Here is a 57,671-nt window from a genome sequence, read left to right as displayed (position 1 = left end):
TCGTGAAGGCGAATGGCGGTCAGGTGCTGGGCGCCGTGCGCGCGCCGCTGTCGGCTTCGGACTTCTCGTCGTTCCTGTTGCAGGCGCAGGCCTCGAAGGCGCAGATCCTCGGCCTCGCGAATGCCGGCGGCGATACGGTCAACTCGATCAAGGCGGCGAAGGAATTCGGCATCACGAAGACGATGAAGCTGGCCGCGCTGCTGATGTTCATCGACGACGTGCACAGTCTGGGTCTGGAAACCACGCAAGGTCTCGTGCTGACAGACAGCTGGTACTGGAACAAGGACGCCGCCACGCGCAAGTGGGCGCAGCGCTATTTCGACAAGATGAAGAAGATGCCGTCGAGCCTGCAGGCGGCTGACTACTCGGCGACCATGACCTATCTGAACGCGGTGAAAGCCGTCGGCTCGACAGACGGCGATAAGGTGATGGCGCAACTGAAGAAGACCAAGATCGACGACTTCTACGCGAAGGGCTACATCCGTCAGGACGGCAGCATGATCCACGACATGTACCTGATGCAGGTGAAGACGCCGGCCGAATCCAAAGAGCCGTGGGACTACTACAAGATCACGGCGACGATCCCGGGTGAACAGGCCTTCACGACCAAGGCGCAGACGCGCTGCGCGTTGTGGAAGTAAGCGCAGGCTGATAACCAGATGACCGTCATCCTGCCTTGACCGGCGGGCATTGCATACTGCCACGTTGGTACACAGGATGACGGCAGGCGCTTCACATGCCGGCATGCGGTCGGGCGGATGCCTCGCTCATTGCACGCCGGGCGGACCGTACATAACCGATCTCACCCTGGCGACGGCTTAACGGCTTAACGGATTAAGGCTTCAATGGAAATCTTTGGCGTTCCGCTACCGGCGATGCTGAGCCAGTTGTTGCTGGGGCTCGTGAACGGCTCGTTTTACGCGATTCTGAGCCTGGGCCTTGCTGTGATCTTCGGCTTGCTCAACGTGATCAATTTCGCGCACGGCGCGTTGTTCATGCTTGGCGCGATGCTCGCGTGGATGGGCCTGTCGTATTTCGGTCTGCCGTACTGGGTGATGCTGGTGCTCGCACCGCTGATTGTCGGCGTGTTCGGCATCGTGATTGAACGCTCGATGTTGCGCTGGCTGTACAAGCTCGATCATCTGTATGGGCTGCTGCTCACCTTTGGACTCACGCTGGTTGTCGAAGGCGTGTTCCGTTCGATCTACGGTTCTTCCGGCCAGCCCTACGACGTGCCCGCAGCACTCTCCGGCGCGACCGATCTCGGCTTCATGTACCTGCCGAACTATCGCGCGTGGGTGGTGGTGGCGTCACTTGTGATCTGCTTCGCGACGTGGTTCGTGATCGAGAAGACGCGCCTTGGCGCCTATCTGCGCGCAGGCACTGAAAACCCAAAGCTGGTCGAGGCGTTCGGCGTCAACGTGCCGTTGATGATCACGCTCACCTATGGCTTCGGCGTCGCGCTGGCGGCATTCGCCGGCGTGCTGGCCGCGCCGGTGATTCAGGTCTCGCCGCTGATGGGCCAGCCCATGATCATCACCGTGTTCGCGGTGGTCGTGATCGGCGGCATGGGTTCGATCATGGGCTCGATTCTGACCGGCCTGATGCTCGGCGTAATCGAAGGGCTGACGCGTGTGTATTACCCGGAAGCGTCGGCGACCGTCGTCTTCGTGATCATGGCGCTCGTGTTGCTGGTGCGCCCGGCGGGTCTCTTCGGCAAGGAAAAATGATGCAGAGAAAAGTGCTCTACGGTCTGCTGCTGATCGCGCTGCTCGCGGTGCCCGTGCTCGGCATCTATCCGCTGTTCGTCATGAAGGTGATGTGCTTCGCGTTGTTCGCGGCGGCCTTCAATCTGCTGATCGGCTACACCGGTTTACTCTCGTTCGGTCATGCGATGTTTCTCGCCTCGGCCGGTTATGTCACTGGCTATGCAATGCAGACGCTCGGCTTCTCGCCGGAACTGGGCGTGCTGGCCGGAACTGCTGCGGCGACGCTGCTTGGTCTGGTGGTCGGCCTGTTTGCGATACGTAGGCAGGGCATCTACTTTGCCATGGTGACGCTGGCGCTCGCGCAGATGGTCTACTTCGTGTTCCTGCAGGCGCCGTTCACGCACGGCGAGGACGGGCTGCAAGGCGTGCCGCGCGGCAAGCTGTTCGGCTTGCTGGACCTGTCGCCGGACGCGACGCTCTATTTTGTCGTGCTGGCCGTGATGGTGGCGGCGTTCCTGCTGATCGTGCGAATCGTGCACTCGCCGTTCGGACAAGTGCTGGTGGCGATCAAGGAGAACGAGCCACGCGCCGTGTCGCTGGGCTACGACACCAATCGCTTCAAGTTGCTGGCTTTCATTCTGTCCGCGGGGCTGGCCGGTTTGGCGGGCTCGCTCAAGGTGCTGGTGCAGGGCTTTGAAACGCTGAGCGACGCGTACTGGACCATGTCGGGCCTGGTGATCCTGATGACGCTCGTCGGCGGCATGGGCACCTTGTTCGGCCCGCTGCTCGGCGCGACGCTGATCGTGGCGCTCGAAGACCGGCTCGGCGATATCGGCACGGCGCTGGCAGCCACTACCGGAATCGATTGGTTCCGCTCGCTTGGCGAGTCCGTGACCATCGTGACGGGCTTGATTTTCATTGCCTGCGTGCTGGCGTTCCGACGCGGCATTGTCGGTGAGATTGTCGCGCGAGTGCGGCCATTGCGAGCCTGAAACGGCAGCAGAATTTAAATTGATTTGGTCTCCGATATAATTCGGCACCTTTGAATCGGCCAGAGTTGCTCCTGTGTTGTGCGAGAATTGACACCCGCCGTCAAAGGCGCGCGAAACGTGCCCCAAATTTGTGCCGCAGTGCACCACTAGGGTAATTGCTAGTTGTAAGGGATTAGGTGCTCGTTTAATCTTCATGCAGTTCTGATGCACCACGAATTTTGCAGGTGGAGAACGAGGAGACAATGAGGCACTCAGTGCCCAGACGAAAGCGCTGTTGGATTGATATCCAACAGCGCTTTTTATTTGGCTTTTTCATAAAGCGCCATTCAAATCTTCCGCTAATTCGGTGACGCTTTTTTATTCGCCGAACCACGTCCGGATTCATCCGTTTCCAGCCTGCAAAATGCTTGCAGTGCGGGGCTTTCGTCCGCTAAACTCGCCATTCACCGACCGCTTGGTCGGCGATTGAAATTCACGGATTTAAATTCAATTGAATGACGGGGTAGTTCGAGGAGCAGGATGAAGTCGGCATTGCGTTGGATAAGCGCGGCATTGGTCGCAACGGGAGTATCCGCAGCATGGAGCGGCCATGCATTCGCGGACGTGAAAATCGGTGTAACGGTATCGGCAACCGGGCCGGCTGCATCGCTTGGTATTCCGGAAAAGAACACGATCGCACTGCTGCCTAAAGAGGTGGCGGGCCAGAAAATCGATTACATCGTGCTGGACGACGCCACGGATTCGACTCAGGCCGTCAAGAACGCGCGCAAGCTCACCAGCGAAGATCACGTGGATGCATTGATCGGTTCGACCGTCGTGCCGAACTCGCTGGCCATGATCGACGTCGCCGCAGAAAGCACTACGCCGATGATTTCCATGGCCGCGGCGGCGAGCATCGTCGAACCGATGGACGCGAAGCGCGCATGGGTCTTCAAGACGCCGCAGAACGACATTCTGATGGCCACCGCGATCGCGCAGCACATGGCGAATCACGGCGTGAAAACAGTCGGGTTCATCGGCTTCGCGGATGCGTACGGTGAAAGCTGGTTCAAGGAGTTCGGCAAGGCGGCCGATCTCGCGAAGATCAAGGTCGTCGCGAACGAACGCTTCGCGCGCAACGATGCTTCGGTGACCGGCCAGGTGCTGAAGATCATGTCGCAGCATCCCGACGCGGTGCTGATCGCCGGCGCGGGCACCCCGGCTGCGCTGCCGCAAAAGACCCTCAAGGAGCGTGGCTACCCGGGCAAGTATTATCAGACGCACGGCGTCGCCAACAATGACTTCCTGCGTGTGTGCGGCAAGGATTGCGAAGGCACCTATCTGCCGGCCGGTCCGCTGCTGGTGGCGGAGCAACTGCCCGATTCGAACCCGGTGAAGAAGACTTCGCTCGCGTATAAGCATGCGTATGAAGCCGCATACGGCGCCGGTTCGGTGTCGACATTCGGCGGTCACGCATGGGATGCAGGCTTGCTGCTGCAACGCGCGATTCCGCTTGCGCTGAAGAAAGCCCAGCCGGGCACGCCTGCGTTCCGCGAAGCGCTGCGTGCGGCACTCGAAAACACGAAAGACATGCCCGCTTCCCACGGCATCTTCAACATGAGCGCGAACGACCATGCTGGTCTCGATCAGCGGGCGCGTGTGATGGTGGAGATCGTCGGCGGTAAGTGGAAGCTGTCCGGCGACTGAGCGAAGGCGAAGCGATACGAGACCCCATCAAAAAAGACGCGAGCAGTTGACGCGTCTTTTTTATTGTCCGCGTTCGATGGGAGGTGGTGAAAGAGCGGTCAAAGTGGGGTTAACGCAACGTGGCTGGGTAGCGGGTTTCGGGACAAACCCGCATTCGGGCGACAGTCTATTGACCGCAATTGATGCAAAACGCAATACTACTAACATGTTAGTGGTTGGTGCATAAGAAGTCGCAGCAGTGGTTCGCAGCAGGGGAGTAGCACCAGAACGGCGAGGGCGTTGACGCTGAGCAGGGAAAACCATGCTTGGCATGCCTGAACCCTATAACTAGATTCAGACACCCGGCCCGTGCGCCGGCTTACAGATACGCGCTTCAAAGCGTTTGGAGACTTGCATGAAAAAGACAAAGCAATGGGTACGCACCGGTATCGCGATGGCGTTGATGTGCGGCGCGGGCGCTGCCTTCGCGCAGGTGAAAATTGGCGTCACGCTGTCCACCACGGGGCCGGCCGCATCGCTCGGGATTCCTGAAAAGAATACGATCGCGTTGCTGCCGAAAGAGATCGGCGGCAAGACGGTGCAATACATCATCCTCGATGACGCATCGGATACCGGCAAGGCCGTGCAGAACACGCGCAAGCTGATCGACGAAGACCACGTCGACGCCATCATCGGTTCGACCGTTACGCCGAATTCGCTGGCCATGCTCGATCCCGCAGCCGAAGGCAAGACGCCGGTGATCTCGCTGGCAGCATCGGCCGCAATCATCTCGCCGATGGACGCCAAGCGCGCATGGGCCTTCAAACCGCCGCAAAACGACAGCCTGATGGCTGACGCGATCGCCGACTACATGGAGCATCACGGCGTAAAGACGGTCGGCTTTATCGGCTTTGCGGATGCATACGGGGACGGCTGGAACAACGTGTTCACCGCTGCGGCAGCGGCACACAATCTGAAGATCGTCTCCAACGAACGCTTTAACCGCACCGATGCGTCGGTGACCGGCCAGGTGTTGAAGACGATGAGCGCGAACCCGGACGCAGTGCTGATCGCCGGCGCGGGCACGCCGTCGGCACTGCCGGCCAAAACGCTCAAGGAGCGCGGCTATAAGGGCAAGGTCTATCAGACGCACGGTGTCGCGAACAACGACTTCCTGCGCGTATGCGGCAAGGATTGCGAAGGCGAATTCCTGCCGGCCGGCCCGATCCTCGTGGCGGATCAACTGCCGGATTCGAACCCGGTGAAGAAGTCGTCGGAAGCCTACAAGGCGGCGTATGAGAAAGCTTATGGCACGGGTTCGGTGGCGACGTTCGGCGGTCACGCATGGGATGCCGGTCAGATGCTGCAAGCTGCGATTCCGGTCGCACTGAAGACCGCTCAGCCGGGCACCGAGGCGTTCCGCGAGGCGCTGCGTAGCGCGCTGGAAAACATCAAGGAACTGCCGGTCTCGCACGGCATCATGAACACCACGCCGACCAACCACAATGGCCTCGACAAGCGTGCACGCGTGATCGTGCAGATCGTCGACGGCAAGTGGAAGCTGCAGAACGACTAATAACAAAAAGCGGTACGCGCCTCTCGCGCAACTTGCGGCGCATGACTGATGCCGCATTGCCATTCTGTTCGATAACAATGGCAACGACCGCCGCGCCGAGTCCCGGCGCGGCGGTCGCCTTTTCTGGCATTGCAGGCCGGTGGCCGGCCGCGGGTTTTGCCGCCACGACTGTTTCCCGATTTCGATTTCGACGCTTCAGGACGAGGAAGTATGGATCTATCAATTGCGGCGATCCTCGCGCAGGACGGCATCACCACCGGCGCGATTTACGCGCTGCTCGCGCTCGCGCTGGTGCTGGTGTTCTCTGTGACGCGAGTGATCTTTATCCCGCAGGGGGAGTTTGTGTCATACGGTGCGCTGACGCTTGCCGCACTGCAGACGCAAAAATTTCCTGCGACGTGCTGGTTGCTGATGGCGATGGGCGCGGCGTGCTTCGTGGTCGAGATCGCGGGGCTAGTGCGGCACCCCGAAAGGCGTCGGCATGCGGCTCGCACGCTGGTGATGCTGGTCGGCAAATATCTGCTGTTCCCGGTCGCGGTCTACGCGCTCACGCAAGGCGTTTTCCTGCACCCGCTGCCGATGATCGCGCAGATCGCGCTGACGCTGCTGATCGTCATTCCGATGGGACCGTTCGTCTACCGGCTCGCCTATGAGCCGATCGCGGAGGCGACCACGCTGCTGTTGCTGATCGTGGCGGTGGCCGTGCACTTTGCGATGGTCGGCCTCGGGCTCGTGATGTTCGGCGCGGAAGGCTCGCGCACCACGGCGTTCTCCGACGCGACCTTCAATCTCGGCAGCCTGTCGATCTCCGGACAAAGTTTGTGGGTGGTCGGCACGGCTGTGGTGCTGATCGGCGGCCTGTATCTGTACTTCGATCGCTCCATCTCCGGCAAGGCGTTGCGCGCGACTTCGGTGAACCGGCTCGGCGCGCGGCTCGTCGGTATCGGTACGACGCAGGCGGGGCGTCTCGCGTTCACGCTCGCTGCGGGCCTCGGTGCGCTGTGCGGCATCCTCGTCGCACCCTTGACCACCATCTACTACGACTCCGGCTTCCTGATCGGTTTGAAGGGCTTCGTGGGGGCGATTATCGGCGGCCTGGTCAGCTATCCGCTGGCTGCCGCGGGTTCGATCCTCGTCGGTTTGCTGGAGTCGTATTCGTCGTTCTGGGCGAGCGCTTACAAGGAAGTGATCGTGTTCACGCTGATCATCCCGGTGCTGCTGTGGCGAAGTCTGGCCAGCCCGCACTCGGAAGAGGAAGAGGAGTGACACGATGAAACGGATCATGCAAAACAAGTTCTTCTGGTTGTTCCTCGTGGTGCTGTTCGCGCTGCCGGTGCTGCCGCACCCGATTCACGTGCCCGAGTACTGGGTGACGTTGCTCAACTATATCGGCCTCTATTCGATCGTCGCGATCGGTCTCGTGCTGCTGACAGGTATCGGCGGGATGACGAGCTTCGGGCAGGCAGCGTTCGTTGGTATCGGCGCGTATGCGACCGCGTATCTGACCACGAAGTACGGCGTCTCGCCGTGGCTCGCGTTGATCGCGGGCGTGGTGGTGACGGCGTTGATCGCGCTGATGCTGGGTCTCGTGACCATGCGGCTGTCGGGCCACTTTCTGCCGCTCGGCACGATCGCGTGGGGGCTGGCGCTGTTCTACCTGTTCGGCAACCTGGAGATGCTCGGCAAGTACGACGGCATCAATGGAATTCCCGTGCTGAATGTTTTTGGCATCGACCTGGAGTCCGGCCGCCATATCTATTACCTGATCTGGGTGGTGGTGCTCGGTGCGGTGATTTCTGTTCAAAACCTGCTTAATAGCCGGCCGGGGCGAGCGATCCGCGCCTTGCGCGGCGGCGGGATGATGGCCGAGGCGATGGGCGTCAACACGGCCTGGATGCGGGTGGTGATCTTTGTCTATGCCGCAGTGTTGGCGTCGATTTCCGGCTTTCTGTATGCCCATCTGCAACGCGCAGTGAATCCGACGCCATTTGGTCTGAACCACGGCATCGAGTTTCTGTTCATGGCGGTGGTGGGCGGTGTGTCGCATGTCTGGGGCGCGGTGCTCGGCGCGGCGATCCTGACGGTGTTGCAGGACTATCTGCAAACCTTGCTGCCGAAGCTGCTGGGCGAGAACGGCAACTTCGAAGTGATCGTGTTCGGCATTCTGATGGTTTTGCTGCTGCAATACGCTCGCCAAGGCGTTTGGCCGTTTGTCGCGCGGTTTTTCCCGAAGGGGCCGCGCGCGCATCTGTCGGACCATGCCGAGCCGTTGCCGCAACGCAGCAAACCGGCCGCAGGCGAAAACTTGCTGACGGTAAATAAAGCTCGGAAGCAGTTCGGCGGTCTGGTCGCGGTGAACGATGTCAGCTTCGAGGTGAAAGCAGGGCAGATCATCGGTTTGATCGGCCCGAACGGCGCCGGCAAGTCGACCACCTTCAATCTGGTCACGGGCGTGCTGCAAGCGACGAGCGGCGAGATCACCTTCTGCGGCGAACGTATCGATTCGCTGAGTTCACGTGAAATCGTCAAACGTGGCATTGGCCGTACGTTCCAGCACGTCAAGCTACTGCCCGGGATGACCGTGCTCGAGAACGTCGCGATCGGCGCGCATCTGCGCGGCCACGCCGGCGTGTGGCGCAGCGTGGCGCGACTGAACGGCGCTGAGGAGGCACGCCTGATGGCCGAAGCGGCTCGCCAGATTCGTCGCGTCGGGCTTGAGCAACATATGTACGACGAGGCGGGGAGCCTGGCGTTAGGGCAGCAGCGAATTCTCGAAATTGCACGCGCGTTGTGCTGTGACCCGACCTTGCTGTTGCTGGATGAACCCGCCGCCGGTCTGCGGTATCAGGAAAAACTGCAGCTGGCGGACTTGCTGCGTCGTCTGAAGGCTGAAGGCATGAGCGTGCTGCTGGTCGAGCACGATATGGATTTCGTGATGAATCTCACCGATCGGCTGGTAGTGATGGAGTTCGGCACGCGGATCGCAGAAGGCTTGCCGCAGGATGTCCAGCAAGACCCGGCTGTGCTTGAAGCTTATCTGGGTGGGGTGGAGTGATGGAGAATACGATGAATGCAACCGCACCGATTCTCGACGTGGATGGTTTGTCGGTCCGCTATGGCAAGGTTGAAGCGCTGCACGGCGCCGCGATTAAAGTGCGGCCCGGGCAAATTGTCTCGGTGATTGGGCCGAACGGCGCGGGTAAATCCACGTTGCTGAACGCGATCATGGGCGCACTGCCCACTACGGGGCATGCGAAAGGCGCGGTCCTTTACCAGGGTGAAGACGTCAGCGCCGTGCCAGTCGAAAAGCGGGTTGCGCGCGGCATGTGTTTGGTGCCGGAAAAGCGCGAACTGTTTGCGTCGATGACTGTTGAAGACAATCTGGTGCTGGGCGCGTATCGGCGCAAGCGGGCAGGGGAGCGTAACTTTCTCGATCAACTCGAACCGGTCTTTACGCTTTTTCCTCGCTTGAAAGAGCGTCGGAAGCAGGCAGCCGGTACGTTGTCGGGTGGCGAAAGGCAGATGCTCGCGGTCGGACGTGCGTTGATGGGCAAACCCGATCTACTGATGCTTGACGAGCCGAGTCTGGGTCTGGCGCCGCTGATCGTGAAGGAAATTTTCCACATCATTAGTGCGCTGCGGCAGACCGGTGTTGCCACGCTGCTGATCGAGCAAAACGCCCGTGCTGCGCTGCAGATCTCCGATTATGGTTACGTGCTTGAAACCGGTGAGCTGGCGCTGGAGGGGCCCGCAGCCGATCTGGCGCAAAATCCGCGCGTGATTGAGACGTATCTGGGGCTGGCCAAGAAAGTGGCTTAGGTCTCTATTTTCGGTTGAATCGGCGTGGTTCAGAGCGGTGTGTTTCACGTGAAACACACCGCTTTTTTGTTGCCTGGCCATTCGGACGAAATTCGGGCCTAAACCGAACCCGTTATAATTCGCCCATACATTTTCCTTTGAAAGGCTCACGCGACGATCTGGCGTGAGATCCGCGATGCTTTTTCCCACAGAATTTGACGTAATCGTCGTCGGCGGCGGTCACGCCGGCACCGAAGCCGCTTTGGCTTCGGCTCGCATGGGCAATACCACGCTCCTGCTGACGCATAACATCGAGACCCTCGGTCAGATGAGCTGCAACCCGTCCATTGGCGGGATTGGCAAGGGCCATCTGGTGAAGGAAGTCGATGCGCTCGGCGGAGCCATGGCGGCCGCGACGGACGAGGGCGGTATTCAATTCCGCATCCTCAATTCGTCGAAGGGGCCTGCTGTTCGCGCGACACGCGCGCAAGCCGACCGTCTGCTGTACAAGCAGGCGATCCGGCATCGGCTGGAGAATCAGCCGAATCTATGGCTGTTCCAGCAAGCGGTCGACGATCTGATGGTGGAGGGCGACCGGGTGGTCGGCGCGGTCACGCAGGTGGGGATTCGTTTCCGCTCGCGCGCCGTGGTGCTGACGGCCGGGACATTCCTCGACGGCAAGATTCACGTGGGTTTGAACAATTACACGGGTGGCCGCGCTGGTGATCCGGCCGCGGTCTCGTTGTCCGCCCGCCTTAAGGAATTGAAACTGCCGCAAGGGCGTCTCAAGACCGGCACGCCGCCGCGAATCGACGGGCGAACGATCGATTTTTCGATGCTGGAAGAGCAGCCGGGCGATCTGGACCCGGTGCCAGTTTTCTCGTTTTTGGGATGTGCGGAGCAGCATCCGCGTCAAGTACCGTGCTGGGTCACGCATACGAACGAACGTACGCACGACATTATCCGCGGAGGTCTCGATCGATCGCCGATGTATACGGGCGTGATCGAAGGGGTCGGGCCGCGGTACTGTCCGTCGATCGAGGACAAAATTCACCGTTTCGCGTCGAAGGAATCGCATCAAATCTTCCTCGAACCGGAAGGGCTGACGACGAACGAGTTCTATCCCAACGGGATTTCCACCAGTCTGCCGTTCGACGTACAACTGGAGCTCGTACGTTCGATGCGGGGCTTGGAGCACGCGCATATTCTGCGGCCGGGCTATGCGATCGAGTACGACTACTTCGATCCGCGTGGACTAAAAGCGTCGCTGGAAACCAAGGTAATCAACGGACTATTCTTCGCGGGTCAGATCAACGGCACGACCGGCTACGAAGAAGCTGCTGCACAGGGTTTGCTGGCAGGGATCAACGCCGGCTTGCAGGTGCAAGGCAAGGACGCATGGTGCCCGCGCCGCGATCAGGCGTATCTGGGTGTTCTCGTCGACGATCTGGTCACGCGTGGCGTGTCGGAACCGTACCGCATGTTCACGAGCCGCGCCGAATACCGGCTGAGTCTGCGTGAAGATAACGCCGATATGCGTCTAACCGAGATTGGGCGCGAACTCGGTGTGGTCGACGACGTTCGTTGGGACGCATTCAGCCGCAAGCGCGATGCTGTTTCACGTGAAACAGAGCGTCTTCGCACGACGTGGGTCAATCCTAAGACATTACCGGCGGAAGAGGCGACTGCCTTGCTCGGTAAACCGATCGACCACGAATATAGTCTCGCTGACTTGCTGCGTCGTCCGGGCGTGACGTACGACGGCGTCTGCGGTTTGCGCGCAGGCGCGTGCGCTGCGCCTGAAATATTGGCCGAAGACGACGTTCTGCTCGCCCAGATCAAGGAGCAGATTGAGATCGGCATCAAGTATCAGGGCTACATCGACCGTCAAGCCGATGAGATCGAGCGCAATGAGTCGCACGAAAGCACGCGTTTGCCTGAGGGATTGGATTACGCCGAGGTAAGAGGGCTGTCGTTCGAAGCGCGTCAGAAACTGACGCAATTCCGCCCCGAAACCATCGGTCAGGCGTCGCGTATCTCCGGCATTACGCCGGCGGCGATCTCCTTGCTGATGGTTCACCTGAAGCGTGGTTTGGGGCGTCGTGCCGCGAAACCCGCCGAACCCGGCACCGATAGCACGCCGGTGGTGCAATGACGCTGGTGCAGAAGGGAGGCGGTAACGAGGCGTTGGCGCCGCTGCTGGCAAGCGGCGTAGGCGAACTCGGCCTCGATCTGAGCGACGCGCAACTTGGCAAACTGCTCGACTACGTTGCGCTGCTGTCCAAGTGGAACGCCGTCTATAACCTGACGGCGATTCGCGACCCGCGGCAAATGCTGATTCAGCACATCCTGGATTCGCTATCGATCGTGCCGCATCTTGCTACGCGCGGCGCATCTTCCGTGCTGGACGTGGGTTCCGGTGGTGGCCTCCCTGGTATCGTGCTGGCTATTGTGCTGCCCGATTGGACCGTCACCGTGAACGATATCGTTCACAAGAAGACGGCTTTTCAGGCGCAGGCCAAAGCCGAACTCGGCCTTGCGAATCTGTCGGTCGTCACGGGCCGCGTCGAGACTTTGCAGCCGGGCGCCGAAGTACCGGCGAAGTTCGACGTAATCGTGTCGCGCGCATTCGCAGAGCTCGCGGATTTCGTTACACTGGCCCGTCATCTGGTTGCGGAGCAGGGCGCGATCTGGGCGATGAAGGGCGTGCGCCCGGATGGCGAGATCGAGCGCCTGCCGGCGGGTGCCCACGTGGAGCAGATCATCCGGCTGAACGTGCCGTCGCTCGACGCGGAGCGGCATCTGATCAAGGTTTTGGTGGACGCCGATAACTGACGGCCACCGGCACGCTCGCGGCGCACCCCAGCTACAAAACGCTTTCTACTTTATTCAAGCAGTTTCAAGCAGCAAAAGGGACACACCAACGATGGCAAAAATCTTCTGCGTTGCAAACCAGAAGGGTGGCGTCGGCAAGACGACGACGGCAGTCAATCTGGCCGCGAGCCTGGCAGCGCAGGGACAGCGAGTCCTTCTCATCGATCTGGACCCGCAGGGCAACGCCACTATGGGCAGTGGCATCGACAAGGCCGCGTGCGCGAATACCGTCTACGAGGTACTCGTTGATGGGCTGTCGGTGGCGGATGCGCGAGTCCGTCCGGAGGCTGTCGGCTACGACGTGCTGCCTGCGAACCGTGAGCTGGCGGGTGCCGAAGTCGAACTGGTCAGCGTGCAGAACCGCGAGCGTCAAATGAAGATCGCCTTGACGGCGGTCGAAAGCGAATACGACTTCGTGCTGATCGACTGCCCGCCGGCGTTGTCGCTGCTGACACTCAACGGCTTGTGCGCCGCGCATGGCGTGGTGATCCCGATGCAGTGCGAGTACTTCGCGCTCGAGGGTCTGTCTGACCTGGTCAACACGATCAAGCAGGTGCACGCGAACCTGAATCGCGATCTGAAGGTGATCGGCCTGCTGCGCGTCATGTTCGACCCGCGCATCACCTTGCAGCAGCAAGTCTCAGATCAGTTAAAGGAGCACTTCGGCGACAAGGTGTTCGACGCGGTGATTCCGCGCAACGTACGTCTTGCCGAGGCGCCGAGCTATGGCCTGCCGGGTGTCGTATTCGATAAGGCCTCGCGCGGCGCGCAGGCGTATGTGCAGTTCGGTGCAGAGATGATTGAGCGGGTGCGCACATTGAATGACGCGCCCCAGGCGTCCTAAGCGGATCGAGGAAGCACAATGAATGCAGTAGCAAGAAAGAAGGGGTTGGGCCGCGGTCTTGAAGCATTGCTGGGTGGCAGTGCCGATATCACCGAGGTGGTGACGATCGAGGGTGCGCCGAACGTGCTGCCGCTCAGCAAGCTGCAGGCGGGCAAGTACCAGCCACGCACGCGCATGGACGAAGGCGCGTTGCAGGAGCTGGCAGCCAGCATCCGTGCTCAAGGGCTGATGCAGCCGATTCTCGTGCGGCCCGTGTCGGCGGATAAGTACGAGATCATTGCCGGCGAGCGGCGTTTCCGCGCGGCACGCATAGCCGGTCTCGATGAGGTGCCGGTGCTGGTGAAGGACGTGCCGGACCAAGCCGCCGCGGCAATGGCGCTGATCGAGAATATCCAGCGCGAAGATCTGAACCCGCTGGAAGAAGCGCAGGGCATTCAGCGCTTGCTCGACGAGTTCAATTTCACGCACGAGCAGGCGGCTGAATCGGTGGGCCGCTCACGCAGCGCCGTATCTAACCTGCTGCGTTTGCTCAACCTGGCGACGCCCGTGCAAACCATGTTGCTGGCGGGTGACCTCGACATGGGACACGCACGTGCGTTACTGGCCGTCGACGCCGCGACGCAAATCACGCTGGCCAATCAGGTCGTCAACAAGCGCATGTCGGTCCGCGAGACCGAAAAACTGGTGACGGCGACCACCAAGGCTGCGCCGACAGTGAAGGCGCGGGCGAATCAGGACGGCGGCCGCGACACGCGACGGCTCGAAGAGGAGTTGTCCGATCTGCTTGCCGCAACGGTTAAGATCAAGCTCGGCCGGCGCGGCCGCGGCCAGGTGCTGGTGGACTTCGGCGATCTGGACGCACTGGAAGGCATTCTTGTCCGGCTGCGCGGCAACGCTACGGCGTGAGGGTGGCAGGTTCGATCTGCCGCGGACGTTGGGTGGGCGTGCGGCCTCGTTGGGCCGCACGTCTGCTGGCCGCTCGCAAACGCCGTCAGGCGGGGTTCTCTTCGGTAGCAGCGACGTTGCGGTTGTACTTACTGCAGGCGTCGCCCGGTTGATGAATTCTCAGATCGATCGGTAGCCTACGCGGATTCGCATTGGATTCCTGATTATTGGGTGTGTTTAATAATCAGGAATCCAATATATTGAGTCGCCCCACCGTTTTCCCGATGGCGCCTGCATGGTGGGAGGGTGTGCCGTGATGAGGCGGCCGTTTGCGGCGGTAGGGTAGGTGGTGACATGCCGTAGGAGGCGCCTGACTGCTGGCCGTGTCGATCGGCCGGTGCCGAGGGGAGCGTCCAACGGTGTTCGATTTCAATGAAGAAGGGCTGCGGCCAACTCATAGCCGCCCGCGTCTACCCGGCGCGGTCCTTCATGTCCACCAAAGCTGGCGAAAATGATCGTCTGTTGCATTTTTGAGACGTCCGCAGCAGCGTCGAAACGACACATCGGCGAACTTCAATCGACTCGATTCATCGCACATGTTTTGCCATCCCCCGACCGCCTTACATTTGCCGTGTATAGGCCGCCCGAGCGGACGTTTCCGCATCGTGAAGGTCGTTTTCACACAGGTTATTGAACGGCCTAAAGTCTTGAATTGCCTGCAACTATCGCTTACAATCGCCCGGATTTAATTGCACGGCAACCCCGTAAGCGCAGCGTAAGCTCGCGGGCAGGAACAAGACTTTCGGAACACTGCGATGGCGGTTAAAACGTCGAATCAAACGCCGAAGAATGGGCGTGACGACCACCGCGCTGAACGCACCGTTTCCGATGCGTCCACCGCTCAGCACGTTACAACTGACGATGCGTGGGATGTCGAGCAACAAGATAACAATATCGTTCCGCTCACCCGGGTCGAGGCTGAAAAGCTGTTTGGCCCGAATGTGAGTCGTCCATCGCGCGTTACGCCTTTCAAGGTCGTGGCGGCGCAAATGGTTTTGTCCCTGGGTGCGACGCTGGTGTGGTGGCTGTTCTACAAGCCGCCGGGCGCTGCTGCGCTGTCCGCGTTCCTTGGAGGAGCGATCTGCTGGGTGCCGAGCGCGCTGTTCGCGGCACGTCTTAGAACGCTGAGCGGCGCCAAAACAGCAATGAGCTGGATGATCGGCGAAGCGCTCAAGATGGGGACAACGATCGCGATGTTTGTAGTCATCGCCTTCTGGTATCACGACGTATGCTGGGTGCCGCTGCTCGTGACTTACCTCATCGCGCTCAAGACGTACTGGATCGCCCTCGCGTGGCGTTAAGGTCGTAGCAGAGAGTAGCAGCACAAAAGCAACACAAAATTCAGGCCGGCGCGTAGCGCTGGCGTAAGGAGTGCGGATATGACACGATCCGCACCCGGTGTGTTCCCGCAATAGAGCATTGCGGCGGGAACGGCCTAAGACGATTTTCGACAATTTGGGTGGCATTAACGATATGGCAGCTAGCGAAGGCACGCGCGCTCTGGATCCGTCCGAGTACATCGCGCACCACTTGCAGAACTTTTCCACCGCGCACCAGACGTCGATTTTCGACATTCATGTGTGGAATCTGGACACCCTTTTCTGGTCGATCGTTTGCGGTCTGGCCACCATCGCCATCCTGCATCTCGCTGCTCGCAAGGCGACGTCCGGCGTGCCGGGCCGTTTCCAGTGCGCAATCGAAATGCTGGTCGAAATGGTCGAGGATCAATCGAAGTCGATGATCCACGGCTCGCGCGCTTTCATCGCTCCGCTGGCATTGACCGTGTTCGTCTGGGTTGCCCTGATGAACTCGCTCGACTTCATCCCCGTCGATCTGCCGGGCCGCGTGATCGGCTGGCTGGGTCTGTCGGAAATCATCCCCCATCATCGCATCGTGCCGACCGCCGACCTGAACGGCACGCTCGGCATCGCGCTCGGCGTGTTCGTGCTGATGATTTACTACAACTTCAAGATCAAGGGCGCAGGCGGCTTCGTGCATGAACTGCTGTCGGCTCCGTTCGGTGCGCATCCGTTGCTGTGGATCCCGAACCTTGCATTGAACATCATCGAGTTCGTCGCAAAGACGGTTTCGCTCGGCATGCGGCTGTTCGGCAACATGTACGCGGGTGAACTGTTGTTCCTGCTGATTGCTCTGCTCGGCAGCATGTGGGGTTTTGGCGCGGACGCGTCAGTGCTCGGCTTTATCGGCCACGTCATCGCAGGCACGGTTTGGGCGATCTTTCACATCCTGATCGTTTTCCTGCAGGCATTCATTTTCATGATGCTGACGCTGGTGTACATCGGACAAGCACACGACAGCCACTAATCACGGCGTGTCGCGCGACGAATTGTTTTTAGTTTTGTTTTATTAAATCCCAGTTCCAACCAGTTCTAAAAGACTTTTCACAAAGGAGTGATCATGCAAGCTTTCATCGCCAACATCCAGGGTCTGACCGCCATCGGTATCGGCATCATCATCGGCCTGGGTGCAATCGGCGCCTGTATCGGTATCGGCCTGATGGGTGGCAAGTACATCGAAGCATGTGCTCGTCAGCCGGAACTGATGAACCCGCTGCAAACCAAGATGTTCCTGCTGGCTGGTCTGATCGATGCGGCGTTCCTGATTGGCGTTGGTGTGGCAATGCTGTTCGCGTTCGCGAACCCGCTGCTGTCGAAGCTGGCAGGCTGAGGTTCCTCGGAAGTTTGCGCCTGAGCTATAACTGGTAAAGGCGCAGGGCGGAACGGGCACTTGGGCGCTGATCGAATACAGAATCGATGAGCGCCTTGCCGTTTCACTTTCCGAACTAGCAACGTTTAAGGAAACACCGTGAATCTCAACGCAACCCTGTTTGCGCAAATGGTCGTGTTCCTGATCCTCGCGTGGTTCACGATGAAGTTCGTGTGGCCGCCGTTGATCAACGCCCTCGACGAGCGCTCGAAGAAGATTGCTGACGGTTTGTCGGCTGCTGAAAAGGGCAAGGCGGAACTCGAAGCCGCCCACAAGCGCGTCGACCAGGAACTCGCTCAGGCACGCAACGACGGTCAGCAACGTATTGCTGACGCAGAAAAGCGCGCAGTGGCAGTCGCTGACGAAATCAAGGCTCAAGCACAAGCTGAAGCCGCTCGCATCATCGCGCAAGCGAAGGCCGACGCGGAACAGCAAGTCGTGAAGGCGCGCGAAACGCTGCGTGGCGAAGTCGCCGCACTGGCAGTGAAGGGCGCTGAACAGATCCTGAAGCGCGAAGTCGACCAGGCAGCTCACGCTGACCTGCTGAATCAACTGAAAGCCGAGCTCTGATCATGGCCGAACTTGCAACCATCGCCCGTCCGTACGCAGAAGCGCTGTTTGGCGTGGCCGAAGCTGGTGACATCGCCGCCTGGTCCACGCTCGTGCAGGAGCTGGCACAGGTTGCGCGTCTGCCCGAAGTGCTGTCGATCGCCTCGAGCCCGAAAGTAAGCCGCGCCCAGGTCAGCGAACTGCTGCTGGCCGCGGTCAAGTCGCCGCTCAAGGACAATGCGCAAGCGAAGAATCTGGTGCAAATGCTGGTGGATAACCATCGCCTGCAATTGCTGCCGGAAATCGCCACGCAGTTCGAAGAGTTGAAGAATGCCCGCGAAGGAGCGGCAGATGTGCTGATCGTCAGCGCATTCCCGCTCGAAGGCGCGCAGTTGAACGAACTCGTCGCAAGTCTCGAACGCAAATTCAAGCGCAAGCTGAAGCCGACGGTCGAAGTCGACTCGTCGCTTATCGGCGGCGTGCGCGTGACAGTTGGCGACGAAGTGCTCGATACCTCGGTCCGCGCGCGGCTTGCCAGCATGCAGACGGCTCTGACGGCCTGAAGCGCCCGAGGCGCTTCAGCAGCTGGCACGCAACAGAATTGACTATCAGGAGCGAATAATGCAACTCAATCCCTCTGAGATCAGCGAGCTGATCAAGAGCCGGATCCAGGGCCTTGAAGCGAGCGCAGACGTTCGCAATCAAGGCACCGTGATCTCCGTGACCGACGGTATCGTGCGCATCCACGGCCTGTCGGAAGTGATGCAGGGCGAAATGCTCGAATTTCCGGGCAACACCTTCGGTCTCGCACTGAACCTCGAGCGCGACTCGGTCGGCGCCGTGATTCTGGGTGAGTACGAGCACATTTCGGAAGGCGACATCGTCAAGACGACGGGCCGCATTCTCGAAGTGCCGGTGGGTCCGGAACTGCTCGGCCGCGTGGTCGACGCACTTGGCAACCCGATCGACGGCAAGGGCCCGATCAACGCGAAGAAAACCGACGCAATCGAAAAGATTGCTCCGGGCGTGATCTGGCGTAAGTCGGTTTCGGAACCGGTTCAAACCGGTCTGAAGTCGATCGACGCGATGGTGCCGGTTGGCCGTGGCCAGCGCGAGCTGATCATTGGCGACCGCCAGTGCGGCAAGACCGCAGTCGCAGTCGACGCGATCATCAACCAGAAGGGCAAGAACCTCTTCTGTATCTACGTCGCGATCGGCCAGAAGGCTTCGTCGATCATGAACGTGGTGCGCAAGCTGGAAGAAACCGGCGCGCTGGAATACACGATCGTCGTGGCCGCTTCGGCTTCGGAATCGGCTGCGATGCAATACCTCGCACCGTACGCCGGCTGCACGATGGGCGAATACTTCCGCGACCGCGGTCAAGACGCGCTGATCGTTTATGACGATTTGACCAAGCAAGCCTGGGCATACCGCCAGATCTCGCTGTTGCTGCGCCGCCCGCCGGGCCGCGAAGCTTATCCGGGTGACGTGTTCTATCTGCACTCGCGTCTGCTGGAACGTGCTGCTCGCGTCTCGGAAGAGTACGTCGAGAAGTTCACGAACGGCGAAGTGAAGGGCAAGAGCGGTTCGCTGACGGCACTGCCGGTCATCGAAACGCAAGCCGGCGACGTGACCGCATTCGTTCCGACGAACGTGATCTCGATCACCGACGGCCAGATCTTCCTGGAAACCGACCTCTTCAACGCAGGTATCCGCCCGGCAATTAACGCCGGCGTGTCGGTGTCGCGCGTTGGTGGTGCGGCACAAACCAAGGTCGTGAAGAAGCTGTCGGGCGGTATCCGTACCGACCTCGCACAGTATCGTGAACTGGCTGCATTCGCGCAGTTCGCGTCGGACCTCGACGAAGCAACCCGCAAGCAACTGGAGCGCGGCCGCCGCGTCACGGAACTGCTGAAGCAGCCGCAATATCAGCCGTTGCAAGTGTGGGAACTGGCTGTCTCTCTGTTCGCAGCGAACAACGGCTACCTCGACGATCTGGAAGTTGCGCAAGTGCTGCCGTTCGAAAAGGGCCTGCGCGACTATCTGAAGTCGAGCCACGCTGACCTGGTCAAGCGCATCGAAGATACCAAGGAACTCTCGAAGGACGACGAAGCCCTGCTGCATACGGCTCTCAAAGACTTCAAGAAGTCCGGCGCTTATTGATTTGCGAGTGATCCGCAAGGCATAAAAGACCTTGGAGCGGCGCGGGCCGCAGGCAACTGAACCCGCGCTGCTTAGATCGCTTTGCATGGGACCCGGGTAAGCGCTAAAGCGCTAACTTGGGCCGACAAGGAGCAAGCAATGGCTGGAATGAAGGAAATTCGCGGCAAGATCAAGAGCGTGCAAAACACGCGCAAGATCACGAAAGCGATGGAGATGGTGGCCGCATCGAAGATGCGCCGCGCTCAGGAGCGCATGCGCGCTGCTCGCCCGTATGCCGACAAGGTCCGCGATATCGCTGCGCACATGAGCCGTGCGAACCCGGAGTATCGTCACCCGTTCATGGTGTCGAACGAAGGTGCGAAAACGGCCGGCATCATCCTCGTCACGACCGATAAAGGGTTGTGCGGCGGGATGAACACCAACGTGCTGCGTGCGTCGCTGCAGAAGTTCAAGGAACTGGAAGGCCAGGGCAAGACGATCGAAGCAACTGCGATCGGCACCAAGGGTCTGGGCTTCCTGAATCGTCTGCGCGCGAAGGTGGTGTCGAATGTCGTGCATCTGGGCGACACGCCGCACCTGGAAAAGCTGATCGGCGCGGTGAAGGTGCAGCTCGACCTGTACTCGGAAGGCAAGGTTTCGGCGGTGTACCTCGCGTACACGCGCTTCGTCAATACGATGAAGCAGGAGCCGGTGATCGAGCAACTGCTACCGCTGTCGGCAGAGCAGTTCGAGCGCAAGGAAGAGGACGGCACGACGCCGAGCACGCAGTGGGACTACATCTACGAGCCGGATGCACAGGCAGTGGTGGACGAACTGCTGGTGCGTTATGTCGAAGCGCTGGTCTATCAGGCCGTCGCGGAAAACATGGCATCGGAGCAGTCGGCACGAATGGTCGCAATGAAGGCCGCTTCGGATAACGCGAAGACGGTCATCAACGAACTGCAGCTCGTGTACAACAAGAGCCGTCAGGCCGCGATCACGAAAGAACTGTCGGAAATCGTCGGTGGCGCGGCGGCGGTCTGACCCTAACGGTCAGGCATGCCGCTTCGTGTGCGCCTTCGTGGCGCACCCCACCTTGGCGGTCCCATCGAAATTGCGCCTTTGCGCGAGTGAAGAATTGAGTATCTAAAGGAAAAGCGATGAGTACTACTGCTTTGGTAGAAGGCAAGATCGTACAGTGCATCGGCGCGGTGATCGACGTGGAATTTCCGCGTGACCACATGCCGAAGATTTACGACGCGCTCATTCTCGAAGGTTCGGAACTGACCCTCGAAGTCCAGCAGCAGCTGGGCGACGGCGTTGTCCGTACCATCTGTCTGGGTGCATCGGACGGCCTGCGCCGCGGTACGACGGTAAAGAACACCGGCAACCCGATCAGCGTGCCGGTCGGCAAGCCGACCCTCGGCCGGATCATGGACGTGCTGGGTCGCCCGATCGACGAAGCCGGCCCGATCAACTCGGACGTGGTTCGCGGTATTCACCAGAAGGCTCCGGCGTTCGACGAACTGTCGCCGTCGACGGAACTGCTCGAAACCGGCATCAAGGTTATCGACCTGATCTGCCCGTTCGCGAAGGGCGGTAAGGTTGGCCTGTTCGGTGGCGCAGGCGTGGGCAAGACCGTGAACATGATGGAACTGATCAACAACATCGCTAAAGAACACGGTGGTTACTCCGTGTTCGCCGGTGTTGGCGAGCGTACCCGTGAAGGGAACGACTTCTATCACGAAATGAAGGACTCGAACGTTCTCGACAAGGTCGCGCTGGTGTACGGCCAGATGAACGAGCCGCCGGGCAACCGTCTGCGTGTCGCGCTGACCGGTCTGACGATGGCTGAGCACTTCCGTGACGAAGGTCTGGACGTGCTGTTCTTCGTCGACAACATCTACCGTTTCACGCTGGCAGGCACGGAAGTGTCGGCACTGCTCGGCCGTATGCCGTCGGCAGTGGGCTATCAGCCGACGCTGGCTGAAGAAATGGGCAAGCTGCAGGAGCGTATTACGTCGACCAAGACTGGCTCGATTACATCGGTTCAGGCCGTGTACGTCCCTGCGGATGACTTGACCGACCCGTCGCCGGCTACGACCTTCGGCCACCTGGACGCAACCGTCGTGTTGTCGCGTGACATCGCTTCGCTGGGTATCTACCCGGCGGTCGACCCGCTCGATTCGACCTCGCGTCAGATCGACCCGAACGTGATCGGTGAAGAGCACTACTCGATCACGCGCGGCGTGCAGCAAACGCTGCAGCGCTACAAGGAACTGCGCGACATTATCGCGATTCTGGGCATGGACGAACTGGCGCCGGAAGACAAGCTCGCCGTCGCGCGCGCTCGTAAGATCCAGCGTTTCCTGTCGCAGCCGTTCCACGTCGCTGAAGTGTTCACGGGCTCGCCGGGCAAGTACGTGCCGCTGAAAGAAACGATCCGTGGCTTCAAGATGATCGTTGAAGGCGAATGCGACCACCTGCCGGAGCAAGCGTTTTACATGGTCGGCACGATCGACGAAGCCTTCGAAAAGGCCAAGAAGATCCAGTAAAGGTCGGGTGTATAGAAGCGGGCGCCGGCCAATGTCGGTGCCCTCGAATTACGCTCACCAGGAGTCGATATGGCAACCATTAAAGTAGACGTCGTCAGCGCGGAAGAGCAGATCTTCTCGGGCCAGGCGAAGTTCGTCGCGCTGCCGGGCGAAGCAGGTGAACTCGGCATTCTGCCGGGCCACACGCCGCTCATCACGCGGATTCGTCCGGGTGCGGTGCGCATTGAAGCTGAAAACGGCGAAGAAGAGTTTGTGTTCGTCGCCGGCGGCATCCTCGAAATCCAGCCGGGCGCTGTGACGGTTCTTGCCGACACCGCGATTCGGGGCAAGGATCTCGACGAAGCCAAAGCCGAAGATGCACGCAAGCGCGCAGAAGAAGCGCTGCAAAACACGGGTTCGAACCTCGAATACGCGACCGCGCAAGCGGAACTGGCGTACGCGACGGCTCAGCTCGCTGCGATTCAGCGTCTGCGCAAGCTGCGCGGTCAGAGCTAAGCAATACGTATCAGAGAGAAAGCAGCCTTCGCGGCTGCTTTTTTTTGACCATTACTTGACGTTTACGGAAAGGTCAGAAAAATCGCAGATTCAACCCGCAGGCATTGGGTAATTGTCACGGCGACCGTTGGCGCAGAGGGCGGGTAACACTTGATGCCGTACGGACATACGCCGGTGGCACAATCGGTTTCAAATTCATTTCAATAGACTGGGCGAGCTTCCGCTCTCGGAGACAACACCATGGCAACGTACGCGTCAGGCGAAGGTGCACTCATCGAACCTCGAGACAATTTGTCGTATGTTCGCGGGTCGACTGAAATCCCGTTGAGCGAAGCGACAGTCGGCCAGTTTCTGGCCGACACTGCGGCGCGCTTTCGCGACCGGCCGGCCGTTGTATTTCGCGAGCAAGGTATTCGCTGGACGTGGAAGGAGTTCTCGGAAGAGATCGACGTGCTGGCGTCCGGGCTGCTTGCGCTGGGTATCGAGAAAGGCGACCGCGTGGGCATCTGGTCGCCGAACCGTGTGGAATGGCTGCTCACGCAGTTCGCCACCGCGCGCATCGGCGCGGTGCTGGTCAACATCAATCCGGCTTACCGACTCGCGGAACTCGAGTACGCGTTGAACAAGGTGGGCTGCAAGGCGATCATCGCGGCCGAGCGTTTCAAGACGTCGATGTACCTCGAAATGCTGCAGGAGCTCGCACCGGAACTGGCGACGCAAAAGCCGGGCGAACTGCACGCCGCTCGCTTGCCGGAACTGCGCTACGTGATTCGCATGTGCGACACGGAAACGCCCGGCATGCTGACCTTCTCCGACGTAATTGAGCAGGGCCGCGCAACGCTTGACGTCGCGAAGCTCGATGCTATCGGTGCGACGCTGTCCTGCCACGAACCGATCAACATTCAGTTCACCAGCGGCACGACGGGCAATCCGAAGGGCGCGACGCTGACGCACAGCAACGTCGTCAACAACGCCCGCTATATCGCGATGGCGATGCGGCTAACGGAGCAGGACGGTCTGTGTATTCCTGTTCCGCTTTATCACTGCTTCGGCATGGTGCTGGCGGTGCTCGCGTGCGTATCGGTGGGCGCGAATATGGTGTTTCCAGGCGAGGGTTTCGATCCGGCGGCAACGCTCGCGGCCGTGGCCGAAGAGCAGTGCACCGCGCTGCACGGTGTGCCGACCATGTTCATCGCCGAACTCGATCATCCGGACTTCGCCACTTACGACTTCTCGCGTCTGCGCACGGGCATCATGGCCGGTTCGCCGTGCCCTATCGAGACGATGAAGAAGGTCGTCGCGCGCATGCATCTGAGTGAGATCACCATCGCCTATGGCATGACGGAAACGAGCCCGGTGTCCTTCCAGAGTTCGACCACCGATCCGCTCGACAAACGCACCACGACGGTCGGCCGCATTCAGCCGCATCTGGAAGTGAAAATCGTCGATCCGCTTGGCAATATCGTGCCGGTGGGGGAAACGGGCGAGCTGTGCACCAAGGGCTATTCGGTGATGCAAGGTTACTGGGGGGACGAAGCGAAGACGCGGGAAAGCATCGTCGACGGCTGGATGCATACCGGCGATCTGGCGACGCTTGACGCCGACGGCTACTGCAACATAGTTGGCCGCCTGAAGGACATGCTGATACGTGGTGGCGAAAACATCTACCCACGCGAGATCGAAGAGTTTCTGTTCCGCCATCCGAAGATCCAGAGCGTGCAGGTATTTGGCGTGCCCGACAAGAAATACGGTGAGGAGGTGTGCGCGTGGATCGTCTTGCGCTCAGGCGAGCAGGCCACGGCGGAGGAAATCCAGCAGTTCTGCCAAGGCCAGATTGCTCACTACAAGGTGCCGAAGTACATCCGCTTCGTTGACGAATTGCCCATGACAGTGACGGGCAAAGTGCAGAAGTTCGTCATGCGCGATCGGATGATCAGCGAATTGAAGGTTCAGGAAGACAAGACGGCTTGATTGGCATGCTGGTTCGGCGCCACGCGTAAATCCGCGTGGCGCCGGCCGACATTTTTGAGGAAAACCGTTTGCTGGAAGAGGAATCGTGCGCGGGAAACGGTGCGGATGGAAACCGCCACAAATCGACCCGCCGTGAAGCTCGCAAACGTTTGACCAGACGAAAAAAAAGCGGGCCTGGAGCCCGCTAAAAACCACACGCTACGGGGTTAGCGCGAGGAGACCAAAGATGGAACCAACTGAGACGACGACCCTGCGTCGACTACGGCCCCAGCAGGGATGCCCCTTCACAGGGCTTCGGCATACGCCGACCGGCAAGTGCATCGTATCCGCTCACACCACGCACCCAGCCACATCCGTGTTGAAACCGTTGAGGGCATTGTGGGCGAATTACCCTGGCAGCGCGGTAACAAAGTGTTTCAGGTTGTAACGCCCGCCAGATAAGGCGTTGCAGGACATATTTCCAATCCGAAACGTTTTAAACGTATTTTTTACCGATGACAGTTGTGCAATTTCATACGCCTGATTGATGCTACTCGTGACGCATATCGCGGCGTAATCCGTTCAGTCGATTCCGCATGAAATGGTTGCATGCTCAACTTTTCCAGGACGGATTGGCTGTATTACAGGCGGTTTTCCAGCGTGACGAAACCCACTTAATTGCGGACAGCTCCGCACGCTGCGCCGCAGCATTTCATGCACGCGGGAAAGACGTGGCAGAGGGCCGGTTCGTCGGCCCTCTGTTCAACTGGATTGCTCAGGTTTTGCTTAACACCTCAAACGCTGGTTACACGATTGTCTCAGCCGTGCAGGCTTGTTAGTCAATCGACCCGCCAGGCTTTTCCAACTGGGCAGGACGCAAACGGCGTCCCACCCCAGCTATTTCAGCCATTTGTCCGAGATTGCCTGATACTCGCCGGTCGCGCGCGCGAGGTGCAGCCACTGATCGACGTATTGCTGGAACGTCACATCGCCGCGCGGCAGCAGCCATGCCTTCTCGCCGTACTGGAACGGCTTGTCCGGATGCACCGAGCAAAGACCCGGATTCAGCTTCTGCTGCAGTAGGGTCTCTGACGCATCCGTCACCATGACATCGGCCTTGCCGGCGAGGATCTGCTTGAAGATCGTCACATTGTCCGGATAGACGGTCAGATTCGCGTGCGGGAAATACTGCTTGGCGAAACGCTCGTTGGTGCCACCCGGATTGACGATAACGCGGGTCGCCGGCTGATCGATCTGCGCTACCGTCTGATACTTGTTGACGTCGTCGCACCGGACGATCGGCGTTTTGCCGTCGATAATGTACGCCTGCGTGAAAAACGCGCGCTTCTGACGCTCGAGCGTTGGCGAAACCCCGCCCACGCCGATGTCGCATTTCGCGACGAAGTCGTTCATCAGGTTCGACCACGACGTTTTGACGAACTCAGCCTTCACACCGAGCGATTTGGCGAGCGACTCGGTCATGTCGATATCGATACCTTCGAACTGGCCGTCTGCCTTGTAAAACGAGTACGGCTTGTAGTCACCGGTCGTACACGCGCGCAGTGTGCCGCGCGCGAGGATTTCGTCGAGCCGGGAGGGCGCCGCGGCTGTGGGACCGGTCTGTGCCTGGGCCGCGCCTGCGTGCATCAAAACACCGGTCAAAACGCCGAGCAGTGCGAGTGCTGCCTTGTTCATCGAGTCTCCTTGGTTGCGCGTAATTGTTTGGTAAGGCCGTCGGATGATAGCCCGGCAATTCGCGCTTGAACATTGGCCGTTCAGCTGAGTCACGGCAGCGCACGGCGCAGCGAGAAAAGCGGCCGCGAGCGACGTGTGTGAGCGTTATTGCCCGGATCAAGCACGATGCGGCGAGCCGGCTCCGGTAAAATGCCCCTTTGCCTTCAGTCGTACGCAACGTGGCCCATAAACTCCTGAACGATACTTTCCTGCGCGCGCTGCTGCGCCAGCCGACCGACTACACGCCGATCTGGCTGATGCGGCAGGCTGGCCGCTATCTGCCGGAATACAACGCCACGCGGGCTCGTGCGGGCAGTTTCCTCGGTCTGGCGAAAAACCCGGCGTACGCAACGGAGGTGACGCTGCAGCCGCTGGAGCGTTATCCGCTCGACGCCGCGATCCTGTTTTCCGACATCCTGACCGTGCCGGACGCCATGGGCCTGGGTCTCGAATTCGTCGCCGGCGAGGGGCCGAAATTCGCCCGGCCGGTGCGCACTGAAGACGACGTCGCACGCCTGGCTGTGCCGGATATCGACGCCACGCTGCGCTACGTAACCGACGCAGTGCGCGAAATCCGCACCGCGCTCATCGACGCGCAAGGCCGTCAGCGCGTGCCGCTGATCGGGTTTTCAGGCAGCCCGTGGACCTTGGCGTGCTACATGGTCGAAGGCAGCGGGTCGGCGGATTTCCGCACCGTCAAATCCATGTTGTATGCCCGCCCGGACCTGATGCATCGGATTCTCGACGTCAACGCAAAGTCGGTTGCGGCATATCTGAATGCGCAAATCGAAGCCGGTGCGCAAGCCGTGATGATTTTCGACACGTGGGGCGGGGCGCTCGCAGACGGCGTGTACCAACGCTTCTCGCTGCAGTACATCCAGCAGGTCGTGAGCCAGTTGAAGCGCGATCACGACGGCGAAAAAGTGCCGGTGATCACCTTCACGAAGGGCGGCGGCTTGTGGCTCGACGAGATCGCCAATACGGGTGTGGACGCGGTCGGTCTCGACTGGACCGTGAACCTGGGCCGAGCCCGCGAGCGAGTGGGTAGCAAGGTGGCGCTGCAGGGCAATATCGATCCTTCGGTGCTGTTTGCGCCGCCGGCCTCGATCCGCATGGAGGCGCGCGCCGTGCTCGACAGCTTCGGGAATCATCCGGGCCACGTTTTCAATCTCGGCCACGGTATTTCGCAGTTCACGCCGCCGGAGAGCGTTGCCGAACTCGTAGACGAAGTCCATCGTCATAGCCGGGCGATTCGCAGCGGCGCGCATGCACCAACCTGACGCCGAAATCGTTGCCACTTTTGCTGCAATGCGGCGAACTGGGCTCTCGGTCTAAGGGAATATTTGTACGCAGGGGGCCGTCAGATGGCGCTCCCACGAAAGTCAAGACTTGACTTATGCACATTGTTCACGCTGCGGCGCGGTAGAAGCTTTCGTCGTGCCCCAGCCCTTGCACATTGCCGGCGCTTTTGATCTCAGCCTTGTCTGGCAAGGGTTTCGGGGGCTCGCGACAAAATGTGCGAAACCCCACAGAACGCCGCTGCGGCGCGGTTCCCGGCCCATTCGAGCGAAGTTCTCAACAAAGTTATCCACAGGCACGCGGACCGATTGCAATTGTTCAGCCGAATCCAAAACTTAGCGCGGAAATTGAAGTTTTACTTTAACTTCGACGGGTTTGCCGTGTGTGTAATGAACGCTGTGGCGCGGCGTCGTGCCGCAGCCATGTACCTGGTCCGCAGCGCCGCGTGAGTGACGTTTTCGTTCGCGTCGCGCTGGATCATCCGCTGCCGACCTTGTTCGACTACCGTTGCGACACGCCCGAACCTGTCGCGCCGGGCATGTTGGTCAGCGTGCCGTTCGGCAAGCGTCACGTGGTCGGCCTCGTATGCGAAGTGACCACTCACAGTGATGTGCCGGCGGAGCGCCTGCGGGCCGTTAGCGCGGTCTGTGCTGCCTGTCCGCCGGTGTCGGCCGAATGGTTGGGTCTCAGCGCCTTCGCTGCTGACTACTATCAACGCGGCCTCGGAGAAGTCGCGCTGCCCGCGTTGCCGCAAGCCCTGCGGGATGCGTCACGCTGGTCGCGCCTCTTCGTGCCGGAAGAGCGTTACAGCCTGACGCCGGCGGGCCGCACCGCGCTGCCCCACGCTTTGCCTGCGCGCGCCAGCGCGTTGCGCAAGCTCGCCTCGGCTCTCGCCGAAGCCGAATTTCTGGTCGCCGCCGACGCTCGCGCGCTCCACCCCAAAGCCATTGCAACCCTCGACGCATGGCAGGCCGAAGGCTGGGTTGCGCTGGAGGTGATCGAAGCCGCCGAGGCACTCGCCGCTCCCGCGTCGCCGGATACGCCGGCGCCCGTCCTGCCCACCCTCACCGACGAGCAGGCGAGCGCAGTCGAAGCGATCCGCGACGCGAACGGTTTTGCGCCATTCCTGCTGCACGGCGTGACGGGAAGCGGCAAAACGGAGGTGTATCTGCGAGCGCTCGCGGAGATTCTGGCCGCGAAGCCCGACGCGCAGGCACTCGTCCTCGTCCCCGAAATCAATCTGACGCCGCAGTTCGAGTCGGCCTTCCGTGCGCGCTTTGCCGCGCTGGAAGGCGCCTCGATCGTCACGCTGCACAGCGGTCTTGCGGAAGGCGAGCGGGCCCGCAACTGGTTTGCCGCGCACACCGGGCGCGCCCGCATCGTGCTCGGCACGCGGCTCGCGGTACTTGCCTCGCTGCCGAAACTCGCGATCATCGTCGTCGATGAGGAACACGATCCGGCCTACAAGCAGCAGGAAGGCCTACGCTACTCGGCGCGCGATCTGGCGATCTATCGCGCCAAACAACTGGCTTTGCCGGTGGTGCTCGGCTCGGCCACGCCGTCGCTGGAAAGCTGGTGGCAGGCGGATCAGGGGCGCTATAAGCGGCTTACCCTGTCGCGCCGGGCGGTCGCCGAGGCGGTTTTGCCGACCGTCAGGCTGATCGATCTGGAAGAAGAGCGCCGGCGCGGACGAGCCTCGGTGGAAGGTTTATCCGGGCCGTTGATCGCGGCGCTGAAGCTGCGGCTCGAGCGCGGTGAGCAGAGCCTGGTATTTCTCAACCGGCGCGGTTACGCGCCGCAGCTCGCCTGCGATGCCTGCGGCTGGGTGGCAGGCTGCCCGCGTTGCAGCGCCTACGTCGTGTTGCACAAACCCGAGCGCGCGCTGCGCTGCCACCACTGTGGTTGGGAAGCGCGCATTCCGCGTTCGTGCCCGGAGTGCGGCAATGTCGACATCGCGCCGATGGGACGCGGCACCCAGCGCGTTGAAGAAACCCTGGCGAGCGCCGTGCCCGGCGCCCGCGTGCTGCGCATCGACGCCGACAGCACGCGCCGCAAAGGCAGCGCGCAGGCGCTGTTTTCCGACGTCCACGCGGGCGAGGTCGATATCCTGGTCGGCACGCAGATGATTGCGAAGGGCCACGACTTCCAGCGCGTGTCGCTGGTCGGCGTGCTGAACGCGGACACCGCGTTGTTCTCACACGACTTCCGCGCGAGCGAACGGCTCTTCGCGCAATTGATGCAGGTGAGCGGTCGCGCCGGCCGCGCCGGTTTGCCGGGCGAAGTGCTGGTGCAGACACGCTATCCGCGCCATGCGCTGTACCACGCATTGGGCCGGCACGACTACGTCGGCTTTGCCAGTTCGACGCTGGCCGAACGGCGTGACGCTCACTTGCCGCCATTCGTCTATCAGGCGCTGCTCCGCGCCGAAGGCCGCACACTCGAAGCCGCGCTTGCCTTCCTGCAACAGGCGGCCGCCGTGCTGACGCAGATCCCGGCCGCCGAGCGCGTGACGGTCTATGACGCGGTGCCGCTCACCATCGTCAAGGTGATGCACGTGCATCGCGCGCAATTGCTGATTGAGAGCGCATCGCGGGGGGCGCTGCAGGCTACGTTGCGCGCGTGGCAACCGATGTTGCGCACACTGAAAGGCGTGCTGCGCTGGAACCTTGAAGTCGACCCGCTCGACATCTGACGCCTGCCGCCCGACACCCGTCGCCGCGCCGCCCGTGGCGTTGCTCGTTACTCCTTTCAGTCATATTCATAGAGCGAATGGTCGTTTCGTTTTACGCCGCCGCTCGCCTATATTTCGCCGAATCGGCGCATCGTTAAGCACAACTCCAACATTCCCGCGCCGATGTACCTCTACTCACTCGGGGCATGACGATGAGCGATACCAATCAAACGCTGCCGACCGGCGCGGCGCCCGGCAAAGATCGCAGTGGCCAAAGCGCGCACGGCGGCGGTCTGTTTTCCACCGAAGACTGGTGGGCCGTCTGGATCGGCCTGCTGGTGATCGTGATTGCCTGGGGGCTATTCGCCTCGGGCAGCAGCATCAAGTGGTTGGCGGTAGCGCCGGCCAAATGGTCGAACGTGGCGCAAGCCGCGCAGGACATCGGTAAGCGTCTGCCGGCTTATGTCGCGCTGTTCGTTGTGTTCGCCGTGCTGTTCGGCGCGAGTCTTGCCGCGTTGAAGCAGCGGATCGGCGCGTTCCTCGCGTCGTTCCTGATCCTGTTCATTGCATCGGCTTTGATCTTCACGCTGGGCGCGTGGGTCAATGCGTCGAAGTACAACCTAGAGCCGCCGCTGGTGGCGCTGGCGCTCGGCCTGCTGATCTCGAATGTCTTCACCTTGCCCGAGTGGTTCTCCGCCGGTCTGCGTGTGGAGTTTTACATCAAGGTCGGCATCGTGCTGCTCGGTGCGACGCTGCCGTTCACGTTGCTGGTTTGGGCGGGGCCGGTCGCGGTCGGCCAGGCGACCATCGTCTCGCTCGTGACATTCTTTGTGATCTTTTTTGCCGGCAAGGCGCTGGGCCTCGACCGGCGGTTCGCGGCCGTGCTCGGTGTGGGCGGCGCGGTGTGCGGTGTCTCGGCGGCGATTGCGATTGCCGGCGCCGTGCGGGCCAGGCGCGAACAGGCGTCGGTGGCGATCACGCTGGTCGTGTTGTGGGCGATCGTGATGATCTTCGTGCTGCCGTTCGCGTCGCGCTCGCTGGGACTATCGACAGCGGTCGCCGGCGCATGGATCGGCACCTCCGAATTCGCCGACGCCGCGGGCATTGCCGCCGCGCAAGCGTATGGCGACTTTGCGAAGCACGCGGGCGGTGCTATTGCGGGCGCACCCGAGGCGTCGCTGCAGGCGTTCACGCTGATGAAGGTGGTGGGCCGCGACATCTGGATCGGTATCTGGGCCTTCGTGCTGGCGATTGTCGCGACCACGCGCTGGGAATCGCAGGACAGCGGCGTCAAATCCAGGGCCAAAGTAGGCGATATCTGGGCGCGTTTCCCGAAATTCGTGATCGGCTTCGTGATCGCATCCGCTCTGGTGACGTGGATTGCCAGCCACTACTCGCTGGCCGATTACCGCAAGGTGGTCACGCCCGAATTCGTCGCGCCGATTACCGCGCTGCGCACGTGGGCGTTCACGTTCTGTTTTCTGAGCATTGGCTTGACCACGCGTTTGCGAGCGTTGTCGGCCACCGGCCTGAAACCGTTTCTGGCCTTCACGGCGGGCGTGGTCGTCAATATCGCCATCGGCTACGCGCTGTCCGCGCACGTTTTCGCACCGTACTGGAATAGCTTGGGACAGGGCTCGTAATGAGCGAGGCGGTCCGCATTGCCGGCACGGCCCACGCACGCGGCGACGCGTGCGCGCCGCGCTGTGCAAGCTGCCGGTATCGCGCCGAGGATCGGCATTCACTGGAGCAGAGCATTCCGGGCCTCACCGTGTTCAGTTCCGGGTTCGGCGCGAGCGTGGCGGACAGCCGGCTTTGCCGTTTGCACGACCAGTTCGTTTCGCCTGATGACGCCTGCGCGCAGTTCGAGCCGATCGCGCACTTCTGACGCGCGCGTCGACGTCGCCACCGGTTGAGCCCGGGGGCGCCCATTCACTGTTTGCTGCGTTAATCGAGATCCTGGTCGAGACCTCAATCGGGATCGGGACCGGCATCGCTATGGCCATGGCGAGCCGCCAGATTCAACCGCTCAATCGTTCGCCGCTGCCCGCACGTCGCCTGCCGAGGCGCGTGAGGCCGGACGCGCGCGTCCATCCGCGGCCGTGCGTTTGCCCGAACCACCCGTCGCGCCACGGATGAACAGCACCGCGCACATCGCGCACATCGCCCAGATGCCCAGTATGACCAACCACTTTTCCATTTCACCCGTCCTCTAAAACCCCGTACCGCTTTTTATGTGCGTGCCGTGAGGCCGCCGCCACCCATGATCTGTATAACGGCGCGCAGAGCAATCTGATAAGGGTAAAAGCGAAAAGAATCACGCCAGGGAAAGTACCGATCGCAACCGCGCGTGCCGCGTACGGCGCTATCCGGCGCAAACCCCCGTCATATAAGGCTTCCATGAAGGTGCAACCATGCGTGGTGCATGGTTGCACCTTTTTATTGGGAGGCGTACGATTCGCACAACTTTTAGTCTCTTGCCAGCTATTCGTCTGGTATCCGAAGAAGGAAACATGGCTAGCACCACCCTCGGCGTCAAGGTCGACGACCTCCTGCGTTCCCGGCTGAAAGATGCCGCTACTCGCCTCGAACGTACTCCGCACTGGCTGATCAAGCAGGCGATCTTCGCATACCTCGAAAAGATCGAACACGGTCAGTTACCCCCAGAACTGTCGGGCCACACGGGCTCGGCCGATCTGGCCGACGGCGCGGCGGTGGAGCACGACGAAGACAGCGCGTCGCATCCGTTCCTCGAATTCGCGCAGAACGTGCAACCGCAATCGGTGCTGCGCGCGGCGATCACCGCGGCGTACCGCCGTCCCGAGCCGGAATGCGTGCCGTTCCTGCTCGGTCAGGCGCGTCTGCCGGCCAATCTCGCGGGCGATGTGCAGGCCATGGCCGGCAAGCTGGTCGAAACGCTGCGCACGAAGAGCAAAGGCGGTGGCGTCGAAGGGCTGATCCACGAATTCTCGCTGTCGAGCCAGGAAGGCGTGGCGCTGATGTGCCTCGCCGAAGCACTGCTGCGCATCCCCGATCGCGCCACGCGCGACGCGCTGATCCGCGACAAGATCAGCAAGGGCGACTGGAAGTCGCACGTCGGTCAGGCGCCGTCGCTGTTCGTCAATGCCGCGACGTGGGGCTTGATGATCACCGGCAAGCTGGTGGGGACCAACAGCGAGGCAAGCCTCTCGTCGGCGCTCACGCGCCTGATCGGCAAGGGCGGCGAGCCGCTGATCAGGAAGGGCGTCGACATGGCGATGCGCCTGATGGGCGAACAGTTCGTCACCGGCGAGAACATCTCCGAAGCGCTGGCCAACAGCCGCAAATACGAAGCGCGCGGCTTCCGCTACTCGTATGACATGCTCGGCGAAGCGGCGACCACCGAAGCCGACGCGCAGCGCTACTACGCGTCGTACGAACAGGCGATCCACGCGATCGGCAAGGCCGCCGGCGGCCGCGGCATTTACGAAGGCCCGGGCATCTCGATCAAGCTGTCGGCGCTGCATGCACGCTATTCACGTTCGCAGCAGGAACGCACGATGAGCGAACTGCTGCCGCGCGTGCGCTCGCTGGCGATCCTCGCGCGCCGCTACGACATCGGCCTGAATATCGACGCGGAAGAAGCCGACCGCCTCGAAATCTCGCTCGACCTGCTCGAAGCCTTGTGCTTCGACCCGGAACTGGCCGGCTGGAACGGTATCGGTTTCGTGGTGCAGGCGTATCAGAAGCGCTGCCCGTTCGTGATCGAATACCTGATCGATCTGGCGCGCCGCAGCCGTCACCGCATCATGGTCCGCCTTGTGAAGGGTGCGTACTGGGATACCGAAATCAAGCGCGCGCAAGTGGATGGCCTGGAAGGCTATCCGGTGTACACGCGCAAGATCTACACGGACGTGTCGTACCTCGCCTGCGCGAAAAAGCTGCTCGGCGCACCGGACGCAGTCTATCCGCAGTTCGCCACGCACAACGCGCACACGCTGTCGGCGATCTACCACCTCGCGGGCAACAACTACTACCCTGGCCAGTACGAGTTCCAGTGCCTGCACGGCATGGGTGAACCGCTGTACGAGGAAGTCACCGGCCGCGACAAGCTGAACCGTCCGTGCCGCGTGTACGCCCCGGTCGGCACGCATGAAACGCTGCTCGCATACCTCGTGCGGCGTCTGCTGGAAAACGGCGCGAACACGTCGTTCGTGAACCGTATCGCCGACGAAAGCGTCGCGATCAAGGACCTGATCGCCGATCCGGTCGACGAAGCGTCGAAGATCGTGCCGCTCGGCGCGCCGCATGCGAAGATTCCGCTGCCGCGCAATCTGTTCGGTGCCGAGCGTCTCAATTCGATGGGTCTCGATCTGTCGAACGAACACCGCCTGGCCTCGCTATCCTCCGCGTTGCTGGCGAGCGCGCATCACCCGTGGCGCGCCGCGCCGATGCTCGAAGACAATGAGATCGCCGTCGGTGTCGCACGTGACGTGCGCAACCCGGCCGATCATCGCGACCTCGTCGGCACGGTTGTCGAAGCGACGCCGGAACACGTGAGCGCGGCATTGGCGCACGCCGTTGCCGCCGCGCCGATCTGGCAAGCCACACCGGTCGAGGCTCGCGCCGATTGCCTCGCGCGTGCCGCCGATCTGCTCGAAGCGCAGATGCACACGCTGATGGGTCTCGTCGTGCGGGAAGCCGGCAAGTCGCTGGCGAACGCCGTCGCGGAAATCCGCGAAGCGATCGACTTCCTGCGCTATTACTCGACGCAGATCCGCAACGAATTCTCCAATGACACGCACCGCCCGCTCGGCCCGGTGGTGTGTATCAGCCCGTGGAACTTCCCGCTCGCGATTTTCATGGGCCAGGTGGCGGCGGCCTTGGCGGCCGGCAACACCGTGCTCGCCAAGCCGGCGGAACAAACCCCGCTGATCGCCGCGCAAGCTGTGCGCATTCTGCGCGAAGCCGGTGTGCCGGCGGGCGCCGTGCAACTGCTGCCGGGCGACGGCGAAACGGTCGGCGCCGCATTGGTGGCCGATCCGCGCACCCGCGCGGTGATGTTCACCGGTTCGACCGAAGTCGCGCGTCTGATCAACAAGACGCTCTCGAACCGCCTCGATCCGGAAGGCAAACCGATTCCGTTGATCGCCGAAACCGGCGGTCAGAACGCGATGATCGTCGACTCGTCGGCGCTCGCCGAGCAGGTGGTCGCGGACGTGCTGCAGTCGTCGTTCGATTCCGCCGGTCAACGGTGTTCCGCGTTGCGCGTTCTTTGTCTGCAGGAAGATGTGGCGGACCGCACGCTGGAAATGCTGACCGGCGCAATGCGCGAACTGTCGGTGGGCAATCCGGATCGTCTGTCGATCGACGTCGGCCCGGTGATCGATCTCGACGCCAAACGCGGGATTGACGCGCACGTCGCGGCGATGCGCGAGAAAGGCCGCAAGGTCGAGCAACTGCCGATGCCCGAAGGCGGCGCACAAGGCACGTTTGTTCCGCCTACGCTGATCGAGCTCGACAGCATCGACGAATTGAAGCGTGAAGTGTTCGGCCCGGTGCTGCACGTGGTGCGCTACCGCCGCAGCCAGCTGGACAAGCTGCTCGAGCAGATCCGTGCAACCGGCTACGGCCTCACGCTCGGTATCCACACGCGGATCGACGAAACCATTGCTCACGTGATCAGCCGCGCGCATGTCGGCAACATCTACGTGAACCGCAACGTGATCGGCGCGGTGGTGGGGGTGCAACCGTTCGGCGGCGAAGGTTTGTCGGGCACGGGGCCGAAAGCGGGTGGCGCGCTGTATCTGCAACGTCTGCTGGCGACGCGTCCTGCGGGCTTGCCGAAGTCGCTCGCGCAGTCGTTGATCGCCGATGTACCGCAAGCGGGCCCGAACGGGGATAATCGCGGCGACAATCCGTCCGCGGCGTTGACGGCACTGCGCGACTGGCTGATCAGCGAACAGCAGCCGGTGCTGGCCGCGCGCTGCGACGGTTATCTGTCGCATATGCCGGCGGGCGCGACGGCGGTGTTGTCGGGCCCCACGGGCGAGCGCAACACGTACACGCTCGGTGCGCGCGGCACGGTGCTGTGCATCGCCGCGACGGCCAGCGGCGCGCGCGTGCAGTTCGCCGCAGCGCTGGCTACGGGAAATCGCGCGTTGTTCGAAGGCGCCGCGGGTGAACAATTGGTATCGCAATTGCCCGCCGCGTTGAAGTCCTACGCAAGCGTGAAGAAGAGTGCCGATACGCCGTTCGACGCGGTGCTGTTCGAAGGCGATAGCGACGAACTGCTCGCGCTGGTGAAGGAAGTCGCGAAACGTCCGGGGCCGATCGTTTCGGTGCAGGGCGTCGCGGCGCGCGCGCTGGAAAGCGGCGATGAAGACTACGCGCTCGAGCGTCTGTTGACGGAACGCTCGGTCAGTGTGAATACCGCGGCAGCAGGCGGCAATGCAAATTTGATGACGATCGGTTGAGCGAACCTCATTGATCCTTCAATAGAACGGAAGCGGTACGGCGACCCCGAGAAACCGCTCCATCCATACCTGGTACCAAGGAGAAGCTATGCAATACAAGATGAAACAGCTGGCAGGCGCAGCACTGGTTGCGGCAATGTCGCTGGCGGGGACGGCCAACGCTCAATCGACTGAAGACGTGAAGATCGGCTTTGCCGGTCCGATGACGGGCGCACAGGCGCACTACGGCAAAGACTTCCAGAACGGCATCACGCTGGCTGTGGAAGACATGAACGCCACCAAGCCGGTGATCGGCGGCAAGCAGGTTCGTTTCGTGCTGGATTCGGCCGACGACCAGGCTGACCCGCGCACCGGCACGACCGTTGCACAGAAGCTGGTGGACGACGGCATCAAGGGCATGCTCGGCCACTTCAACTCGGGCACCACGATTCCGGCTTCGCGCATTTACGCGAATGCGGGCATCCCCGAAATCGCCATGGCGACGGCGCCTGAGTACACGCAGCAAGGTTTCAAGACCACGTTCCGCATGATGACGTCCGACACGCAGCAAGGTTCGGTCGCCGGCGCGTTCGCGGTGAAGAGCCTGGGCGTGAAGAAGATCGCGATCGTCGACGACCGCACGGCTTACGGCCAAGGTCTGGCGGATCAGTTCGAGAAGGCTGCGAAGGCAGCGGGCGGCACGATCGTCGATCGTGAGTACACGAACGACAAGGCTGTCGACTTCAAGTCGATCCTGACCAAGCTGAAGTCGGTCAACCCGGACCTGATCTATTACGGCGGCGCGGATTCGCAAGCGGCACCGATGGTCAAGCAGATGAAGGCATTGGGCATCAAGGCGCCGCTGATGGGCGGCGAAATGGTCCACACGCCGACCTTCATCCAGATCGCGGGTGACGCGGCGAACGGCACGGTGGCGTCGCTCGCCGGCCTGCCGCTGGAAGAAATGCCGGGTGGCAAGGACTACGTCGCAAAGTACAAGAAGCGCTTCAACGAAGACGTGCAAACGTACTCGCCGTATGCCTACGACGGCGCAATGGCGATGTTCGACGCAATGAAGAAGGCTAACTCGACCGATCCGGCGAAGTATCTGCCGGTGCTCGCGAAGACGTCGATGCCGGCCGTGACGGCCGCGAACCTCGCGTACGACAGCAAGGGCGACCTGAAGAACGGCGGCATCACGCTGTACAAGGTTGTCGACGGCAAGTGGACGACGCTGCAAAGCGTGGGCGGCAAGTAAGCGGTCCCACGCGTCCCGATCCAGCGGGTGTTGCCTGGAATGTGAAGTGAAATTCCGGGCGCGCCGCGCCAGTTAAAAAAAGCCCCGCGGGTTCTGCCCGCGGGGCTTTTTTATTGGGCTTCGCGCGGCATCTTTTTACGTTCCTATTTCTCACTTGCTGATTCCGGAATATTCCTGATTAAACCGTGCGTCCTAATAGGCTGATTGCCAATTATCAATTGACCCGCATCCATTCAGAGCCAATCCAGACGGGCCTGCTATGGTGATTGAGTTCGATGTCGATTGAACTCTGTGTTGGCCAGCCACTGAATAAAAATGTTTTTCCTGCGGCGGCAACGCGGATTAATTATTCTAATGAGGAAACTATGTTTGCTATTGAAGAAGCGGTTTTTTCGACGGACGTAATCGGCGACACGCAGGAAGAATTGAAGGCGAGAATTTCGGTGCATCCTTTCCTTGCCGCGTGCCGTGCCGGAACAATCGGTCGGCCGCGACTCAACCGGCTGCTCACTCAACATGCGAAGTACGGCGAGCACTTCACCCGCTTCCTCTCGGCGCTGATGGCGAACCTGCGCTCGGGCGACGACTGCTTGCGGCTCGCCGGCAACCTGCTGGAGGAAATCGGCCTCGCGGAAGACAGTCCCACGCCGCACTCGAAGCTGTACCGTGAAATGCTCGCCGATCTCGGCGTGAATCCGGCGGACGAACCCGTTTACCCGGAGACGCAAAATCTGATCGACACCATGTACATGCTGTGCCGCCAGACCGATCCGGCGAACGGGCTGGGCGCGCTGTGCCTGGGGGCGGAAGCGATCGTTCCGGTGTTCTACGCCGATATCGTCGAGGGGTTCGTGCAGGCCGGCGTGCCGCGTGAGCGACTCGGGTTTTTTACGCTTCATATCGAGTGTGATGACGGCCATGCCGACACCATGCGCGACATCATGGCGCGGATGGTCGCCGACGATCCGGCGTCGGTGGTCACGATGGTCAGCGCGGGCGAGGCCGCGCTCAATGCGCGTCTACGCCTGTTCGACCGTCTGATGGCCGGAGGCGCGCAATGAGCGAGCGGGACCGCTTCAGTTCAGTCGATTTTCCACGCGTGCCGGCGGTGCTCGAAGCGCAGGTGCCGGACAAGGTCGTGCATCGCAACGTGCTGGGCGGCAACGACGCGGCGTTTTCAGCGGAACGTCAGCATCCCGTTGCGCTGGTGGACTTGCCGTCGCGCGTGTTGAGCATGACCATTGGCGGACTCAAGCCGGGACAGACGTCGCGCTTGCATCGGCACAATTACGAAACGCTGATTTACGTCACTGCGGGCCGTGGCTGGTCGCGCATCGGCTCGCACCGCGTCGAGTGGCAGGCCGGCGACGCGCTGTATGTGCCCGTGTGGGCGTGGCATCAGCATGGCAATACGGGCGACCAGGACGCGACCTATGTGGCGTGTGAAAACGCGCCGGTGCTGCAGAGTTTCGGGGTCGCGTTGCGCGAGGAAGCCGACGCTGAGGAGACGCGTTAGAGAGGAGACGTCGCCTGTGTGAAGAATGACGAGGCGACCTGTGCGGCAGTGGCCGTGCCGCACAAAACGATGGAAAACGCGCTGTTGCCGCAATGGCATCGGCGCGCACTCCTTTGGGCGATCGGCATGCGAGCCTACGAATCCGATGCGCGCAGTTTCCTGCCCTGCTCGCGAATCTGTTCCAACGTCGCACCTGGTGTACTCGCCTCTTGCGGCATGCGAATCTCGATCACCGCCGCGCGGTTTGCTTCCATCGAGCGCTGGAGTGCCGGCAGAAAATCTTCGGTCCGTTCCACTGTCTCGCCATGCGCGCCGAACGATTTTGCAAATGCCGCAAAGTCAGGATTCGTGAGACCGGTGCCGTGTACGCGGTTCGGATAATGCCGTTCCTGATGCATCCGGATCGTGCCGAAGTGGTTGTTGTTCACCACGATAAAAATCACGTGCAGATCGTATTGCATCGCCGTCGCAAGTTCTTGCGCCGCCATCATGAAACAACCGTCACCGGCTAATGCGACTACCGCGCGTTGTGGATAAAGCGATTTCGCCGCGATCGCCGCCGGCACGCCGTAACCCATCGCGCCGCTGGTTGGTGCAAGCTGCGAGCGGAAATGCCGATATGAAAAATGCCGATGCAACCAAGTTGCGTAGTTTCCTGCGCCGTTGGTGAGGATCGCGTCTTCCGGCAGATGCGCGCGCAACTGCTGGATCACTTCACCCATTTGCACGTCGCCGGGAATTGGGCGTGGTTTGCGCCAGTCGAGATACGCGCGATGCGCCTCATCCGCGGCGCCGCTCCATGCGAGTTTCCCGGTGGAGGGTTCGAGCGCGGCAAGCAATGCCGCCAGTTCCGGCATGCCGGAGACGATCGGCAAGTCGGCGGCATAGACCCGGCCCAATTCCTCGGCGCCTTGATGCACATGCACCAGCGTCTGCTTCGTTTTCGGGATGTCGAGTAGCGTGTAGCCGTTCGTGGTTGCTTCGCCCAAACGCGGGCCGAGCGTGAGCAGCAGGTCCGCGTCGCGGATACGTTGAGCAAGCGCCGGATTGATACCGAGGCCGACATCGCCCGCATAGTTCGGATGCTCGTTGTCGAGCGTGTCCTGGAAGCGGAACGCGAGGCCAATCGGCAATTGCCAATTCTCGACGAAGCGCCGCAGGTCGGCACATGCGTCAGGCGTCCAACCGCTGCCGCCGGCAACGACCATCGGGCGTTGCGCGCCTTCCAGCAAGCGACGCAACTCGTCCATCTGAGCCGCGGACGGCGAGGCTGCCACACGCTTGTAACTGGGCGCGCCAGCCACTGCTTCGCATGCGTCGCTCAACACGTCTTCCGGCAACGACAACACGACTGGCCCCGGGCGCCCCGACGTCGCGGTGTGAAACGCGTGGCTCAGATATTCGGGAATCCGCTTCGGATCGTCGATTTGCGCGACCCATTTGGCTATCTGCCCAAACATGCGCCGATAGTCGATTTCCTGAAAAGCCTCGCGGTCGAGATGTTCGCGCGCGCATTGGCCGATCAGCAGGATCATCGGCGTGGAGTCCTGAAACGCGGTGTGCACGCCGATCGAGGCATGCGTTGCGCCCGGTCCGCGCGTGACGATCGCGACGCCGGGGCGTCCGGTCAATTTGCCGACTGCTTCGGCCATGTTCGCGGCCGCCGCTTCATGCCGGCAGACGATGGTCTGGATGCGATCTGTTTCGTCGTGCAGCGAATCGAGCACCGCGAGAAAGCTCTCGCCGGGAACACAAAAAACACGCTCGACGCCATGCGTCAGCAAGGCGTCGACGACGAGACGCGCGCCGGTGGTTTGGATAGTGGAAGAAGATTCAGAAGCAAGCGGCATTGCGATGAAGCCTCCAGGCGTGACGATGGGTGAGATCGGTGCAGGCGAGTGCTTACCGCATCGGGTTGTCTATCAACGCCGATGGGCGCACCGACAGCTTACGCCGAGCGCGTGTCCGATGTCACGGCGCAGCGCAACCGCATGCCCCGCTGCGTCAGCACTCGACAATATTCACCGCCAACCCACCGCGCGACGTTTCCTTGTACTTCGTCTTCATATCGGCGCCCGTCTGCATCATCGTCTTGATTACGGAGTCGAGCGACACATAATGCGTGCCGTCACCGCGCAGTGCCATGCGTGCGGCATTCACGGCTTTCACCGAGCCCATCGCATTGCGCTCGATACACGGAATCTGCACCATGCCGCCGACCGGATCGCACGTCAGCCCGAGGTTATGCTCCATGCCGATTTCGGCCGCATTCTCGACTTGCTCCGGCGTCCCGCCCATCACTGCTGCGAGCCCACCGGCGGCCATCGAGCAGGCCACGCCCACCTCGCCCTGGCAGCCTACTTCCGCGCCGGAAATCGACGCGTTCAGCTTGTACAGAATGCCGATTGCGGCCGCCGTCATCAGGAAGTCGATCACGCCCTGCTCGTTCGAACCCGGCATGAAGCGCGTGTAGTAATGCAGCACCGCCGGAATGATGCCGGCCGCGCCGTTGGTCGGCGCCGTCACCACGCGGCCGCCCGCGGCGTTTTCTTCATTCACGGCGATGGCGTAGAGATTGATCCAGTCGACCATCGACAGCGGATCGCGCAGCGCCAGCTCAGGATGACCCGCCAACGCGCGATACAACTGCGGCGCCCGGCGCTTGACCTGGAACGGACCGGGCAAATTGCCGTCCGCATCGGGATTGTTGATGCCGCAACCACGCGACACGCACGACTGCATCACACCCCAGATCTTCAGCAGGCCCGCGCGCGTCTCTTCTTCCGTATGCCAGACACGCTCGTTGTCCCACATCAATTGCGCGATGCTCTTGCCGGTCGATTTGCATAACGCGAGCAGTTCGCTGCCGCTGCGAAACGAATGCGGCAACTGCTCGACGGCGCTCAGCACCTTCGTGTTCGGCGCGCCTGCCGTCACCACAAAACCACCGCCCACCGACAAATATGTCGATTCGCGCAGCGTCTCGCCCTGCGCGTCGAGCGCGCGCAGTTTCAGGCCGTTCGGATGCTCGGCCAGCGCCTGGCGATAAAACGAAATGTGATCTTTTTGCACGAACGGCACGTCGTGCGTGCCGAGCAAGGCGAGCTTGCGCGATGTCTTCACCGCTTCGAGCCGTTGCGCGATGGTGTCGGGATCGACTGTGTCGGGAGCGTCGCCCATCAGGCCGAGCATCACGCCGCGATCGGTGCCGTGCCCCTTGCCCGTCGCGCCGAGCGATCCGTACAGGTCCACCTTCACCGAGGCAGTCGCCGCCAGCAGCCCGTCGCGTTCGAGCCCTTGCGCGAACATCAGCGCCGCGCGCATCGGCCCGACCGTATGCGAACTGGACGGACCAATGCCGATTTTGAAGAGATCAAACACGCTGACTGCCATTTACTGCTCCTGCTGATAAAAGTAAGGTTAGCGCGCCGGCAGCGGTAAGCACACGGCGAGCCACGCGGGCGGCGTCGGTGCGAGCTGCAGCGCGATCGGCGTATAGCGTCCGTCCAGACGCGCCGCCAGGTGATACAACTCCGTCGCGTTTTTCGGATCCCATTGGCCCGAATAGCCGGGCAATCCGGCTTCGCGACGTTTGGCATCGAACGGAACGCTCGAATGCACGAATTCTTCATGCGTCTTGCTGCCGTCCGCATACGGCGTGAGCCAGTTCAGCGCGGCAGCCAGCGACGCGCCATTTGCGCCCTTCTCCGGCAACCAGTTGCGGTTGTGGCGGCGCGCGGCAAGTGCCGCGGTCACGAGCGGCTGCAGGTCGTACGTGACGTAGTGCAGTGCGTCGCGCTCGGTGAAGTCCACGGTCGAGCCGTCCGGTGCGATGTTGTCGCCGATGTGCTCGTCGAACAGGCGCTGCGCCGCGTTGATCATCTTGCGGTTGTCCAGCGTGAACGCGGCCATCGCGATCAGTTTGACCCGGTGGCTTTGCCAGTTGTTGCGGAACGTGCCCTTGAGCGGCCGCGGCTGAGCGTCGATTTGCGCGATGTAGCCGTTCGCAAGCTTCGTCAGGAACGCCATTGATGCATTGCGCGTTTTCACCGGCAACGCGCTCGCGGTCATGTCGTAGGCGAGGATCAGGCCTTCAAAATGGGTTTCGTCGATCGGATTGAAACTGGGTTGATAAGTCGTGACCCACGCATACAGCAAGCGGTCGACCAGTTTCAGATAACGGTCGTCACTGGTCGCGCGCCAGGCGAGCGCGGCGTCGCGCAGCAGATCCAGATCCTTCTCCGCCTCGACGCTTTGATCGTAGATGCCTTCGTGTGGCAGCGTGCCTTCGGTATGCAGTTTCGCCACCGCATGCGGCGGGTCGTTCAGATGTGCCTGCACATTGCTCACCAGCGCCTTGACGCCCGGATCGGCGTTCGTGCGCTCACTGGTTTGCAACGCGGGGGCTGCACAAAAATTCATCGCGGCCTGCGCCTGCCGCAGCGGCAGCAGCACCGCCGCGCTCGCCAGCAGCAAGGTGCAAGCCTGTTGCCATGTCTGGGCTCGCGTTGCTTCGGTCCGGCTTTGCATCAATCGCACCTTTCGCGCCATGCGAAACTCCTCGTTAGGCTGATTCGGTGTGAGATGTTAGCCGTTTGCGGACCCAAGCGACAGAACCGCGCAACGCCTGCTTACAACCTTCAGGGCGATGCGCGGTTGGCGGACACGCTTACTCGTAGTCGGCGATCGGCACGCAGGAGCAGAACAGATTGCGGTCGCCATACACGTTGTCCGCCCGGCCGACCGGCGGCCAGTACTTCTTCGCGATCAGTGTAGGCAGCGGGTACGCGGCGGTTTCGCGCGCATACGCATGCTTCCATTCGTTGGCAATCACCACCGCTGCCGTGTGCGGCGCGTGCTTGAGCGGATTGTCTTCACGGTCCGAGCGGCCTTCCTCGACGGCGCGAATTTCATCGCGGATCGCGATCATCGCTTCGATGAAGCGGTCGAGTTCCTCTTTCGATTCCGATTCGGTCGGCTCGACCATCAGCGTGCCCGGCACCGGGAAGCTCATGGTCGGTGCGTGGAAGCCGTAGTCGGCGAGACGCTTGGCGACGTCGTCGACGGTGATGCCGCTGGTTTCCTTGATCGGACGCAGATCGAGAATGCACTCGTGCGCGACCAGTCCGCCCGGGCCCGAATACAGCACCGGATAATGCGGCGCGAGTTTTTTCGCGACGTAGTTCGCGTTCAGGATTGCGGTTTCGGTGGCTGCGGTGAGGTTCTTCGCGCCCATCATCGCGATGTACATCCACGAAATCGGCAGGATCGATGCGGAACCGTACGGTGCGCCCGACACCGCGCCGATACCGTTCGGCGCGCGCTCGTAGCCCGTTGCAATCTGATTGGGCAGGAATTGCGCGAGATGCGCGCCGACCGCGACCGGGCCGACGCCCGGGCCGCCGCCGCCGTGCGGAATACAGAAGGTCTTGTGCAGATTCAGGTGCGAGACGTCGCCGCCGAACTGGCCCGGCGCGCACAGGCCGACCATCGCGTTCATATTCGCGCCATCCACGTAGACCTGGCCGCCGTGCGCATGCACGATCTCGCAGATTTCGCGAACGTTCGCCTCGAACACGCCGTGCGTGGACGGATACGTGATCATGATCGCCGCGAGCTTGTCGGCGTGTTGGTCGGCTTTCTTCTTCAGGTCTTCGATATCGACGTTGCCTTGCGCGTCGCAAGCCACCACGACCACCTGCATGCCCGCCATTTGCGCCGACGCCGGATTCGTGCCGTGCGCCGAAGCAGGAATCAGACAGACGTTGCGATGCGCTTCGCCGCGCGATGCGTGGTAAGCGTGGATGATCAGCAGGCCCGCGTACTCGCCTTGCGAGCCGGCGTTCGGTTGCAGCGACACTGCCGCGTAACCTGTTGCCGCAACCAGCATTTCTTCGAGCTGGTCGATCATTTCGCGGTAGCCGACGGTTTGTTCAGCCGGTGCGAACGGATGGATCTGGCCGAATTCGGGCCACGTGACTGGCAGCATTTCCGAGGTGGCGTTCAGCTTCATCGTGCATGAGCCGAGTGGAATCATCGAGCGGTCGAGCGCGAGATCCTTGTCCGACAGGCTGCGCAGATAGCGCAGCATTTCCGTTTCAGAATGATGACGGTTGAACACGTGGTGCGTGAGGTACGCGCTGGTGCGCTCCAGCGCGGCCGGCACCGACGCGGTGTTCGACGCGGCGATGGCGGCGTCGAGCGCATCGACTTGCGGCACGTCTTGCGCGCCCGCGGCTTCCGCGAACGCGGCAAGCAGGTCGGCCAGATCGTGGCGCGTCGTGGTTTCGTCGACCGACAGGCCGACTTGCGTGTCGCTCACGCGGCGCAGGTTGATGCGCCGGGCTTTGGCGGCGTCGTGCAGCGCCTGGGTGCGCGCGCCGCTTTCGAACGTCAGCGTGTCGAAGAAGGTTTCGTTGACCAGCGTGTAGCCGAGCTGCTTCGCGCCTTCGGCGAGCAATGCGGCGATGCGGTTCACCCGCAGTGCGATCGTTTTCAGACCGTGCGGGCCGTGATAAACCGCGTACATGCTGGCCATGATCGCGAGCAACGCTTGCGCGGTGCACACGTTCGAGGTCGCTTTTTCGCGGCGGATATGTTGTTCACGCGTTTGCAGCGCGAGACGCAATGCCGGATTGCCTTGCGCGTCGACCGTCACGCCGACGAGACGGCCCGGCATCTGGCGCTTGAATTCGTCGCGTACGGCGAGGTAAGCCGCGTGCGGGCCGCCGAAACCGACCGGCACGCCGAAACGCTGTGTGTTGCCGACGGCTACGTCCGCGCCCCACTCACCCGGCGGCGTCAGAACGGTCAGCGCGAGCAGATCGGCGGCGACCACCACGTGGCCGCCCGCTGCGTGGATCGCGTCAGCGAGTGCGCGGTAGTCGCACACGTCGCCGTTGACGCCTGGATATTGCAGCAGCACGCCGAACGCATTCGCGTTCGCGGCGTCCGCGGCCGGGCCCACTTTCACTTCGATGCCGACCGGCGTGGCGCGTGTTTTCACCACTTCGATGGTTTGCGGCAGCACATCGTCGGCGACATAAAACACGTTCGACTTCGGCTTGCCGACGCGTTGCAGCAGCGTCATCGCTTCGGCCGCGGCGGTCGCTTCATCGAGCAGCGACGCGTTCGAAATCGCCAGACCCGTCAGGTCGACGATCATCTGCTGGAAGTTCAGCAGCGCTTCCAGACGACCCTGCGAGATTTCCGGCTGGTACGGCGTATACGCGGTGTACCACGCCGGGTTTTCGAGCACGTTACGCAGGATCACCGCCGGCGTGTGCGCGTTGTAATAGCCTTGCCCGATGTATGAGCGGAACACCTGGTTCTTGTCTGCCAGCTCGCGCAGCGCGGCGAGCGCTTCCGCTTCGCTCTTCGGTTGCACGAAGGGGCCGAGCGGTAGCGTTTCGGCCCGGCGGATCGTCTTCGGAATCACGGCGTCGATCAGCGCGGCGCGCGACGCGAAGCCGAGGGCTTCGAGCATGGCCTGCTGGTCGGCCGAATCCGGGCCGATGTGCCGTTCTGCGAAGGCGTCATGCACTTCGAGCGCGGCGAGCGAGAGAGGAGTGCGGTTCATCAGACGATCCGGGTGTTCGAGCTTCATGAGGTGTTCCTGCCGGTGCGGGCGTCCGTTCGACGGTTGAATCGGACGCGCCGCGCCTGTCGGGTTTAAACGTAAAGGTGCAACGTACGGTGAATCAGGCGCCGATCGACTTCGAGTAAGCATCCGCGTCGATCAGGCGGTCCAGCGATGCGCCCGCAGCCGGCTTGATCTTGAAGAGCCAGTTTTCGTACGGCGCGCTGTTGACGCCATCCGGCGTATCGGCAACCGCCGGGTTCGCTTCGATGATTTCGCCCGCGACCGGTGCGTAAATATCGGAGGCGGCTTTCACTGACTCGATCACGGCGACGGTGTCGCCGGCGTCAACGGTCTTGCCCAGTTCCTGGACTTCGAAGAAGACGATGTCGCCGAGCGCTTCCTGCGCGTGGTCGGTAATGCCGACCGTCAGCGTGCCGTCCGCTTCGGTGCGGACCCACTCGTGCGATTCGGTGTATTTCAGATCGGCCGGGATGCTCATCGGATGCTCCTATGCGGTGTGATTTGGTGGTGTTTCAAAGTGGTGACGCACGCGCCGGCTGCTTAAACCGCGAGCACCTTGCCGTTGCGCACGAACGGCAGTTTTACCACGCTTGCAGGGACGTTTTTGTCACGAATCTGAACGTGAACGGTGTCGCCCGGCTGCACGCCCTTCGGCACGCGCGCAAAGGCGATCGATTCCTGCATCGTGGGGGAAAACGTACCGCTGGTGATTTCGCCCTCGCCATGCGGCGTGACGACGTTCTGATGAGCACGCAGCACGCCTGCCGCCTTGCCGTTTTCCTTCAGCAGGATCAGTCCGACGAACGCGGCTTGCGAGCCGTCGGCTTCCAGCTTGCTCCGGCCGACGAAGTCGCGCGGCGAGCTCAGATCGACGGTCCAGGCGAGGCCGGCGTCGAGCGGCGAGACGTTGTCGTCCATATCCTGGCCGTACAGATTCATACCGGCTTCGAGGCGCAGCGTGTCGCGCGCGCCGAGGCCGGCGGGGCGCACGCCCTGACGCGCCAAGGCGTCCCAAAACTCGCAGACGGACGTGGCGGGCAGGACGATTTCAAAGCCGTCTTCGCCGGTGTAGCCGGTGCGGGCGATCATCAATTCGCCAAACGGCGTGTTGTCGACGATCGCAGCGTTAAACGGCTTGAGGAGTTCGGTCGCGGTGCGGCTGGACGGCGCGACTTGCCAGACCTTGTGGCGCGCATTCGGGCCCTGCACGGCGACGATCGCCAGATCGCGGCGCGGTGTAATGGTCAGACCGTAGCCGCCTTCGGCGTTGAGCTTGTTGAACCAGGCGACGTCTTTTTCGGCGGTGCCGGCGTTGACGACCAGCCGGAAGTGCGTCTCGCTGAAGTAATAGACGATCAGATCGTCGATCACGCCACCATTCGGGTTGAGCAGACAGGAGTAGAGCGCGCGGCCCGGCGTTTGCAGCTTGGCGACGTTATTGGCCAGCGCGTATTCGAAGAAGGCGCGTACGCGCTCACCGGTGAAATCGACGACGCACATGTGCGAGACGTCGAACATGCCGGCGTCGGTACGCACGGCGCGGTGTTCGTCGATCTGCGAGCCGTAATTGACGGGCATGTCCCAGCCGCCGAAATCGACCATGCGGGCGTTGAGCGCACGATGGGTGGCGTTGAGCGGGGTGTGTTTAAGTTCGGTCATGGGGCCTCGGGCGTCTCGCGAAACAAAAAGGCCATGCGGCGCTACGCCTCGCGGCCTGCCGGCTGCGAGCGGTTTGCGTTGCATGACCCCTCTGTCCTCGATACCTGAGAGATTGCGCTGCCGTGCGATGTGAAGCCGTGATCGCTACGGTGAAACGCGCGCCCCTTCGGTGGGCAGCTTGCCGGAATCCGCACCGCTATAAACGATGCAGACGGCTACTGCCGCTCTCCAGAGTGCGAAAAACCGATGTCTCGATGCTGCATTGACGCGGGTTTTTCGACGCGGCCGGTCCTTTTGCCTGAGAGTTTGTGGGTGTGCCCCTTCGGCGGCGCGGCCTGCGAATTTCTGCGGCCAGCACGCTCTCCCGACGCGTGCGGCGAATGTACGCGAGGGCCGGGGGCTTGTCAAATAAAGGCCCGCAACGGGCACGGGGGACGGCCCTGCGGGTTCGTCGAGGTCAAAAAAAAGCGCGGGACGCAATGCCCGCGCTTCTTTGCTTCAGTGCCTGAACCGGCGCGATTATTCGCCGATGGCGTGTGCCGCGTTGTCCAGTTCCTGGTTCAGCACGCGCTGCTCGTCGCTGGACAGACCACCGCCGTGTTGCGCCGCCATATCGTGCGCTTCCTGGCGGATCACGTCGAGACGGTGGTGCAATGCGCCGCCTTGCGGGGGCGGGTAATAGCCTTGGTTGACGTGAGCGTCAATGCGACGGCTCAGGTTGTCGATGCGGCCATTGACTTGATGGAGGCGCTCATCCGCGATCTGCTGCGGGTTGGGGCGCGGCGCCGGCGCGGGTTGCTGGGGCGCCACCACGCAGGCGGCGAGAGAGCTGAGCAATGCGCATGCTGCTACTGCGCGGGCGATACGGGGCATGGACTCTCCAGAAGTCGTTGTCGTTTTGTGTTGGTGCTACTGGGGTAGCAACGGATTGCCGGCGATTTACGCTGACCGCGAAGAAAGGGTTATTTGTAACGTTATGTTCCTTTCGGGATTGACAGGTGTGTTGCGCCGGACGGCGGCGGTGTTCGCGTGCCACCGCCGGACAATCCGAAAGGCAGGCAAGTGCCTTGTAAGTGCCCTGTAACGTACGCAAAAAACTCAGCGAATACGCTCGAACGGCAGCCGGACTCCCTCTTCCGAACTCCGGGCAGCAAGCTCGATGATCGTCATCACGTCGACTGCGTCCTGAGCGCTGACTGGAAATTTCACGCCATTCTGGATGGCATCCGCCAAAGCAATATAGAAACCGACGTAATCCCCATTGCGCGTAGGCACCTCCCGCTCCACTTCCTGACCGCCTTCGAGCACGCGCAGTACGCCCGCCGCATTGCCGGCACCGAATCCCTCGTCGCCAGGCCGCAGGCCTGCTTTCAACTGATCTTCCTGCGTGTCGAGACCGTACTTCACGTAGCTTCCCTGCGTGCCGTGAATCGTGAACCTCGGCGCAGCCAGAGCGGTCAACGCGCTGGCATGCAGTACCACCTCGAACTCACCGTATCCAAGTTGAATATGCACATAGTCGGGCGCGCTGGCCTGGTCGCGGTGCGTGCGAACCGTCGCGAACACGGTCTGCGGCGCGCCGAACAATGCCAATGCCTGATCGATCAGGTGCGGGCCGAGATCGAACAGCAAGCCGCCGCCGCGCGACGCTTCCTCGCGCCAACGCTGCTTGACTTCCGGGCGGAAGCGGTCGAAATGCGATTCGTATTGCGTGATGCGCCCTAATTCCCTGCTGGCCAGCAGATCACGGACGGTCAGAAAATCACCGTCCCAGCGGCGGTTATGAAAGGGCACGAAGCGCTTGCTGCGGGCGAGTGCGATGTTGGCGAGCGTATGGGCATCCGCCGCGCTTAGCGTGACCGGCTTGTCGACCACCACGTGCTTGCCCGCTTCCAGCGTGCGGCGCGCCAGGTCGAAATGCGTGTCATTGGGCGTCGCGATGACGATACAGTCGATTTCGTCGAGCGCCAGCAGGGCGTCGAGATCGGCCACCACCTTTGCGTGCGGGTAATCGGCCTGTGCTCGCTCGGGGTGGCTCGTCGCGATGGCCGCGACGCTCGCCCGCCCGCAGTGCTCGATTACCGGCGCATGAAAGGTCGCGCCAGCAAAACCGTAACCCATCAATCCAATCTTCAGCGATGCGGACATGCGTGTCTTCCTGCAGAAACGGCGCGCCGTTTTGCCACCGCGGCGACGGCGCGCAACACTGTAATTGTGGCATGTCTCGAAGACGGACTGTCAGCGTTGCCGCAGGCCCCTGTCAGGGATATCTGTCATCAGGCTGTTCAAGCCAGGCCTCGGCATGGCGTTGGGGTCGCCATCCCGCCGCCACCCGGCCGTCGGACGCAGCGCGCTGGTTTTGCTCGTCCATTTCCAGTCTGTCACGTTCATCCGCGTCATTTATCCGTGTTAACATCGCTGCTCTCGCGCGCAGGCGCGGCGAGCCGGAACCCCGCGGCACAAGCGGCGCCGTTCCAGCCGCCGGCCCCGCGCAGCATGCCCCCGGGCCTTCGGTCTCGCGATTCCGCACCTAAGCGCCCTCAACCGCATTACCCATCCACAGACGATGTCCGCAGGCCTGAACCCCGCTCAAAATGAAGCGGTCCGTTATCTTGACGGTCCGTGTCTCGTGCTCGCCGGCGCCGGCAGCGGCAAGACGCGCGTGATCACGCAGAAAATCGCGCACCTGATCGAGGCCAAGGGCTTCGAGCCGCGCCATATCGCCGCCGTCACGTTCACGAACAAGGCCGCGTTGGAAATGCGCGAGCGCGTGGGCAAGCTGCTCGAGGGCAAGACGCTCACCACGCCCGGCAAGGAAGGCCGCAAAGTGCCCGTCAACCAGTTGACGGTCTGTACCTTCCACTCGCTCGGCGTGCAGATTCTGCGGCAGGAAGCGGAACACGTCGGTTTGAAGCCGCAGTTCTCGATCATGGATTCGGACGATTGCTTCGGCATGATTCAGGAGCAGGTCGGCTCGACGGACAAGGGCTTCATCCGCAAGATCCAGTCGATCATTTCGCTGTGGAAGAACGGCATGATCATGCCGGAGCAGGCGATCGCGATTGCCGCGAATGAAGATGAACACCAGGCCGCGATCGTCTACCGCAATTACGTGGCGACGCTGCATGCGTATCAGGCGGTCGACTTCGACGACCTGATCCGTCTGCCCGCCGAACTCTTCGAAAAGAACGAGCAGGTGCGCGACCGCTGGCAGAACAAGCTGCGCTATCTATTGATCGACGAGTATCAGGACACCAATGCGTGTCAGTACGAACTGGTGAAACTGCTGGCCGGCAGGCGCGCGGCGTTCACGGCGGTCGGCGACGACGATCAGGCGATTTACGGCTGGCGCGGCGCGACGCTCGAAAATCTCGGTCAGCTCAGCAAGGATTTTCCGAAGCTGCATCTGATCAAGCTCGAGCAGAACTACCGCTCGACGGTACGTATTCTCACCGCCGCGAACAACGTGATCGCGAACAATCCGAAGCTGTTCGAAAAGAAGCTGTGGTCCGAACACGGCATGGGCGACACGATCACCGTCACGGCTTGCAACGACGAAGAGCACGAGGCCGAATCTGTGGTGTTTCGCCTGTCCGCGCACAAGTTCGAGCGGCGTGCGAATTTTCGCGACTACGCGATCCTGTATCGCGGCAACTTTCAGGCGCGTATCTTCGAACAGGTGCTGCGTCGTGAACGGATTCCGTATGTGCTGTCGGGCGGGCAGTCGTTTTTCGACAAAGCCGAGATCAAGGACATCTGCGCGTATTTGCGCCTGATCGCCAACGCAAACGACGACCCCGCGTTCATCCGCGCGATCACCACGCCGCGCCGCGGTGTCGGCAATACGACGCTCGAAGCGCTCGGCTCGTTTGCGGGTCAGGCAAAAGTGTCGCTATTCGAAGCGGTTTATATGGGCGGCATTGAAGCCCGCTTGTCGCCGCGTCAGATCGAACCGATGCGCGTGTTCTGCGACTTCATGCAGCGGCTCACCGACCGCGCCGAGAAGGATGCGGCCGGCCCGCTGCTCGACGAGCTGATGGACGCGATCCACTACGAAGCCTATCTGTACGACGCGTTCGACGAACGTCAGGCGCAGTCCAAGTGGCAGAACGTGCTCGAGTTCATGGAGTGGTTGAAGCGCAAAGGCACCAAGGCCGAGCCGGAGGGTTCGGAAAACAGTGAGGCTACCGGCTACGACACGGCCGACGGCCTCGGCGACACCGGCAAGAATCTGCTCGGCCTGATCCAGACCGTCGCGCTGATGTCGATGCTCGAAGGCCGCGAAGAAGATCCGGACGCGGTGCGGCTTTCGACCGTGCACGCGTCGAAGGGGCTGGAGTATCCGCACGTGTTTCTGGTGGGTGTCGAAGAAGGCATCATGCCGCACCGTGGTGGCCCGGACGACGAGCCGATCGACGACGCGCGCATCGAGGAAGAGCGGCGTTTGATGTACGTCGCGATCACACGGGCGCAGCGCAGTCTGCATCTGAACTGGTGCAAGAAGCGTAAGCGGGCGCGCGAAACCGTGGTGTGCGAGCCGTCGCGCTTTATCCCCGAGATGCTGCTCGACGATGCACCGCCACCGACGCCGGAAGAGGCGCCGATGTCGCCGAAAGACCGGCTCGCGAGTTTGAAGGCGCTGTTGCAGAAGCCGTGAAGTAAGACCTTGCGGGCGGCGGGTGCATCCGCGGTTTTCCGCGCAGGCACGCTACAGTGGTGCGGCCCGCTGACTCGATGTCGGCCGGATGTCGAGCGGGTGCCAATTGGAGATCGCTCGCATGCCCACGCCGCCGCCCGCGCACTATCGCCGCGCTCTCGAAACCTACGTCGACGCGAAAGACAACACGCGGGTCGAGCGCATCGCCGAAGCCTTTGCTCCCGATGCCGTGCTTACCATTTCGCTCGCGACGTCGAACATCGCGTTTCCGGCGCGCACTGTCGGCACCGATGCAATTGCGAAAACGCTTGTCACTGATTTCGGCGCTCAATATACGCAGTGCCGCACTTATTACGTGTGCGATTCGCTCGCGGTCCGAGGCGACACGATCGACGCGCTGCCCTGGCTAGTGATAATGCGCGAACGGGCAAGCGGCGCATTGCGGGTGGGCCACGGCGTGTACCGTTGGAATTTCGACGCGACGCCGGCTGTGACGGGGTTCCATATCCACATTGCACGCATGGATGTCGTGCCCGACGACGGCACCTTGCTCGATGCATTGCAGGACGGCCTGAGCTATCCATGGCTTGCGCCTGCCGAATTGCACGCGCATTTCACGTCGCTCGCTCGCAGCACGCCGGCGTTGGCATTTGTCGAAGCGTTCAAGCATCCCGCGGTGGCATCGGCTGGCATCTGATCTGCGCCGGCCGAGTATCGTCGTGAGAGAAACGCGTTAAAAAAATCCCTGCTCGTGTCGTCACGATGCAGGGATTTTTTGTTCTACAGCAACCGCCGGATGCCTTATTTCGCCGCGCTGACCATGTAGTCGACGGCGGCTTTCACGTCCGCATCCGAGGCATTCGAGCCGCCTTTGGGCGGCATCGCGCCCTTGCCATGCAGCGCGTAGTTGTAGATGGTGTCCATTGGGTCCTTCAGGCGCGGCGCCCAGGCTTCCTTGTCGCCGAACTTTGGTGCGTTCAGCACGCCGGCCGCGTGACATGCCTGGCAAACCTGCTGGTACAGCGCCTTGCCGGCTTGCGAGGCGTCCGCGCTTTGTGCAGCGCCGGCTGCCGGCGCAGCGGCTTGCGGCACGCTTGCCATAGCGGCCAATGCGGCGGCAGCTTGAGCAGCGCCGGCATCCGAAGCGCCCGCCGGCGCTGCGGCAGCGGCACCAGAAGCGGCGGCCGCCGCACCCGCGGCCGGCTGCGCCGGTTCAGGGAAGCTCGCGCCGGAATTGTTCGCCATGTACACCACCGCGCGGGCGATTTCGAAGTCGCTGTAGTCGTCCGGGCTGGTGCCGCCGCGCGGGGGCATCGCGCCCTTGCCAGTGAGCGCCGTGTGCCACAGCGTGTCGAAGCCCTGCGAAATGCGCGGGGCCCAGTCGGCGGTATTGGTGAATTTCGGCGCGCCTGCCGCACCCGACGCGTGACAGGCGGAGCAAACGGCCTTGTAGACTTCTTCGCCGGTCTTGTAGACGCGTGGCGCATTGGCGTCGCGAATGTCGACTTGCGCGAGCGGCTTGATGCGCGCGCTGACTTCGGCTTCGGAAAGACTGTCTGTCCCGGCGCCGGTGCGTGTCGAATTATCGACGTAGATCACCAGCAGAACGATGATGACGATCGGTACCGCAAAACTGGCAATGATCGCGGCAATGAGCTGCCCGGGGGTTTTGATTGGGGCTCCGTGTGGTGCTTCGCTCATGCTTGTCTCGTCTCCGTGGGTATGTGAGCGGTACAGCGTGACGGCAACTTCTTGTTCTTTATTCAGCCACGGACGATTATAGACGGAACATTTCGACGGCGGCGAGGGGCTCGGCGCGGTGTTCAGCAGGCGTTTACCCGCATCGCGGAGCGTGGCCGGCGGCGCCTGGATGGCGGGCCGAAGCCGCCCAATCCCGCCATATAGGCCGTCCGGTGGACGGTTGGGCCGAAACCGGGTATCCTTTCGGTCTCGCTTTGGCGTCGCTCCTGTTCAGGTTGCCGCGCTTTCGTGTTGAAGCGCCCGTAGCTCAATGGATAGAGTACTGCCCTCCGAAGGCAGGGGTTGCTGGTTCGATCCCAGCCGGGCGCGCCATCTGATGTTCCTCTGAATTCCCCTGAAGTCCTGAAATCCCTCGTCAGCTAAGGCGTTGCGGGAAATTTGCGTCCGCAAAAAGCCAAGGAATCCCGCCCCAAAGCCCGCGGTCGCATAGCCCCAAAAGTCGCATCCAAAATGGCTGCCCTGCGGAGCCTCACTGCGGTCATAGACGTCGACCGACCTTAGCGGCGCGGCCGCGCTCGCTTGCGCGTCCCAAGGCGGGGGCGCGAGCGTGCGGCAATCTCAACGTGCGACCGCGTCTCCGGCCACATTGCCGTGCCTAATTAGAGGAAGCCGCAGCCGTAGCCGTGCTATCCGCCTTGAACACCGTCTTCCAGTCATCCTTCATATCGACGACGAGCCAGCCTTTCGCGCCGGCTTCGTCCAAACCCTTATCGAGCTTGCCGCTTTTCGCCGAGCGGTCGTACGCGTACTCCCGCTCACCATCGGTGTGATGCAGCAGTGCCGCGAGGCGCGGACCGTCGCCGGCGGCGGTCCATTCGAGCATTGGCACGTCGCCGTCGGCGTTGCCGAACGCGATCACAGGGCGCCTGCCGATCACGCGGTCGATGGCGAGCGGCTTGGCGGCACCGTCGAGCAGATTGTCGACCTGCGCAAGCCGGGTCAGCGTGACGGCGCCGTTCGTCTGGCCATACTTGTATTTGACGGTGCTGCCGATCACCTGCTCAGGCGGAATGCCGTACACACGCTGCGCCAGGTCGCGGACGAACTCGACATCGCTGCCCGTCACCAGATAGGTCCTGAAGCCATTGGCGCGCAGGTAGGCGAGCAATTCGAGCATTGGCTGATAAGCGAGCTCGGCGTACGGGCGGTTAAAGCGCGGGTCACTCGCGGAGTCGAACCATTCGTGGACGAGCGCGGCGAATTGATCGCTGGTCATGCCGGCATGCGCGGCCGCCAGCACCCTCATCGAGCCGGCATCGCCGCTCCCCGCGATGCTCTTCAGGTTGCCTCTCAGAATCGAGCGGAAGGGTTCCTGCCGCTTCCATTCCGGATGCCGCCCGGCCACCGTTTTCACCCGTTGCAGCGCGAACACCAGTTGCACCGAGGCAGGTTGCTCCGGCCACAACGTGCCGTCGTTGTCGAACACGGCAACCCGGTCAGCACGCGCAATGAAGTCCTTCGACTCGGGCGTGGTGACCAGCGTGACGAAATCGACAATCGAGCGTCGGGTCGCGGTGTCGTTCCATGACGGCAGCGCCGTGGCGGCCGATGCGGCGGCTTGCGACCCGCCCGCGTCGTGACGCGGCGTAACAGTGCAAGCTGAAAGAATCACAACGGTCAAAGCAATCCAGTACCGGTGCATCGTACGAATCATGAAAGCCTCATCAAAAGCGGTGGGTCGAAGCTAAAGCGAGCGCCAGTCTAATGGGGTGCGGTGATTGTTGCAGCCCATTCTGTTGCTTTTTAACGCGGCTGCCTCGATGCCGGCAATGCGCGATAGCAGATGCCGTCATGTGGATTCATATGAACCGGGTAAAAAAACTGGCAAGGCCATATCAGAAATATGCAATTGGAATGGCTATAAAAACCTAAGGCGGGCGGAAAATTCCTGAGCTTTCGATCGTGTTACAAATTTATCTCTGTAATCTCCTGAAACGTTTGCTACCATTCCGCCACAAGCTCACGCGTAGTGAACCTTTTATCTTCCGCATGCTTTGTTCGGTGCGGCGTTCTTGGGTCTGAGAGGAGCGTCCATGCAATCCCTGTGTCCGGCCGTGTTGTCTTCCCAGTCTGCTCGCAAGGTTTAGCGCTATTTAACTGCGCGTCTTTCTGTTCTGCGCATTTCCCGGCTGCACGTGGCTGCCGGGCGGGCGAACTCGCTTCCGCGATTAATGTGAGTTAAATCAAGAAATACGAATGCTATTTCCTGAATTCATTTGCTTTGGCAATGGGGAATACGTTCGCCTATAAGAAGTGCC

The 57,671-nt window shown here is 61.7% G+C and carries 45 protein-coding genes, 1 tRNA gene and 2 riboswitches (1 of these 48 cut by a window edge); of the genes, 34 read left to right on the top strand and 12 right to left on the bottom strand.

Features of this window, described 5'->3' with window-relative positions:
• The 23 genes from AC57B6_RS15875 to AC57B6_RS15765 all read left to right on the top strand — a co-directional run.
• Positions 1-641, top strand: partial view of an ABC transporter substrate-binding protein gene (locus tag AC57B6_RS15875; RefSeq protein WP_030102425.1) — the 3' portion only. Its footprint begins 574 nt before the window's first position; 641 of the gene's 1,215 nt are visible here — the last part of the coding sequence; its start codon lies off the left edge, out of view; its stop codon occupies positions 639-641.
• Between the two features lie 204 nt (positions 642-845).
• Complete coding sequence (locus AC57B6_RS15870; RefSeq protein WP_028198421.1) at positions 846-1,730, top strand: branched-chain amino acid ABC transporter permease; 885 nt, start codon at positions 846-848, stop codon at positions 1,728-1,730.
• A complete protein-coding gene (locus AC57B6_RS15865; RefSeq protein ID WP_028198422.1) occupies positions 1,730-2,701 on the top strand; it encodes a branched-chain amino acid ABC transporter permease in 972 nt (323 codons plus the stop codon). The genes AC57B6_RS15870 and AC57B6_RS15865 overlap by 1 nt, the downstream gene beginning before the upstream one ends.
• A gap of 519 nt (positions 2,702-3,220) precedes the next feature.
• Positions 3,221-4,387: an ABC transporter substrate-binding protein gene (locus AC57B6_RS15860; RefSeq protein WP_106357701.1), complete on the top strand. Its 1,167-nt coding sequence runs from the start codon at positions 3,221-3,223 to the stop codon at positions 4,385-4,387.
• Positions 4,388-4,781: 394 nt separating this feature from the next.
• Positions 4,782-5,942 (top strand): ABC transporter substrate-binding protein, encoded by a 1,161-nt coding sequence (locus tag AC57B6_RS15855; protein WP_028198424.1) that lies wholly within the window; start codon positions 4,782-4,784, stop codon positions 5,940-5,942.
• A 210-nt stretch (positions 5,943-6,152) separates the two neighbouring features.
• Positions 6,153-7,208 (top strand): branched-chain amino acid ABC transporter permease, encoded by a 1,056-nt coding sequence (locus AC57B6_RS15850; protein WP_046567308.1) that lies wholly within the window; start codon positions 6,153-6,155, stop codon positions 7,206-7,208.
• A 4-nt stretch (positions 7,209-7,212) separates the two neighbouring features.
• Positions 7,213-8,997 (top strand): ABC transporter permease subunit, encoded by a 1,785-nt coding sequence (locus AC57B6_RS15845; RefSeq protein ID WP_491562899.1) that lies wholly within the window; start codon positions 7,213-7,215, stop codon positions 8,995-8,997.
• Positions 8,998-9,008: 11 nt separating this feature from the next.
• On the top strand, positions 9,009-9,761 hold the full coding sequence (locus AC57B6_RS15840) for an ABC transporter ATP-binding protein (protein ID WP_174459557.1): 753 nt from the start codon (positions 9,009-9,011) through the stop codon (positions 9,759-9,761).
• 175 nt (positions 9,762-9,936) lie between these two features.
• Positions 9,937-11,895: a tRNA uridine-5-carboxymethylaminomethyl(34) synthesis enzyme MnmG gene (gene mnmG, locus AC57B6_RS15835; RefSeq protein WP_496421684.1), complete on the top strand. Its 1,959-nt coding sequence runs from the start codon at positions 9,937-9,939 to the stop codon at positions 11,893-11,895.
• On the top strand, positions 11,892-12,575 hold the full coding sequence (gene rsmG / locus AC57B6_RS15830; protein ID WP_028198429.1) for a 16S rRNA (guanine(527)-N(7))-methyltransferase RsmG: 684 nt from the start codon (positions 11,892-11,894) through the stop codon (positions 12,573-12,575). Before mnmG ends, rsmG begins: the two co-directional genes overlap by 4 nt.
• A 91-nt stretch (positions 12,576-12,666) precedes the next feature.
• Entirely contained in the window at positions 12,667-13,458 is a 792-nt protein-coding gene (locus AC57B6_RS15825; protein ID WP_496421683.1) for a ParA family protein, read from the top strand.
• 18 nt (positions 13,459-13,476) lie between these two features.
• On the top strand, positions 13,477-14,364 hold the full coding sequence (locus AC57B6_RS15820) for a ParB/RepB/Spo0J family partition protein (protein ID WP_028198431.1): 888 nt from the start codon (positions 13,477-13,479) through the stop codon (positions 14,362-14,364).
• Between the two features lie 794 nt (positions 14,365-15,158).
• Positions 15,159-15,704 (top strand): ATP synthase subunit I, encoded by a 546-nt coding sequence (locus tag AC57B6_RS15815; protein WP_046567312.1) that lies wholly within the window; start codon positions 15,159-15,161, stop codon positions 15,702-15,704.
• Between the two features lie 172 nt (positions 15,705-15,876).
• Positions 15,877-16,728: a F0F1 ATP synthase subunit A gene (gene atpB / locus AC57B6_RS15810; protein ID WP_028198433.1), complete on the top strand. Its 852-nt coding sequence runs from the start codon at positions 15,877-15,879 to the stop codon at positions 16,726-16,728.
• Positions 16,729-16,821: 93 nt separating this feature from the next.
• The gene (gene atpE / locus AC57B6_RS15805) at positions 16,822-17,091 is read left to right on the top strand and encodes a F0F1 ATP synthase subunit C (RefSeq protein WP_007180033.1); all 270 of its coding nucleotides are present in this window, start codon (positions 16,822-16,824) and stop codon (positions 17,089-17,091) included.
• 138 nt (positions 17,092-17,229) lie between these two features.
• Positions 17,230-17,700, top strand: a complete 471-nt coding sequence (locus AC57B6_RS15800; protein WP_006050845.1) for a F0F1 ATP synthase subunit B — start codon at positions 17,230-17,232, stop codon at positions 17,698-17,700.
• A gap of 2 nt (positions 17,701-17,702) precedes the next feature.
• On the top strand, positions 17,703-18,242 hold the full coding sequence (locus AC57B6_RS15795) for a F0F1 ATP synthase subunit delta (RefSeq protein WP_028198435.1): 540 nt from the start codon (positions 17,703-17,705) through the stop codon (positions 18,240-18,242).
• A 58-nt stretch (positions 18,243-18,300) separates the two neighbouring features.
• Complete coding sequence (atpA, locus tag AC57B6_RS15790; protein WP_028198436.1) at positions 18,301-19,842, top strand: F0F1 ATP synthase subunit alpha; 1,542 nt, start codon at positions 18,301-18,303, stop codon at positions 19,840-19,842.
• 138 nt (positions 19,843-19,980) lie between these two features.
• Entirely contained in the window at positions 19,981-20,865 is an 885-nt protein-coding gene (gene atpG / locus AC57B6_RS15785; RefSeq protein ID WP_028198437.1) for a F0F1 ATP synthase subunit gamma, read from the top strand.
• 116 nt (positions 20,866-20,981) lie between these two features.
• Positions 20,982-22,376: a F0F1 ATP synthase subunit beta gene (atpD, locus tag AC57B6_RS15780; RefSeq protein ID WP_028198438.1), complete on the top strand. Its 1,395-nt coding sequence runs from the start codon at positions 20,982-20,984 to the stop codon at positions 22,374-22,376.
• Between the two features lie 69 nt (positions 22,377-22,445).
• The gene (locus tag AC57B6_RS15775) at positions 22,446-22,871 is read left to right on the top strand and encodes a F0F1 ATP synthase subunit epsilon (RefSeq protein ID WP_020067428.1); all 426 of its coding nucleotides are present in this window, start codon (positions 22,446-22,448) and stop codon (positions 22,869-22,871) included.
• A 240-nt stretch (positions 22,872-23,111) separates the two neighbouring features.
• Entirely contained in the window at positions 23,112-24,842 is a 1,731-nt protein-coding gene (locus AC57B6_RS15770) for an AMP-binding protein (RefSeq protein ID WP_496421682.1), read from the top strand.
• A 575-nt stretch (positions 24,843-25,417) separates the two neighbouring features.
• Positions 25,418-25,660: a hypothetical protein gene (locus AC57B6_RS15765; RefSeq protein ID WP_496421681.1), complete on the top strand. Its 243-nt coding sequence runs from the start codon at positions 25,418-25,420 to the stop codon at positions 25,658-25,660.
• A gap of 58 nt (positions 25,661-25,718) precedes the next feature.
• Here AC57B6_RS15765 and AC57B6_RS15760 read toward each other — a convergent pair whose 3' ends face one another.
• The gene (locus tag AC57B6_RS15760; RefSeq protein ID WP_496421680.1) at positions 25,719-26,516 is read right to left on the bottom strand and encodes a transporter substrate-binding domain-containing protein; all 798 of its coding nucleotides are present in this window, start codon (positions 26,514-26,516) and stop codon (positions 25,719-25,721) included.
• A gap of 218 nt (positions 26,517-26,734) precedes the next feature.
• On the opposite strand from AC57B6_RS15760, the gene hemE reads away from it, so the two are divergent.
• The 4 genes from hemE (at position 26,735) to AC57B6_RS15740 (ending at position 32,413) form a co-directional block, all read left to right on the top strand.
• Positions 26,735-27,835 carry a uroporphyrinogen decarboxylase gene (gene hemE, locus AC57B6_RS15755; RefSeq protein WP_281663400.1) on the top strand — a complete coding sequence of 367 codons (1,101 nt, stop codon included), beginning with the start codon at positions 26,735-26,737 and terminating at the stop codon, positions 27,833-27,835.
• A gap of 464 nt (positions 27,836-28,299) precedes the next feature.
• A complete protein-coding gene (locus AC57B6_RS15750) occupies positions 28,300-30,546 on the top strand; it encodes a primosomal protein N' (RefSeq protein ID WP_496421679.1) in 2,247 nt (748 codons plus the stop codon).
• 191 nt (positions 30,547-30,737) lie between these two features.
• Positions 30,738-32,168, top strand: coding sequence for a YeiH family protein (locus AC57B6_RS15745; protein WP_496421678.1), 1,431 nt, complete (start codon positions 30,738-30,740; stop codon positions 32,166-32,168).
• A complete protein-coding gene (locus AC57B6_RS15740; RefSeq protein ID WP_178369151.1) occupies positions 32,168-32,413 on the top strand; it encodes a hypothetical protein in 246 nt (81 codons plus the stop codon). The genes AC57B6_RS15745 and AC57B6_RS15740 overlap by 1 nt, the downstream gene beginning before the upstream one ends.
• Before the next feature lie 141 nt (positions 32,414-32,554).
• Here the strand turns inward: AC57B6_RS15740 and AC57B6_RS15735 are convergent, their stop codons facing one another.
• Complete coding sequence (locus tag AC57B6_RS15735; RefSeq protein ID WP_167346784.1) at positions 32,555-32,725, bottom strand: hypothetical protein; 171 nt, start codon at positions 32,723-32,725, stop codon at positions 32,555-32,557.
• Positions 32,726-33,038: 313 nt separating this feature from the next.
• On the opposite strand from AC57B6_RS15735, the gene putA reads away from it, so the two are divergent.
• The 4 genes from putA (at position 33,039) to AC57B6_RS15715 (ending at position 39,733) form a co-directional block, all read left to right on the top strand.
• A complete protein-coding gene (gene putA / locus AC57B6_RS15730; RefSeq protein ID WP_046567330.1) occupies positions 33,039-36,980 on the top strand; it encodes a trifunctional transcriptional regulator/proline dehydrogenase/L-glutamate gamma-semialdehyde dehydrogenase in 3,942 nt (1,313 codons plus the stop codon).
• Between the two features lie 88 nt (positions 36,981-37,068).
• The gene (locus tag AC57B6_RS15725; protein ID WP_028198447.1) at positions 37,069-38,217 is read left to right on the top strand and encodes a branched-chain amino acid ABC transporter substrate-binding protein; all 1,149 of its coding nucleotides are present in this window, start codon (positions 37,069-37,071) and stop codon (positions 38,215-38,217) included.
• Positions 38,218-38,582: 365 nt separating this feature from the next.
• A complete protein-coding gene (locus tag AC57B6_RS15720) occupies positions 38,583-39,278 on the top strand; it encodes an iron-containing redox enzyme family protein (RefSeq protein ID WP_042276008.1) in 696 nt (231 codons plus the stop codon).
• Positions 39,275-39,733 carry a cupin domain-containing protein gene (locus tag AC57B6_RS15715; RefSeq protein ID WP_028198448.1) on the top strand — a complete coding sequence of 153 codons (459 nt, stop codon included), beginning with the start codon at positions 39,275-39,277 and terminating at the stop codon, positions 39,731-39,733. Before AC57B6_RS15720 ends, AC57B6_RS15715 begins: the two co-directional genes overlap by 4 nt.
• Positions 39,734-39,867: 134 nt before the next feature.
• Here the strand turns inward: AC57B6_RS15715 and AC57B6_RS15710 are convergent, their stop codons facing one another.
• From AC57B6_RS15710 to AC57B6_RS15675, 8 genes are all read right to left on the bottom strand, one after another.
• Positions 39,868-41,583 carry a thiamine pyrophosphate-binding protein gene (locus tag AC57B6_RS15710; protein WP_496421677.1) on the bottom strand — a complete coding sequence of 572 codons (1,716 nt, stop codon included), beginning with the start codon at positions 41,581-41,583 and terminating at the stop codon, positions 39,868-39,870.
• 154 nt (positions 41,584-41,737) lie between these two features.
• Positions 41,738-43,126, bottom strand: coding sequence for an L-serine ammonia-lyase (locus AC57B6_RS15705; RefSeq protein ID WP_028198450.1), 1,389 nt, complete (start codon positions 43,124-43,126; stop codon positions 41,738-41,740).
• 27 nt (positions 43,127-43,153) lie between these two features.
• Positions 43,154-44,284 carry an alginate lyase family protein gene (locus AC57B6_RS15700; RefSeq protein WP_216750722.1) on the bottom strand — a complete coding sequence of 377 codons (1,131 nt, stop codon included), beginning with the start codon at positions 44,282-44,284 and terminating at the stop codon, positions 43,154-43,156.
• Between the two features lie 118 nt (positions 44,285-44,402).
• Positions 44,403-47,339, bottom strand: a complete 2,937-nt coding sequence (gene gcvP / locus AC57B6_RS15695) for an aminomethyl-transferring glycine dehydrogenase (protein ID WP_496421676.1) — start codon at positions 47,337-47,339, stop codon at positions 44,403-44,405.
• A 94-nt stretch (positions 47,340-47,433) separates the two neighbouring features.
• Positions 47,434-47,814, bottom strand: a complete 381-nt coding sequence (gcvH, locus tag AC57B6_RS15690) for a glycine cleavage system protein GcvH (protein ID WP_028198453.1) — start codon at positions 47,812-47,814, stop codon at positions 47,434-47,436.
• Positions 47,815-47,876: 62 nt separating this feature from the next.
• Positions 47,877-48,995 carry a glycine cleavage system aminomethyltransferase GcvT gene (gcvT, locus tag AC57B6_RS15685; RefSeq protein WP_496421675.1) on the bottom strand — a complete coding sequence of 373 codons (1,119 nt, stop codon included), beginning with the start codon at positions 48,993-48,995 and terminating at the stop codon, positions 47,877-47,879.
• Between the two features lie 81 nt (positions 48,996-49,076).
• A riboswitch (glycine riboswitch) is annotated at positions 49,077-49,237 on the bottom strand.
• 33 nt (positions 49,238-49,270) lie between these two features.
• A riboswitch (glycine riboswitch) is annotated at positions 49,271-49,372 on the bottom strand.
• 142 nt (positions 49,373-49,514) lie between these two features.
• Entirely contained in the window at positions 49,515-49,868 is a 354-nt protein-coding gene (locus AC57B6_RS15680) for a hypothetical protein (protein ID WP_028198455.1), read from the bottom strand.
• A gap of 225 nt (positions 49,869-50,093) precedes the next feature.
• Positions 50,094-51,143, bottom strand: coding sequence for an oxidoreductase (locus AC57B6_RS15675; RefSeq protein WP_030102408.1), 1,050 nt, complete (start codon positions 51,141-51,143; stop codon positions 50,094-50,096).
• Positions 51,144-51,561: 418 nt separating this feature from the next.
• Here AC57B6_RS15675 and AC57B6_RS15670 point away from each other — a divergent pair, with 418 nt between their 5' ends.
• Both AC57B6_RS15670 and AC57B6_RS15665 read left to right on the top strand, forming a co-directional pair.
• Entirely contained in the window at positions 51,562-53,652 is a 2,091-nt protein-coding gene (locus tag AC57B6_RS15670) for a UvrD-helicase domain-containing protein (RefSeq protein ID WP_496421674.1), read from the top strand.
• 121 nt (positions 53,653-53,773) lie between these two features.
• Positions 53,774-54,349, top strand: coding sequence for a hypothetical protein (locus AC57B6_RS15665; protein WP_281663407.1), 576 nt, complete (start codon positions 53,774-53,776; stop codon positions 54,347-54,349).
• A 104-nt stretch (positions 54,350-54,453) separates the two neighbouring features.
• Here AC57B6_RS15665 and AC57B6_RS15660 read toward each other — a convergent pair whose 3' ends face one another.
• A complete protein-coding gene (locus tag AC57B6_RS15660; RefSeq protein WP_028198459.1) occupies positions 54,454-55,353 on the bottom strand; it encodes a c-type cytochrome in 900 nt (299 codons plus the stop codon).
• A gap of 296 nt (positions 55,354-55,649) precedes the next feature.
• On the opposite strand from AC57B6_RS15660, the gene AC57B6_RS15655 reads away from it, so the two are divergent.
• Positions 55,650-55,725, top strand: a tRNA-Arg gene (locus AC57B6_RS15655).
• A gap of 283 nt (positions 55,726-56,008) precedes the next feature.
• Here the strand turns inward: AC57B6_RS15655 and AC57B6_RS15650 are convergent.
• The gene (locus AC57B6_RS15650; RefSeq protein ID WP_052719642.1) at positions 56,009-57,067 is read right to left on the bottom strand and encodes an HAD family hydrolase; all 1,059 of its coding nucleotides are present in this window, start codon (positions 57,065-57,067) and stop codon (positions 56,009-56,011) included.
• Between the last annotated feature and the right edge of the window lie 604 nt (positions 57,068-57,671).

The organism is Paraburkholderia sp. BGA-UO-ETr-F12 (genome assembly GCF_059567945.1).
Note: the sequence above shows the minus strand (reverse complement) of the source record. Positions and strands in the feature narration are given on the sequence as shown.

Coding starts and splice junctions, on each gene's coding strand:
- AC57B6_RS15675 (WP_030102408.1), bottom strand. CDS start 51,143: ATGTCCGCATCGCTGAAGATTGGATTGATGGGTTACGGTTTTGCTGGC.
- atpG (WP_028198437.1), top strand. CDS start 19,981: ATGGCTGGAATGAAGGAAATTCGCGGCAAGATCAAGAGCGTGCAAAAC.
- AC57B6_RS15770 (WP_496421682.1), top strand. CDS start 23,112: ATGGCAACGTACGCGTCAGGCGAAGGTGCACTCATCGAACCTCGAGAC.
- AC57B6_RS15710 (WP_496421677.1), bottom strand. CDS start 41,583: ATGCCGCTTGCTTCTGAATCTTCTTCCACTATCCAAACCACCGGCGCG.
- AC57B6_RS15865 (WP_028198422.1), top strand. CDS start 1,730: ATGCAGAGAAAAGTGCTCTACGGTCTGCTGCTGATCGCGCTGCTCGCG.
- AC57B6_RS15680 (WP_028198455.1), bottom strand. CDS start 49,868: ATGCCCCGTATCGCCCGCGCAGTAGCAGCATGCGCATTGCTCAGCTCT.
- AC57B6_RS15740 (WP_178369151.1), top strand. CDS start 32,168: ATGAGCGAGGCGGTCCGCATTGCCGGCACGGCCCACGCACGCGGCGAC.
- atpE (WP_007180033.1), top strand. CDS start 16,822: ATGCAAGCTTTCATCGCCAACATCCAGGGTCTGACCGCCATCGGTATC.
- AC57B6_RS15820 (WP_028198431.1), top strand. CDS start 13,477: ATGAATGCAGTAGCAAGAAAGAAGGGGTTGGGCCGCGGTCTTGAAGCA.
- AC57B6_RS15725 (WP_028198447.1), top strand. CDS start 37,069: ATGCAATACAAGATGAAACAGCTGGCAGGCGCAGCACTGGTTGCGGCA.
- gcvH (WP_028198453.1), bottom strand. CDS start 47,814: ATGAGCATCCCGGCCGATCTGAAATACACCGAATCGCACGAGTGGGTC.
- gcvT (WP_496421675.1), bottom strand. CDS start 48,995: ATGACCGAACTTAAACACACCCCGCTCAACGCCACCCATCGTGCGCTC.
- AC57B6_RS15650 (WP_052719642.1), bottom strand. CDS start 57,067: ATGATTCGTACGATGCACCGGTACTGGATTGCTTTGACCGTTGTGATT.
- putA (WP_046567330.1), top strand. CDS start 33,039: ATGGCTAGCACCACCCTCGGCGTCAAGGTCGACGACCTCCTGCGTTCC.
- rsmG (WP_028198429.1), top strand. CDS start 11,892: ATGACGCTGGTGCAGAAGGGAGGCGGTAACGAGGCGTTGGCGCCGCTG.
- AC57B6_RS15715 (WP_028198448.1), top strand. CDS start 39,275: ATGAGCGAGCGGGACCGCTTCAGTTCAGTCGATTTTCCACGCGTGCCG.
- AC57B6_RS15705 (WP_028198450.1), bottom strand. CDS start 43,126: ATGGCAGTCAGCGTGTTTGATCTCTTCAAAATCGGCATTGGTCCGTCC.
- AC57B6_RS15765 (WP_496421681.1), top strand. CDS start 25,418: ATGAAATGGTTGCATGCTCAACTTTTCCAGGACGGATTGGCTGTATTA.
- AC57B6_RS15795 (WP_028198435.1), top strand. CDS start 17,703: ATGGCCGAACTTGCAACCATCGCCCGTCCGTACGCAGAAGCGCTGTTT.
- atpD (WP_028198438.1), top strand. CDS start 20,982: ATGAGTACTACTGCTTTGGTAGAAGGCAAGATCGTACAGTGCATCGGC.
- AC57B6_RS15660 (WP_028198459.1), bottom strand. CDS start 55,353: ATGAGCGAAGCACCACACGGAGCCCCAATCAAAACCCCCGGGCAGCTC.
- AC57B6_RS15855 (WP_028198424.1), top strand. CDS start 4,782: ATGAAAAAGACAAAGCAATGGGTACGCACCGGTATCGCGATGGCGTTG.
- AC57B6_RS15815 (WP_046567312.1), top strand. CDS start 15,159: ATGGCGGTTAAAACGTCGAATCAAACGCCGAAGAATGGGCGTGACGAC.
- atpB (WP_028198433.1), top strand. CDS start 15,877: ATGGCAGCTAGCGAAGGCACGCGCGCTCTGGATCCGTCCGAGTACATC.
- AC57B6_RS15670 (WP_496421674.1), top strand. CDS start 51,562: ATGTCCGCAGGCCTGAACCCCGCTCAAAATGAAGCGGTCCGTTATCTT.
- AC57B6_RS15665 (WP_281663407.1), top strand. CDS start 53,774: ATGCCCACGCCGCCGCCCGCGCACTATCGCCGCGCTCTCGAAACCTAC.
- AC57B6_RS15860 (WP_106357701.1), top strand. CDS start 3,221: ATGAAGTCGGCATTGCGTTGGATAAGCGCGGCATTGGTCGCAACGGGA.
- mnmG (WP_496421684.1), top strand. CDS start 9,937: ATGCTTTTTCCCACAGAATTTGACGTAATCGTCGTCGGCGGCGGTCAC.
- AC57B6_RS15840 (WP_174459557.1), top strand. CDS start 9,009: ATGAATGCAACCGCACCGATTCTCGACGTGGATGGTTTGTCGGTCCGC.
- gcvP (WP_496421676.1), bottom strand. CDS start 47,339: ATGAAGCTCGAACACCCGGATCGTCTGATGAACCGCACTCCTCTCTCG.
- AC57B6_RS15850 (WP_046567308.1), top strand. CDS start 6,153: ATGGATCTATCAATTGCGGCGATCCTCGCGCAGGACGGCATCACCACC.
- AC57B6_RS15870 (WP_028198421.1), top strand. CDS start 846: ATGGAAATCTTTGGCGTTCCGCTACCGGCGATGCTGAGCCAGTTGTTG.
- AC57B6_RS15775 (WP_020067428.1), top strand. CDS start 22,446: ATGGCAACCATTAAAGTAGACGTCGTCAGCGCGGAAGAGCAGATCTTC.
- AC57B6_RS15760 (WP_496421680.1), bottom strand. CDS start 26,516: ATGAACAAGGCAGCACTCGCACTGCTCGGCGTTTTGACCGGTGTTTTG.
- atpA (WP_028198436.1), top strand. CDS start 18,301: ATGCAACTCAATCCCTCTGAGATCAGCGAGCTGATCAAGAGCCGGATC.
- AC57B6_RS15825 (WP_496421683.1), top strand. CDS start 12,667: ATGGCAAAAATCTTCTGCGTTGCAAACCAGAAGGGTGGCGTCGGCAAG.
- AC57B6_RS15845 (WP_491562899.1), top strand. CDS start 7,213: ATGAAACGGATCATGCAAAACAAGTTCTTCTGGTTGTTCCTCGTGGTG.
- AC57B6_RS15745 (WP_496421678.1), top strand. CDS start 30,738: ATGAGCGATACCAATCAAACGCTGCCGACCGGCGCGGCGCCCGGCAAA.
- AC57B6_RS15720 (WP_042276008.1), top strand. CDS start 38,583: ATGTTTGCTATTGAAGAAGCGGTTTTTTCGACGGACGTAATCGGCGAC.
- AC57B6_RS15735 (WP_167346784.1), bottom strand. CDS start 32,725: ATGGAAAAGTGGTTGGTCATACTGGGCATCTGGGCGATGTGCGCGATG.
- AC57B6_RS15700 (WP_216750722.1), bottom strand. CDS start 44,284: ATGGCGCGAAAGGTGCGATTGATGCAAAGCCGGACCGAAGCAACGCGA.